The sequence below is a fragment of the Sphingomonas sorbitolis genome (assembly GCF_036663875.1).
Taxonomy (GTDB): Bacteria; Pseudomonadota; Alphaproteobacteria; order Sphingomonadales; family Sphingomonadaceae; genus Sphingomonas.
Genome location: NZ_JAXOJS010000002.1, coordinates 487,309 through 544,979, shown reverse-complemented (window position 1 = coordinate 544,979; position 57,671 = coordinate 487,309). Strand labels below are relative to the sequence as shown.

49 protein-coding genes (2 of these 49 only partly in view) are annotated in these 57,671 nt (G+C 65.4%); 36 read left to right on the top strand and 13 right to left on the bottom strand.

From position 1 onward, the window contains the following. Together U1763_RS07835 and U1763_RS07830 are read right to left on the bottom strand one after the other, a co-directional pair. Positions 1 to 467, bottom strand: partial view of a polysaccharide biosynthesis/export family protein gene (locus U1763_RS07835; RefSeq protein WP_332754767.1) — the 5' portion only. The gene continues 691 nt to the left of window position 1, outside the view; the window shows 467 of its 1,158 coding nt (coding positions 1-467); the start codon lies at positions 465 to 467; the stop codon falls past the left edge of the window. A 96-nt stretch (positions 468 to 563) separates the two neighbouring features. Then, positions 564 to 1,235, bottom strand: coding sequence for an ABC transporter ATP-binding protein (locus U1763_RS07830; RefSeq protein WP_332754766.1), 672 nt, complete (start codon positions 1,233 to 1,235; stop codon positions 564 to 566). 26 nt (positions 1,236 to 1,261) lie between these two features. Between U1763_RS07830 and U1763_RS07825 the strand changes: the two genes are divergently transcribed. The 7 genes from U1763_RS07825 to U1763_RS07795 are packed head-to-tail and all read left to right on the top strand — an operon-like array spanning position 1,262 to position 10,069. Then, positions 1,262 to 2,599: a glycosyltransferase family 4 protein gene (locus U1763_RS07825; RefSeq protein WP_332754765.1), complete on the top strand. Its 1,338-nt coding sequence runs from the start codon at positions 1,262 to 1,264 to the stop codon at positions 2,597 to 2,599. Then, positions 2,589 to 3,935, top strand: a complete 1,347-nt coding sequence (locus U1763_RS07820; RefSeq protein ID WP_332754764.1) for a glycosyltransferase family 4 protein — start codon at positions 2,589 to 2,591, stop codon at positions 3,933 to 3,935. Before U1763_RS07825 ends, U1763_RS07820 begins: the two co-directional genes overlap by 11 nt. Further along, positions 3,936 to 4,739: an ABC transporter permease gene (locus tag U1763_RS07815; RefSeq protein WP_207901118.1), complete on the top strand. Its 804-nt coding sequence runs from the start codon at positions 3,936 to 3,938 to the stop codon at positions 4,737 to 4,739. A 57-nt stretch (positions 4,740 to 4,796) separates the two neighbouring features. After that, a complete protein-coding gene (locus U1763_RS07810) occupies positions 4,797 to 5,969 on the top strand; it encodes a KpsE/RkpR family capsule polysaccharide export protein (protein ID WP_332754763.1) in 1,173 nt (390 codons plus the stop codon). 10 nt (positions 5,970 to 5,979) lie between these two features. After that, on the top strand, positions 5,980 to 7,491 hold the full coding sequence (locus U1763_RS07805; RefSeq protein WP_332754762.1) for a capsular polysaccharide export protein, LipB/KpsS family: 1,512 nt from the start codon (positions 5,980 to 5,982) through the stop codon (positions 7,489 to 7,491). After that, a complete protein-coding gene (locus tag U1763_RS07800) occupies positions 7,488 to 8,774 on the top strand; it encodes a capsule polysaccharide biogenesis protein (RefSeq protein ID WP_332754761.1) in 1,287 nt (428 codons plus the stop codon). The genes U1763_RS07805 and U1763_RS07800 overlap by 4 nt, the downstream gene beginning before the upstream one ends. Positions 8,775 to 8,797: 23 nt before the next feature. Continuing rightward, the gene (locus tag U1763_RS07795; RefSeq protein ID WP_332754973.1) at positions 8,798 to 10,069 is read left to right on the top strand and encodes a glycosyltransferase family 4 protein; all 1,272 of its coding nucleotides are present in this window, start codon (positions 8,798 to 8,800) and stop codon (positions 10,067 to 10,069) included. Positions 10,070 to 10,103: 34 nt separating this feature from the next. Here U1763_RS07795 and U1763_RS07790 read toward each other — a convergent pair whose 3' ends face one another. Next, positions 10,104 to 11,291 (bottom strand): class I SAM-dependent methyltransferase, encoded by a 1,188-nt coding sequence (locus U1763_RS07790; protein WP_332754760.1) that lies wholly within the window; start codon positions 11,289 to 11,291, stop codon positions 10,104 to 10,106. A 301-nt stretch (positions 11,292 to 11,592) separates the two neighbouring features. Here U1763_RS07790 and U1763_RS07785 point away from each other — a divergent pair, with 301 nt between their 5' ends. From U1763_RS07785 to U1763_RS07770, 4 genes are read left to right on the top strand one after another with little or no spacing between them, the layout of a single operon-like run. Beyond that, the gene (locus tag U1763_RS07785) at positions 11,593 to 15,840 is read left to right on the top strand and encodes a glycosyltransferase (protein ID WP_332754759.1); all 4,248 of its coding nucleotides are present in this window, start codon (positions 11,593 to 11,595) and stop codon (positions 15,838 to 15,840) included. Continuing rightward, positions 15,837 to 17,978 carry a glycosyltransferase gene (locus tag U1763_RS07780; protein ID WP_332754758.1) on the top strand — a complete coding sequence of 714 codons (2,142 nt, stop codon included), beginning with the start codon at positions 15,837 to 15,839 and terminating at the stop codon, positions 17,976 to 17,978. The genes U1763_RS07785 and U1763_RS07780 overlap by 4 nt, the downstream gene beginning before the upstream one ends. Before the next feature lie 52 nt (positions 17,979 to 18,030). Next, positions 18,031 to 18,855, top strand: a complete 825-nt coding sequence (locus U1763_RS07775; protein ID WP_132736102.1) for a formate/nitrite transporter family protein — start codon at positions 18,031 to 18,033, stop codon at positions 18,853 to 18,855. Next, the gene (locus U1763_RS07770; RefSeq protein ID WP_332754757.1) at positions 18,855 to 19,466 is read left to right on the top strand and encodes a phosphatase PAP2 family protein; all 612 of its coding nucleotides are present in this window, start codon (positions 18,855 to 18,857) and stop codon (positions 19,464 to 19,466) included. Before U1763_RS07775 ends, U1763_RS07770 begins: the two co-directional genes overlap by 1 nt. Before the next feature lie 5 nt (positions 19,467 to 19,471). On the opposite strand, the gene U1763_RS07765 is transcribed toward U1763_RS07770, so the two are convergent. From U1763_RS07765 to lnt, 3 genes are all read right to left on the bottom strand, one after another. Further along, complete coding sequence (locus tag U1763_RS07765; RefSeq protein WP_443026893.1) at positions 19,472 to 20,515, bottom strand: cache domain-containing protein; 1,044 nt, start codon at positions 20,513 to 20,515, stop codon at positions 19,472 to 19,474. Between the two features lie 246 nt (positions 20,516 to 20,761). After that, entirely contained in the window at positions 20,762 to 21,979 is a 1,218-nt protein-coding gene (metK, locus tag U1763_RS07760) for a methionine adenosyltransferase (protein ID WP_277984605.1), read from the bottom strand. 72 nt (positions 21,980 to 22,051) lie between these two features. Continuing rightward, positions 22,052 to 23,584, bottom strand: a complete 1,533-nt coding sequence (lnt, locus tag U1763_RS07755; protein WP_332754756.1) for an apolipoprotein N-acyltransferase — start codon at positions 23,582 to 23,584, stop codon at positions 22,052 to 22,054. A 363-nt stretch (positions 23,585 to 23,947) separates the two neighbouring features. On the opposite strand from lnt, the gene U1763_RS07750 reads away from it, so the two are divergent. After that, complete coding sequence (locus U1763_RS07750; protein WP_332754755.1) at positions 23,948 to 24,367, top strand: VOC family protein; 420 nt, start codon at positions 23,948 to 23,950, stop codon at positions 24,365 to 24,367. Positions 24,368 to 24,376: 9 nt separating this feature from the next. After that, positions 24,377 to 24,679, top strand: coding sequence for a polyhydroxyalkanoic acid system family protein (locus tag U1763_RS07745; RefSeq protein WP_332754754.1), 303 nt, complete (start codon positions 24,377 to 24,379; stop codon positions 24,677 to 24,679). A 15-nt stretch (positions 24,680 to 24,694) separates the two neighbouring features. Here the strand turns inward: U1763_RS07745 and U1763_RS07740 are convergent, their stop codons facing one another. The 4 genes from U1763_RS07740 to pyk all read right to left on the bottom strand — a co-directional run bounded on the left by U1763_RS07740 (position 24,695) and on the right by pyk (position 29,344). Then, positions 24,695 to 25,213 carry a biliverdin-producing heme oxygenase gene (locus tag U1763_RS07740; protein WP_332754753.1) on the bottom strand — a complete coding sequence of 173 codons (519 nt, stop codon included), beginning with the start codon at positions 25,211 to 25,213 and terminating at the stop codon, positions 24,695 to 24,697. Continuing rightward, positions 25,210 to 25,398: a YbdD/YjiX family protein gene (locus U1763_RS07735; protein ID WP_332754752.1), complete on the bottom strand. Its 189-nt coding sequence runs from the start codon at positions 25,396 to 25,398 to the stop codon at positions 25,210 to 25,212. Before U1763_RS07735 ends, U1763_RS07740 begins: the two co-directional genes overlap by 4 nt. Further along, positions 25,395 to 27,449, bottom strand: a complete 2,055-nt coding sequence (locus U1763_RS07730) for a carbon starvation CstA family protein (protein ID WP_332754751.1) — start codon at positions 27,447 to 27,449, stop codon at positions 25,395 to 25,397. Before U1763_RS07730 ends, U1763_RS07735 begins: the two co-directional genes overlap by 4 nt. Before the next feature lie 431 nt (positions 27,450 to 27,880). Then, entirely contained in the window at positions 27,881 to 29,344 is a 1,464-nt protein-coding gene (gene pyk, locus U1763_RS07725) for a pyruvate kinase (protein WP_132736082.1), read from the bottom strand. Between the two features lie 92 nt (positions 29,345 to 29,436). Between pyk and U1763_RS07720 the strand changes: the two genes are divergently transcribed. Both U1763_RS07720 and U1763_RS07715 read left to right on the top strand, forming a co-directional pair. Next, positions 29,437 to 29,751 (top strand): DUF1244 domain-containing protein, encoded by a 315-nt coding sequence (locus U1763_RS07720; RefSeq protein ID WP_332754750.1) that lies wholly within the window; start codon positions 29,437 to 29,439, stop codon positions 29,749 to 29,751. Between the two features lie 167 nt (positions 29,752 to 29,918). Beyond that, positions 29,919 to 30,161 carry a DUF2312 domain-containing protein gene (locus U1763_RS07715; RefSeq protein WP_197942503.1) on the top strand — a complete coding sequence of 81 codons (243 nt, stop codon included), beginning with the start codon at positions 29,919 to 29,921 and terminating at the stop codon, positions 30,159 to 30,161. Between the two features lie 161 nt (positions 30,162 to 30,322). Here U1763_RS07715 and U1763_RS07710 read toward each other — a convergent pair whose 3' ends face one another. Next, positions 30,323 to 30,613 (bottom strand): GIY-YIG nuclease family protein, encoded by a 291-nt coding sequence (locus U1763_RS07710; RefSeq protein WP_332754749.1) that lies wholly within the window; start codon positions 30,611 to 30,613, stop codon positions 30,323 to 30,325. A gap of 177 nt (positions 30,614 to 30,790) precedes the next feature. Beyond that, the gene (locus U1763_RS07705; protein ID WP_056051716.1) at positions 30,791 to 32,254 is read right to left on the bottom strand and encodes a helicase HerA domain-containing protein; all 1,464 of its coding nucleotides are present in this window, start codon (positions 32,252 to 32,254) and stop codon (positions 30,791 to 30,793) included. Between the two features lie 112 nt (positions 32,255 to 32,366). Between U1763_RS07705 and U1763_RS07700 the strand changes: the two genes are divergently transcribed. From U1763_RS07700 to ruvA, 14 genes are all read left to right on the top strand, one after another. After that, positions 32,367 to 32,909 (top strand): DUF1003 domain-containing protein, encoded by a 543-nt coding sequence (locus tag U1763_RS07700; protein WP_132736074.1) that lies wholly within the window; start codon positions 32,367 to 32,369, stop codon positions 32,907 to 32,909. Between the two features lie 29 nt (positions 32,910 to 32,938). After that, positions 32,939 to 33,682 carry a YebC/PmpR family DNA-binding transcriptional regulator gene (locus tag U1763_RS07695; RefSeq protein WP_056477859.1) on the top strand — a complete coding sequence of 248 codons (744 nt, stop codon included), beginning with the start codon at positions 32,939 to 32,941 and terminating at the stop codon, positions 33,680 to 33,682. 180 nt (positions 33,683 to 33,862) lie between these two features. Further along, positions 33,863 to 34,369, top strand: a complete 507-nt coding sequence (gene ruvC, locus U1763_RS07690; protein ID WP_132736071.1) for a crossover junction endodeoxyribonuclease RuvC — start codon at positions 33,863 to 33,865, stop codon at positions 34,367 to 34,369. Positions 34,370 to 34,417: 48 nt separating this feature from the next. Next, complete coding sequence (locus U1763_RS07685; protein WP_332754748.1) at positions 34,418 to 34,597, top strand: hypothetical protein; 180 nt, start codon at positions 34,418 to 34,420, stop codon at positions 34,595 to 34,597. 271 nt (positions 34,598 to 34,868) lie between these two features. Next, on the top strand, positions 34,869 to 38,483 hold the full coding sequence (locus tag U1763_RS07680; protein ID WP_332754747.1) for a glycosyltransferase: 3,615 nt from the start codon (positions 34,869 to 34,871) through the stop codon (positions 38,481 to 38,483). A 13-nt stretch (positions 38,484 to 38,496) separates the two neighbouring features. Then, complete coding sequence (locus U1763_RS07675; protein WP_132895460.1) at positions 38,497 to 39,147, top strand: class I SAM-dependent methyltransferase; 651 nt, start codon at positions 38,497 to 38,499, stop codon at positions 39,145 to 39,147. A gap of 38 nt (positions 39,148 to 39,185) precedes the next feature. Then, positions 39,186 to 40,172 carry a hypothetical protein gene (locus U1763_RS07670; RefSeq protein ID WP_132736060.1) on the top strand — a complete coding sequence of 329 codons (987 nt, stop codon included), beginning with the start codon at positions 39,186 to 39,188 and terminating at the stop codon, positions 40,170 to 40,172. A gap of 114 nt (positions 40,173 to 40,286) precedes the next feature. Next, complete coding sequence (locus U1763_RS07665) at positions 40,287 to 41,099, top strand: polysaccharide pyruvyl transferase family protein (RefSeq protein ID WP_332754746.1); 813 nt, start codon at positions 40,287 to 40,289, stop codon at positions 41,097 to 41,099. Positions 41,100 to 41,136: 37 nt separating this feature from the next. After that, positions 41,137 to 42,627 (top strand): BNR repeat-containing protein, encoded by a 1,491-nt coding sequence (locus U1763_RS07660; RefSeq protein WP_332754745.1) that lies wholly within the window; start codon positions 41,137 to 41,139, stop codon positions 42,625 to 42,627. A 102-nt stretch (positions 42,628 to 42,729) separates the two neighbouring features. Further along, on the top strand, positions 42,730 to 43,893 hold the full coding sequence (locus U1763_RS07655; RefSeq protein ID WP_332754744.1) for a polysaccharide pyruvyl transferase family protein: 1,164 nt from the start codon (positions 42,730 to 42,732) through the stop codon (positions 43,891 to 43,893). Further along, the gene (locus U1763_RS07650; RefSeq protein WP_332754743.1) at positions 43,890 to 45,560 is read left to right on the top strand and encodes an AMP-binding protein; all 1,671 of its coding nucleotides are present in this window, start codon (positions 43,890 to 43,892) and stop codon (positions 45,558 to 45,560) included. Before U1763_RS07655 ends, U1763_RS07650 begins: the two co-directional genes overlap by 4 nt. After that, positions 45,557 to 45,826 (top strand): acyl carrier protein, encoded by a 270-nt coding sequence (locus tag U1763_RS07645; RefSeq protein WP_332754742.1) that lies wholly within the window; start codon positions 45,557 to 45,559, stop codon positions 45,824 to 45,826. The genes U1763_RS07650 and U1763_RS07645 overlap by 4 nt, the downstream gene beginning before the upstream one ends. Next, positions 45,823 to 46,779, top strand: coding sequence for an alginate O-acetyltransferase AlgX-related protein (locus U1763_RS07640; protein ID WP_332754741.1), 957 nt, complete (start codon positions 45,823 to 45,825; stop codon positions 46,777 to 46,779). The genes U1763_RS07645 and U1763_RS07640 overlap by 4 nt, the downstream gene beginning before the upstream one ends. Before the next feature lie 58 nt (positions 46,780 to 46,837). Beyond that, positions 46,838 to 47,437, top strand: coding sequence for a Holliday junction branch migration protein RuvA (gene ruvA / locus U1763_RS07635; protein WP_332754740.1), 600 nt, complete (start codon positions 46,838 to 46,840; stop codon positions 47,435 to 47,437). 150 nt (positions 47,438 to 47,587) lie between these two features. Here the strand turns inward: ruvA and U1763_RS07630 are convergent, their stop codons facing one another. After that, on the bottom strand, positions 47,588 to 48,496 hold the full coding sequence (locus U1763_RS07630) for a 2-hydroxyacid dehydrogenase (protein WP_332754739.1): 909 nt from the start codon (positions 48,494 to 48,496) through the stop codon (positions 47,588 to 47,590). A gap of 53 nt (positions 48,497 to 48,549) precedes the next feature. Here U1763_RS07630 and ruvB point away from each other — a divergent pair, with 53 nt between their 5' ends. The 7 genes from ruvB to U1763_RS07595 all read left to right on the top strand — a co-directional run. Further along, a complete protein-coding gene (gene ruvB / locus U1763_RS07625) occupies positions 48,550 to 49,575 on the top strand; it encodes a Holliday junction branch migration DNA helicase RuvB (RefSeq protein ID WP_132736034.1) in 1,026 nt (341 codons plus the stop codon). A 275-nt stretch (positions 49,576 to 49,850) separates the two neighbouring features. Further along, complete coding sequence (ptsP, locus tag U1763_RS07620; RefSeq protein WP_332754738.1) at positions 49,851 to 52,124, top strand: phosphoenolpyruvate--protein phosphotransferase; 2,274 nt, start codon at positions 49,851 to 49,853, stop codon at positions 52,122 to 52,124. A gap of 108 nt (positions 52,125 to 52,232) precedes the next feature. Further along, positions 52,233 to 53,195, top strand: coding sequence for a helix-turn-helix domain-containing protein (locus U1763_RS07615; protein ID WP_332754737.1), 963 nt, complete (start codon positions 52,233 to 52,235; stop codon positions 53,193 to 53,195). 96 nt (positions 53,196 to 53,291) lie between these two features. Beyond that, positions 53,292 to 54,212: a tetratricopeptide repeat protein gene (locus U1763_RS07610; protein WP_332754736.1), complete on the top strand. Its 921-nt coding sequence runs from the start codon at positions 53,292 to 53,294 to the stop codon at positions 54,210 to 54,212. Between the two features lie 179 nt (positions 54,213 to 54,391). Further along, a complete protein-coding gene (gene tilS / locus U1763_RS07605; RefSeq protein WP_332754735.1) occupies positions 54,392 to 55,357 on the top strand; it encodes a tRNA lysidine(34) synthetase TilS in 966 nt (321 codons plus the stop codon). Between the two features lie 95 nt (positions 55,358 to 55,452). After that, the gene (gene ftsH / locus U1763_RS07600; RefSeq protein ID WP_332754734.1) at positions 55,453 to 57,441 is read left to right on the top strand and encodes an ATP-dependent zinc metalloprotease FtsH; all 1,989 of its coding nucleotides are present in this window, start codon (positions 55,453 to 55,455) and stop codon (positions 57,439 to 57,441) included. A 63-nt stretch (positions 57,442 to 57,504) separates the two neighbouring features. Then, positions 57,505 to 57,671, top strand: the start of a protein-coding gene (locus tag U1763_RS07595; RefSeq protein ID WP_332754733.1) for a hypothetical protein. 211 nt of this gene lie beyond the right edge of the window; the window shows 167 of its 378 coding nt (coding positions 1-167); its start codon is at positions 57,505 to 57,507; the stop codon falls past the right edge of the window.

The following is a 57,671-nucleotide window of genomic DNA, read 5'->3' as shown; positions in this document are numbered from 1 at the left end:
GTCTTGCCCGCAACCGACACGCGGCCGACATACGGCAACTGCACGTTGCCGGACGAGTCCACGCGAACGGTAAGATCGGTGCCCGATGCCGATGGTGTGAAACTGCTTTGGGCGGCGGCGCCGTTGCCACGCGTGAAGAGGGTCACGCCAACTTCGAAGATGCCGATCGACAGCGTGTCGCCGGGGCCCAGCGTGTCGGTGCGGCCGACTTCGTCCAGCGTCGCGAGCGGCGTGGTGGTGGCGCCGTGGATGGCAAGACGCGCGGTGGTCGCCGCGTCGATATCGACGATCTGGAATCCCGTTTGGTTGTCCTTGGTTTCCGCGCGGCGGATTTGTGCGGAGGTCGGCCCGGCGGCAGGTAGGGTCGAGCACCCCCCAATTGCGCCAAGTCCCACAGATATAAGGATGATCCTGGTCGACTGGCTGATGTATCGTCGACGCCGTTTGTAAATTTCAAATGTCGTCATCGATAAGTCTTTCAATAGACTGGCCAAAGATATCTAACTATCGGCCTATGTTTACCGATGTACCGTTAAATGAGACCAAAGATGAAAACAATCAAATCAACGTGGCGATGGCGGAAAGCTTTGTAGTCTATGGTGCACGTCGGCGGCTTCCTGAATCGTATCATATAACGTGACGACCCCGCCGAATACCACCGCACCGCGTTCGCAATATCGAAATAATGCATGGGTATCGTGCGATACCATGACTAGGGTTCCACGGTCGCGGCGTGCGGTAAGTGCTTCTTCCGACTTGATTCTGAAACGTTCGTCTCCAGCGCCCGTAATTTCATCGACGATGTAGCAATCAAAGTCTATGGCGAGGGAGACGCCGAATGCAAGACGTGCGGACATTCCTGCCGAATAGGTATTGACAGGTTCATGAATATAGGAACCCAGTTGCGCAAAATCCTGAACATAGTCGAGCAGTTCTTGCGGATCCCGGCCATAGATTCGGGCAATGAAGCGGGCATTGTCAGCGCCGGTAAGCCCGGGTTGGAACGCACTGGCATAGCCGATCGGCCAGGATGTCGTCATGGTGCGTTTGATGATGCCAGACGTTGGCGGCTCGACCCCCGAAATCATCCGCATCAGAGTCGACTTTCCGACGCCATTTGCGCCACATACACCAATACTATCGCCGCGTTTAATGATCATGTTGACGTCGTTCAGAACCGGGTTCTGAAAGCCGCGACCATGATATTTCTTGTAGACGTTCTCGAAGGCGATCATCGCGTCGAATGCTCCGCATGGAAGGGATGACATCTGGGGCTGTACTCGACCAAGCCCTCCATAAGAAGGTGAAGATCGCCGTCGACGCGCGATTGGCAGGAACTGGCGGTACGGGGGTTGCGAGTTATCGTCGGGCGGTGCTCGCCGCGCTCGCCGCGGTGGGCCGTACCACGCTGGCCTTGCGCGATGACTCCGTCGGCCGCTTCGGTGCGTCGAGCACGCGGCGGGCGGCGGCATCGCGATGGCTCTCGGCATGGTCTTCGCGACCCCGCAGCGTTTCCGCACGACCCATTGCGGCCGGGCGGGCGCCGGTACGCGCAACGTCGGACGGCGAGACCGCGGGCTTGTGGCGGCGCGACATCTTCAGGCTCGCGCAGGTCCATTTCGCGCGGCACGGTACGCTGTTGCGGCTCACCCCGCCGCAGCCGGTCGGCATCATGCATTGGACCTATCCGATCCCTGCCGTCGTCGAGGGCTGGATCAACGTCCACACCGTGCACGACGTGATCCCGTTGCGCCGGCCCGATCTGTCCCCCGTCGCTGCGGAGCGATTGCGCGCGTGCCTGATGGCGATCGCCGCGCAGACCGACCGGATCGTTACGGTATCCGCCTGGGCGCGCCAGACCTTCCTCGAGATGTTGCCGATCCCGTCTGAATTGATCAGGGATTGCGGCGGCGGGTTGGTCGGGCTCGCCGGAACGCAGGAGGCGGGCACGCCGTGTTCCGGCGACCCGCCCAGCGCTCGCCTTGGGCGTAGCGGCGGCGTCTTGCCGTATGATCTGTGCCCAGACGGCTATCTGTTCTTTTGCGGAACGATCGAGCCGCGCAAGAACCTCGCCCGGCTCGCGGTCGCGTGGCGGGCCAGCGGCTGCGGCGTGCCGCTGGTGATGGCGGGGCCCCTTGGTAGCGATGGCGCTGATGGCGATGCGTTGCGCTGCGAGCTCGAACGCGTCGGCGTGCTGGTCCTGCCGTACCAGGACAGGTCGGTGTTGATCGATTTGATCCGCAACGCGCGGGCGCTCGTCTGCGTGTCGCTGGAGGAGGGGTTCGGCTTGCCGGTCGCGGAAGCGATGGCGCTCGGAACGCCGGTCCTCACCTCCAACGGTGGCGCGCTGGCGGAGATTGCAGGCGGCGCCTGCCTGCTGGTCGATCCGATCGATGCGCAGGCGATCGCCGAAGGGCTCCGGCGGATCGTCGCCGACGATGTCCTGTGTGCCGCGTTGACGAGGCGCGGGTTGGCGCGAGCGGAGGTCTTCAAGCCGCTGGCGTTCGGCCGGCGACTGACGCCGCTGTACGACCGGCTGATCGACGCGCGGATCGCCGATGGCGTGTGGCCCGAAATGGAGACCGCGGGTGAACGCTGATGTGCGGATCGCGATCGACGGGTTCAACCTCGCTTTGCCGCATGGCACCGGGGTCGCGACCTATGGCCAGGCTCTTGGCGACGCGATCACGTCGTTGGGCGTGCGTCTGGACGGCGTATTCGGGATACCGGTCGGGATTCATCCGGAGCTGCGCGAGATCCTGTTTTACGAGGCGCTCGGGCGGGGAATTCCGCAAGGCCCCGGGCTCGCGGCGGTGCGGGCGGTGCGGGAGTGGTTCGGCCAGTATCGGCGGACGCAGATGTTCGACGTTCCGATGCGCGGATTGATCGTCCAGGGCGCGATCGCACGGCGATTGCCGCGATTCGAGCGGATCATGAGTTCCGCGCGGCTGTTCGAGCGTGCCGACCGATATTTTGCGCGGACCGGACGGTTCCTGCCGATCCGGGTCTCCGATCCGCCGCACATCATGCACTGGACCTACCCCGTGCCGATCCGGATGCAGGGGACGAGCAACGTCTATACGCTGCATGATCTGGTGCCGCTCAAGCTGCCCTATGCGACGCTCGACCGAAAGCGGCTCTATTACCGGATGACCGAGACGATCGTGCGCGAGGCGGACCATGTCTGCACCGTGTCGGAGTCGAGTCGTGACGATGTGATCGCGCAGTTCGGTATTGCCGGGGACCGCATCACCAACACCTATCAATGCGTCTCGACCGCGCAGACACGGCAGGACCATGTCGGCGACGTCACCGCGTTGTTCGGGCTGAAGCCGCGCGGCTATTTCCTGTATTATGGCGCGATCGAACCCAAGAAGAATGTCGGTCGGCTGATCGAGGCCTATCTCGGCAGCCAGGTAAAGACGCCGCTCGTCCTGGTCGGCGCGGGTGCGTGGCAGGCCGACGAGGACCTTCGCCTGCTCGCGACCGGAGCGGCCGGATCGCACAATGCCTTTGGCAGGCGCGTCGCGAGCCAGGTCATCCGGTTGCAATATCTGCCGCGCGCGCTGTTGCTGCAGCTGATCGAGAACGCCAAGGGGGTGATCTTCCCGTCATTGTACGAGGGGTTCGGGCTTCCCGTCCTCGAAGCGATGCAGCTTGGTACCCCGGTCATAACGTCGGATCGGAGTTCGTTGCCGGAGGTCGCGGGGCAGGCGGCGCTGATGGTGGATCCGTACGACGTCGGCGCGCTGACCGCCGCCATCCTCGCGCTCGATACCGACGACGCGCTGGCGGGCCGGCTCGTGGCGGCCGGCACCGAGCAGGCGCAATTGTTCACGCAGGATCGCTACCGCGCGCGACTCGGGGCGATGTACGACACGATCTTGGCGAAGGCCCCACGGACCGGTCGCCACATGCCGAAGGGGTGGGAGTAGATGGCGACCCGTATCCAGCCGCGCGGCACGCTGCGTCGGGGCCTCAAGGTCCAGGGAAACGTGATCGGTGCGCTGATCATGCGCGAATTGCATACGCGCTATGGCCGCGACAATATCGGCTATGTCTGGCTCATTCTCGAGCCGATGATGCTGGCGACGATGATCGCCTTGCTGCATCAGCAGACCGGCGGGCATTTCGGCAGCGACATCAAGCCAGTGCCGTTCGCGCTGATCGGCTATTGCATATTCATCATGTTCCGCAGCATCTTCGGGCGTGCCGAGGGCGCGCTGGAGGCCAACCTCCCGCTTCTGTATCACAAGACGGTGACGATCTTCGACGTCCTGCTCGCGCGCGCGCTGCTCGAAGCCGCGGGCTGTATCCTGTCGTTCATGATCTTGATGGGGCTGGCGGTGGCGACCGGCCTGTCAGATCTTCCCGCACGCCCTCTTTACGTGTGCCTGGGCGTGGCGTGCATGTTCTTCCTGGCCTTTGGTCTTTCGCTCATCGTCTGCGCTTTTACGTTCGAAAACAGAGCGATGGGACGATTGGTCCATCCGATTGCGTACATCATGCTGCCATTGTCCGGTGTCTTCATCATGATGCAATGGGTGCCGGCAAAGTTCAGGCCGTTCTTTTCGGTCATTCCGATGTCGCATATTTTTGAAATGTTGCGATACGGATGGTTCATCAGCGCGGTGCCGTACTTTATCGACGCATGGTATCTCGCGGGCTGGATATTTGGATCGACCTTGATCGGTCTGCTGGCGATTGCTGCCGTCAAGCGCAAGATACATATGCCGTGACGATCCGTGACGGCGCTATACTCGGCCTTTACTGGCGGTCCACCCTCGGAGAATATCATGGTGCACGGTTTCATGTCCCCGGCGACCGCCGCACCGGCGGCGCTGCCGAGCCTCGGGGAGCGATGGCGTCAGGCCCGCACGCAATATGGCTGGTTCTTCGTCGTGGTGCTGCTGCCGTGTCTGGCCGCCGCGCTCTATCTCTACGGCTTTGCCGCGGACCAGTATGAGTCCGAAGCGCATTATCTGGTGCGCGCGCAGGGTGCGCCGGCATCGAGCGGGTCGAGTATCGAGAAGCTGCTCGGCGCGAGCGGTAGCGGCGGCGGTGGCGGTGGCCAGGGCGAGGCCAACAGCGTCGCGGACTTCCTCCTGTCGCACGACGCGGTCGATGCCCTGAGCAAGCAGAGCGCGCTGATCGCCCGGTTCCGCCGCCCCGAGGCCGACGGTCTGAGCCGATTGCCCACCGCCGATCCGACCCCCGAGGCGCTACTCAAATATTACCGCAAACAGGTCGACGTCCATTACGACACCGACACCGGCATCACGACGCTGAAGGTCCGCGCGTTCCGGCCGGTCGATGCCTATGTCATCGCCCGCAAGCTGCTCGGATTGGGCGAGGGCCAGGTCAACACGATGAACGTCCGGTCCTATGCCGATGCGGTCAAACTGTCGCACCAGCAACTCGCCGAATCCGAAGCGGCGCTGTCTCAGGTACAAGCGCGGATGACCGATTTTCGGCAGGACAGCAGGGACGTGAACCCGCAAGGGACCGCCGAAGCGCAGATCGGCCTGGTATCGAAACTCCAAGCCGAACTGTCCGCCGCCCGGTCGCAGCTGGCGACGACGGTCAGCCTGATCGGCACGCGCAACCCGCAATACGCGGCCCTGTCGCAGCAAGTGCGGTCGTTGCAGTCCCAAGTCGCGGCACAATCCGCCAAGCTCGCGGGCGGCGGCAATGCGATCGCTGCCGGGCTGGGCGATTACGAGCGCCTCCGCATGCAGCAGGGGTTCCTGTCGAAACGCTACGACGCGGCCTCCGCGGCTTTCGAAGCGGCACGCCAGCAGGCGGTGCGCCAGCAACTCTACATCGTCCGGATCGTCGACGCGAACATGCCGGTCCGCTCCGAATATCCCAAGCGCGCGCTATCGCTGCTCACGCTCTTCATCGCGTTGATGGTGGTGTATGGCCTTGGCTGGCTGGTCGCCGCCGGTGTTCGGGAACATGCGAGCTAAGCGCGGCGGCATGTCGTCACGCAGCATGACGAGCGACCGCAGGACCAGCGTCCTGCCGCTGTTGCGCGCACCACCTTTTCCTTGGGTGGCGCCGGTGGCGATCACCGTGGCGGGCGGCACTCCACCCAGTCTTGCAGAGGCGCGTCTTGCGCTGGACGCATTGCGTATGGCGCGCGTCGGCGGCGCGTTCTGGGACGGCGAGAACGATCCCTGGACGCAGGTTGCGGATGGTCGCTTGGTTTGCGCGGAACCCGACGACGACCTGGCGATCGTCGCCTGGCTGTCGGATGTGACCGTGCATGACGCGGGCGGGGCGATCGTCGATCCCGCGCGGATCGAACATGCCTGTCTGGAGCGGCTGACCGCGTTTGCGTGCCACGATCCGTTCGAAGATCGCCCCGCGACGCTGGCCGAGACGATCGCGCGGCTGGCGGGGTGGCGCAGGACGCTCGACGCCAACCGCAAAATCGGTGTGATGACCGGGATGGCGCGATGGAAGCGCACCACGATCGGCAGGTTCCTGTGGGACGGGCGACGGAGCCCGGATGCCGCCTCCGCGAAAAAGGCGCTAGCCTCGGCGCGTCGATCGGGGCGGGCGATCGCCGGCTGGGCGTCTCGGATGCCGTCCGATTACGCGCGCGACGTGCAAGCGGCGGGACTCGCGCTACAGATCGTCGAGGACGGTTTCGTGCGATCGAGCGGCCTTGGCGCCGATGGCCGCGTGCCGAGTTCGGTGACGATCGATACGTGCGGCGTCTATTACGACCCTGCACAGCCAAGCGATCTGGAGACCCTGTTGCAGACGCACGCGTTTTCCGACGCGCTGATCGATCGGGCACGACGTCTGCGTGGCACGATCTGCGACTCTCATATCGGCAAATACGGAATCGATGCGGGGGCGTTCGCACCGTTGCCCGATCGACGGTGCGTACTCGCGATTGGGCAGGTCGAGGACGATCGCTCGGTGCTGTGCGGCGGCGGCGGGGTGACCTCGAACGTCGAATTCCTGGCCCGCGTACGGCGTTGCGAGCCCGACGCGTTCATTGTCTATCGACCGCATCCCGATGTCGTCGCCGGCCACCGAAAAGGTCATGTGTCGCCGTCGGCCGCCGTCGAATGGGTCGATCGGATCGATCAGGACAGTGCCTTGCTGTCGCTCGTCGAACGGGTCGATGCCGTCCATGTGCTGACATCCTTGACCGGGTTCGAGGCGCTGATGCGTGGACGCCCCGTGACGGTACATGGCCGCCCCTTTTTCTCCGGCTGGGGGCTTACCGAAGACCTTGTCGAGCAACCCGACCGGCGTCGTCGGATGCTGACGATCGATCAGCTCGTTGCCGGCACGCTGATCCTGTACCCGCGGTATATCGATCCGGTCACCGGACTATTCTGTGACGTCGAAACGCTCGTTGCCCGCATCGCGGCGGGGCAGGGGCGCTCCGATACCGCGTTCACCCTGATGCGCCAGATACTCGGACGAGTCCGGCGGCGGGGCATCGTACTCGCGACAGGTCTTCGATGACGCCAGCAACCGACGCCAAGCAGACGTTTCTCTTCCTGCAGGGACCACATGGTGGCTTTTTCGACCAGCTGGCGTCCGCGCTGGCCATGCAGGGGCATGCGGTACGCCGGATCAACCTGAATGGCGGTGATCGCGCCGACTGGAGCGGATTCTCGACCGATTATCGAAGCTCGCTGAAGGGCTGGCCGCTGTTCTTCGACGATTTTGTCGTCGATCATCTCGTCACCGACGTCATTCTTTTTGGCGATTGCAGGCCGCATCACGCCTCTGCGCACGGCATGGCCAAGCTGCGTGGCATTCGCGTCCACGTCTTCGAGGAAGGCTATATCCGCCCCGATTTCATGACGTTGCAAGAAGACGGCGTGAACGGGAACTCGAAATTGCCGCGTGATGGCGACTGGTATCGCGAACAGGCTGGCCGGCTGTCGGGGTTTCCTCCGGTGGAACCCGTCCCATCGAGCTTCGCACGACGGTTGCGCGAGACCAGCCGCTATACGATCTTCAGCGCGCTGACCCGGCCATTATATCCATTCTATCGGTCGCACCGCTCCGCCGCGATGTTGAGCGAGGCGCTCGGCTGGGCAGTGCATTTCGTCACCAAGCGCCGCGAGCGCAGGCGGTCCGCCGCGTTGATGACGGCGATCCGCGACACCCCGTATTTCGCGCTGCCGCTGCAATTGAATTCGGATTATCAGATCCGCGTCCATTCGCCGTTTCGCGACATGCGTGCGGCGCTGCGGTTCATCATCAAGAGCTTTGCACGGTCGGCCCCGGCGGGGGTCAACCTGATCGTCAAGCGACACCCGCTCGACGGCGGATTGTCGAGCTGGCGGCGGTTCGTCCGCCGCGAGGCACAGCGGTACAAGGTCGCCGATCGGGTTTTTTATATCGGTGACGGCGACATCTCCGATCTGGTTGCCAAGGCCCGCGCGGTCGTGACCGTCAACAGCACGGTCGGCACGCTGGCGCTGAACTCGGGCGTGCCGGTGGCAGTGCTCGGCGAGGCGATCTACGATATCGAAGGAATCGTCCGGCGCGAACCGCTGGACACTTTCTGGGCCGATCCGCCGCCGGTCGACACGGCGCTGTATGATGCGTTCAAGCGCGTGCTGATCGATCGCTGCTTGATTCCCGGCGGCTATCTGAGCGACGCAGGGATCGCGATGCTCGTACGGCACGCCGAACGCCGCCTGACCCGCGGGCCGGTAGGCACGGTGCACGCCGACCGGGACGCGGACGGTGGACCCGATGTGCCCGACATGCATGACGGGGACGGTGTTTGAAGCCGTTTCGCGCGTTCGCGCCGATGCTGCTTACCCGGACTCTGGTGCCGCGTTGGCTTGGTGGGCGCGCCAGCGTGGACGCGGAAGTCGTGCTCGATCTGTCGCGGCTGCTGAGCCGATCCTATCATGTGACGCCGACCGGGATCGATCGCGTCGAGTTCGTCTATGCGCGCGAATTGCTCAACCGTATTCCGGACCGACTGGCGTTTGCGGCGGTGCATCCCGCGGGCGGCTATTATGGGCGATTGCCGGTCGGGGCGGTGCGGCAGTTCCTCAGCTTCACCGATGCGCGATGGCGGAACCCTGACGTGCTCGATCCGCATGCGGTGCGGGCTGCCGCCAACCGGCACCTTCTGGCCCTTCGGCCACGGCCGGTGCCGACCGATGACCGCCACCGCATCTATCTCCAGGCATCGCATCATCATCTCGAGGATATCGATTTGGTCGCGGCCATCCTGAAACGCGAACGCGCACGGCTGATCTCGCTGATCCACGACGTGATCCCGCTGACCCACCCGGAGTTCGCGCGGATCGACGGTCACGCGCGGCACCGCGACGTCATGCGGACGATCGACCGTCATGCCAGCGGGATCATCGGCAATTCGGCAGCGACGATCGATGCGGTTGGCCGGCATCTGACCGATGCGCGCAGCGAGCGTGTCGTCCGCGTCGCGCATCTCGGGACAGACCCGGTCGAGCTGCTCCCGTCCGCTCGCCCGGCAATCCTGTCATCGGTTCCGGACGGTCCGTATTTCGTGTGCGTCGCGACGATCGAGCCCCGCAAGAACCATCTGTTGCTGCTCAACGTCTGGCGCAGGCTGGCCGAGAAGCTCGGCACGGCGGCGCCGAAGCTCGTGCTGATCGGCCGGCGCGGGTGGGAAAACGAAAATGCGATCGACATGATCGAGCGCTGTGCCGCGGTGTCGGGCCATGTGATCGAGGCGTCGAACATGTCCGATCGCGAGATGCAGGCGGTGCTCGGCGGCGCGCAGGCCTTGCTGTTGCCCTCGTTTGCCGAGGGCTTCGGCATGCCGGTCAGCGAAGCGCTCGCCGCCGGGCTGCCGGTGATCTGCAGTGATATCGCCGCCTTGCGTGAGGTTGGCGGCGAGGCGCCCGACTATCTCGATCCGCTCGATGGTCTTGGGTGGCTGGAGGCGGTCATCGCCTATTCGCGACCGGAATCGCCGCGTCGTGCCGCGCAACTTGACCGGATGGCGCGGTGGCGGCCGGTGAGTTGGGGCCAGCACATCGACGTGGTCGAAGCGACGATCGACGCGGTCGTCGCGATGGCATGATGACGCAGGCCTGATCGGCCGGCGTCACCGCGCGTCAACGATCGCCGCGGCGGACGATGATCCCGAACGAGGTCGTGACATACTGACCGAGCGCGAGCTTCAGATGGTTGTCCGCCGAATAGGGGGGCACGTCGACATAGGCGTCCTGCTGCGTGTCGCCGAGATCGTATTTGATCTGCGCGACGAAATGCCCGCGCGAGACGAGATCGACCGCGAGCCGTTCGAAATCGCGACGCCGGAACAGGACAGTACCGCCGCTATCGATCGTCGCATCATTTGAGGTGAGGTTGAGTTCGGTGGTGTGTACCGCGAGCCCGCCTGGATTGAGGCACTGGACCGCGTTGCGGACGAAATCGAGACCGGCCTCGATCGACCCGAGATGCTCGTACGCGCACGACGACCAGGTGAAGTCGAACCCGCGCAGGTCGGCGGGAATCGCGTTCATGTCGGCAACGCGGAACGCGACGTTGCGATCGAAGACGTCGTTTGGACAGATCTCGGGATAGCGAAGCTGGTCGAGGCCTTCGCTATGCTGGTTGGTCAGGCTCCAGTCGCGGCTGCGGACGTCGTCGGCGGCTAGATCGGTCGCCACGATCGAGCACCCGATCGCCGCCATCGCTGCGGGCAGGGGTTCGATGCCCACACCGAAGCCCAAACCGCGCGCCCCCGCCTTGAGCATCCCGTAACGCTCGAGCGTCTGCAGGATATAGACGAATTCCCATTGCTTGCGATGGCGGTGCTTCGCCAGCTTGAGACGTTCGAGCCACTGGTCATAGGCGGGCTCGTTGAACTGCGATGCGGTGCAGGTCTGCGATACCGGATCGGCCAGCGTCGCCTTCCCATGTGCCAGCAACCGCGAGGCGCGACGGAACACGCGTTGGCCGAAGATCGACTTGCGCGCCGCCTCGACCTGCTGCTCGAAATGCGGTTGGCGGACGGCGGCATCGAGCAGGATCGTGAACGACTGCGCGATGGCGTCGGTCTCGGTATAGAGATGCCCGAGCACCGCATATTGCATGCCGTCGACCGCATCGAAGGTGAGCCGCATGGTCCCGCCGGCCGCGACGATCTCCTTCACCGCGATCGGCCAGGTCTTGATCGTCTCGGCCGGGCGCGATCCGTCGAGCGGCAACGCGTTGACCCGAACGATCATCGAGCCAAGCGTTGCGGTCAGCCCGGTAAAGACGAGCGAGCAGCGGACCGTGCTGCTCTCCAGCGACACATAGCGGGTATGAAAGACATAGGCCGGGTCTTCGGAGGGTTCGGAACCGCCAAGCCCTTGAATTCGGCTCGATCGGGGTGGCCAAAAGTCGAATGGGCCCATGTCGATCTCAAGTGCTGTGGCACTAGCCGGCGAGGATGACGCACTTTGCATGATCGGGTCGTAGCGATGAAGAATGTACGCGTCACCCGTTATAAGGAGGTATGACCCAAAATTGTACGACTATACTTTGATCGGTTATGGCCTTCGTGCGGCTTGATCTTATAGTGGGGCGGTGAAGGCCCCGAAATAAGAGAGACCGATGAACAACTTATTTCGGACGGGCTTCGGCCGGTTGATGGGCGCTGCGTCCAGAGCCGGGGCCGGATCCGCGGCGCGATCGCCGGCGCGGATCGCAGGCGATGCGTCGCGCGACATCCGCGACTGGGCGGGGGCGATCGATGCCTATCGTCGTCACCTCGAGACCTTTCCCGGCGATTTCGCCATCCAGGTTCAACTCGGGCACGCGCTCAAGGAAGTGCGCGATTTCGGCGCATCGATGGAGGCGTATCACGCCGCCTACAGGCTTGATTCGCGCGATTCGGACCTGCTCGTCAACATCGGTCATCTGCACAAGATGCGCGGCCGGCAGGCGGCCGCGTGTTTCGCCTATGTCGCGGGCTATGCGCTCGACGCCAATGCCGATGCGGCGACCGAGCTTGGCGATCCGCAACTCGCCGCGGACATCGAGGCTGCACGCGACGCGTTTTCTACCGATCCGACCCGCGACCCGGTCGTCCTCGCGGTTGATGTCCAGGTATCGGATGCCGCATTGATGCCGGACCATATCGTCGGTCACGGTGATGCAATCGAGACCTCGCCGCTGTTCGACGCGCACTGGTACCGACAGCGCTATGGGGTGGGCGCGGACCTGGATGCGGCACGGCATTATACGACCGTCGGCGCCGCCGAAGGCCATGAACCGCACCGGCTGTTCGACAGTCGCTTCTACCGCGCGCAGGTGACGGGCGAACTACCGCCGGGCACGAACCCGCTCGATCATTTTCTCAAGATCGGCGGTCCGAACGGGCTCGATCCGCATCCGCTGTTCGCCGGCGACTGGTACCGCGAACACCATCCCGCCGCGGCCCGGACGGGCGTCATACCGATCATCCACTATCTGACGCATGCCCCGCACGAGAGCGCCGGCCCGACGCCATTGTTCGATGCGCTGCGCTACCGCGAAGCGACGCCCGACATGGCCGCGGCCGACGCGACGTTCGCGCATTATCTCGACTATGGCGACGCCGCGGGCGTGGCGCCGATCGCCGGGCTGCAAACCGCTCGGATCCTCGAAACCTTTGGCGGATCGCCGGTCGGCGGCGAAAGCGCGCTCGAACTCTACGTGCATTTCCTTGGCCGGAAGCAGGCCCTCGCCTGCGCGACCTTCGACCTGCTCGCGCCGTCGGACGTCGGCGTTCGCCCACCGCCGTTGCCCCTGGCGTCGATACGCCCTGCAGACGAACGGATCGCCGCCGCGAGCGAGGTGGTGCAACGGCTGCTCGGCGACACCGCCACCGGCGAAGGCAGGCCGTCCCCCGACCGGTACGCGCTGGCCAAGCTCGATCTGTTGCGTCGCGATCCCGACCAGTTCGATGCGGTGGTCCGCGATCTGCACGCCGCGACCGCCGCGACCGCAAGCGAGGTGGTGACGATGTTCGGCGTGGTGCCGCTGCACGATGTCGCGCGCGGCGTTAGCGATGCCAGCGGCGATGACGGTAGCGATGGCTTTCCGGCCGGCGGGGTGCTCGACCGCTACCGGACCGGTCAGCGCGATCTCGCACGGCGGTTCCGGCTCGATCACGACCGTGTCGGAACCGTGACCGACGGGGTTACGATTTCGATCCTGCTGCCGATCTACCGCTCGCCGGTCGTGTATCTGGAGCGGGCGATCCTCTCCGTTCTCGCGCAGACCTATGCCAATTGGGAATTGTGCATCGTCGACGACTGTTCGCGCGAACCTGCGTTGACCGACATCGTCACGCGGTTCTGCGCGGCCGATGCGCGGATAAAATTTGCCACATCGCGGCGCAATGGCGGGATCGCGGAGGCGACCAACCGCGCGCTCGATCTCGCCACCGGTGCATATGTCGCGTTGTTCGATCATGACGACATGCTGACCGTCGATGCGCTCGAAATCGTCGCGGCGCGGATCGATGCGTCACCCGACACCGACTGGCTCTACAGCGACGAGTGCAAGATCGGGATCGACGATCAGCCCGACGAACTGCTGACCAAGCCCGACTGGAGTCCGGCGCTGCTGCTGTCGGTGATGTATACCGGGCATCTGTCGGTCTATCGATCGACGCTCGTCCGATCGGTCGGCGGTTTTCGCAGCGCGTATGATTTCTCGCAGGACTATGATCTTGCGCTCCGCATTTCGGAGACCGCGCCGACCGTTCAGCACATCCGCGACGTCCTGTATGGCTGGCGGATGATCGAGGGGTCTGCTGCGAGCGGTGGCAAGCCCGAGGCGCGGCTGACCAACATCGCTGCGGTTCAGGCGGCAATGGATCGCCGTGGCTGGACCGGTCGTGCGGTCGCGTTGCCGGCATCGAATCGCCCGCGTGCGGACTATGCGACGTTCGATCAGCTCGTCTCGATCATCATCCCGTCGGACGATGCCGGGCATATCGTCCGGACGGTCATGTCGATCGTCGCATGGACCGCTTATCCCCGATACGAGATCGTGATCGTCACCAATTCGCGGACGGCGGCGCAGTGTCGCGAGTGGATGGACGGGCCGCGCATCCGTTTCGCGATCTTCGATGCGCCGTATAATTTCTCCGCAAAATGCAACGCCGGTGCCGCGGTCGCGCAGGGCGATTATGTCGTATTCCACAATGACGACGTGCTGGTCATCACGCCGGACTGGATCGAGGCGCTGTTGGAGCAGCTCGTCCGCCCTGGCGTCGGCGGCGTCAGCCCCAAGCTGCTCTACGAGAATGGCCGCATTCAATATGCCGGCATGGCGGTCGGATTGCGGCAACTGACGGGAACGACGTTCCACGCCTTTCCGCGCGATACGGCAGCGCATTTCAACCTGGCGCAATCGACGCGCGACGTCGGCCTGTTGTGCGGCGCGTGCTTGGCGATGCCGACCGAGCTATTCCGGGACCTTGGCGGGTGGGATGCGCTGAACGTCGGCATCGCCCATTCCGACGTCGATCTCAGCCTGCGGCTTCGCGAGGCGGGATACCGGCTGGTCTATACGCCGCATGCCGAACTGATCCATATCGGCCATGCCTCGATCGGCGCCTCGATCGGCGTTGATGCCGATCTGCCCACGGGGTCGCGCTGGAAGAAGAGCAAAGCCGATATCTTCCTGCTCAAGCGCTTTCCGTCACTGATCGCCGACGATCCGTATTTCCCGCCAACGATGAGCGGGATCAGCTACATCGACTCGCAGGAACCCTATCGGATCCACCCCGCCACACTGCGCTACGCTGGCGACGGGCCCGACATCCTCATCGTATCGCACGACCTGACGAACAGCGGCGCCCCGCGCGTCGCGGCGGACATGGCGATCGCGCTGAAACAGTCGGGCGCATTCGTCGTCGTCACGTGCCCGACCGACGGACCGATGCGCGCCCGTCTTGCCGAGGCCGATATTCCCGTCATCATCGATGCACTTGCGCTGACCGACCATGCGAGCTTCCGTGATTTCGCGCGCAATTTCGATACCGTGATCGTCAATACCGTCATCGGCTGGCGCGCCGTGAAACAGCTCGATTCGGAGACCGAAGTGCGCTGGTACATTCACGAATCCGGGCTGATCGACGAGATGGTGCGCGACACCGACGGGTTCCGCGCCGTGCTGGGATCGGCGCGTAACATCCTCGCGGTCAGTACGCGGACCGCGGCGGCGCTGCGCCGGCATGGCGTGTCCTCGCGCTTGCTCGAGACTGGGATAGCGGATCCAAAGGAGTTGTATCCCGTACCGGCGCGGTCGGACGTCGTCCGGATCGGCGTGTTCGGATCGTTCGAACCACGCAAAGGCCAGGATATCGCCGCGCAGGCCTTTGCGATGCTCCCGCCCGGCACGCGCGCAAACGCCACGCTCGATTTCTTTGGCCGCGATCACGATCCCGATTTTCAGGAGAAGGTCCGGCGCACGTGGCAGCGACAGGACGGTATCCATTTTCACGGTGAAAAGGGGCATCCGGACTATTGGTATTGCCTGGCCGACATCGACATCGTGCTGGTCCCGTCGCGGGACGATCCGCTACCGCTGGTGGCGTCCGACGCACTGGCGCTGGGCAAGACGATCGTGTGCAGCGACAGCACCGGGACGTCGGATTATATCGAGCACGAGGTGTCGGGCTTCGTCTATCCGACCGCGCGCGCGGCCGACCTGTCCGCTCTGCTGGCCCGGCTGATCGAGGATCGCACATTGCGCGAATCGGTGAGGGCGCCGGCGCGCGCGGTCTATGAGGCGATGTTCACGATGGAGGCGTTCACCGAACGGCTATCGGACCGACTCGCGCCTGTTGCCGTCGGCGTTTCGTGATCGCATCCGATGACGCGGTCGCTGCGCTGATCGCACGCGCGGATTCTGCGCGCGATCGCCGCGACTGGCTGGCAGCAGCGGATGCGTATCGCGCCGTGGTGCGTGTTCAGCCGCGCAACGCCGGACTATGGGTCCAATTGGGTCACGCACTGAAGGAATCGGGTGGCATCCAGGCCGCGGGCGACGCGTATCGCCGTGCGTTGTCGATCGACCGGTTCAGCGCCGACACGCATCTGCAGCTCGGTCATCTGCTCAAGATGCAGGATGACCGTGCCGGGGCGGTCGCGGCATATGCGCAGGCACTGCGCCTCGATCCGACGCTGGACTCCGCGCTGGGCGAACTCGTCCATCTCGGCGCTCGCGATCTGATCCCCGCGGCGACCATCGATCGTCAGGCGATGTGGTGCCGGCTCGATGCGGTGGCGGAGGCGCTGGCGGGCGCGAACGAGGCGTTGCGGGCCTGGATCGGAACATCGGCCTATCCGATGGCCGCGTATGACCGGTTCCGATCTGACGTCGCGATGCGGCCGCCGCCGCCGCTCTCGGCGGTGGCCGACGACGGGAGCGTGCCGATCACGCTCGCGATCGATTGTCGGGCGGCGACGGCGTCGTCGGTGCGCGTGACGTTGACCGCGTTGCTCGACCAGTCGGATCCGTCCTGGGTGGCGCGGTTGGTCGATGCGTCCGGAATCGCCGACCATCCGGTCGCCAGCATGACGATCACCGATCCACGGATCGGGTTCGACGACGATGGTGGTTATGCGTCGCGACCTGGGCTGTTGGTCAGCATCGATGCGGGCGTCATTCTGCATCCCCATGCGCTGGCTTGGTTGCGCTATGCTGCGGCACGATCGAGCGCGGCCGCGGTCACATGCGATCACGACCATGTCAGACGCCATTGGGCGCGCGGCCAGCGTCATGCCGATCCGATACTCTACGGTGTCGACGATTCGTCGTTGCGCGCAGCGGTGCCGCCCCGTCTCGTCGCGGCGCAGAATGATCTCCTCCGAATGTCCCGCGACGGCGACACGCTATCGGGCGCTGACTTGCGGGCCGCGATGATCGATGCCGCGCGAGCGGCTGCATCGCCGGTCGCGCATGTTCCGCGGATCCTCGCATCGCTGTACGACGACGGAGTGGAGAGATCGGCCGCGACGGAGCTACGCGGGGCGGCATCACCGATCGATGCCACGGCACCTCAGATCGCAGCGCGGCGATCGCGCATCGCCATCGTCATACCTACCCGCGATGAAGCGGCGATGCTGACCGAGGCGGTCGACAGTCTCCTCGCGGTGGCAGACCAGCCCGACCGGATCAGCGTGATCATTGTCGACAACCGGAGCCGGGAGCCCGCGACGCACGCTTTGCTCGACGACTACGCCACGCGATCCGGTCATGCGGTCGTCGTCATGGACGAGCCGTTCAACTGGTCGCGCGCCAACATGCTCGGGATCGCCACCGCGCGGGCGGCGGACTGCGACCTTTTGCTGTTCGCGAACAACGACGTCGTGATGCTGACGCAAGGGTGGGACAGCGAACTCGACCGGCTGTTGTCCGATCCGGAAACGGGCATCGTCGGCGCGCGTCTTCTGTATCCCGACATGACCGTCCAGCACGCCGGCATCGTGCTCGGTGCCGGCGAAGGCCTGCCGCTGCACGAGGGGCGTCATGCCGCGTTCGACGATCCAGGACCCGGCGGGCGGTATGTGACGCAGCACGACGCGGCGGCAGTGACCGGCGCTTTTCTCGCGATGCGACGCGACGTTCTGACGGAGATCGGTGGGTTCGACTGCGCGCGGTTGCCGATCGCCTATAACGATATCGACGTCTGCCTGCGCGCGCGCGCGGCGGGGTATCGGGTGCGCTATTGCCCGCAGATCGAGCTGATCCACCACGAATCGAAGACCCGCGGCCGGACCCGGACCGAGGACGAGGTGGCGTGGGACGATGCCGAACTCGGCGATCTCTATGCCGTCTGGGGCGAGGCGCTGACGCTCGATCCGGGGATCAACCCGCAATGGGCGCTTGGTGGCGTGCCGTTCGACGGCCTGCGCGAGCCGGGATTGAGCGAGATCCTCGCATTCATCGATCGGTCCGCACGCGCCGATCCTTGGCGCGTGACGAAGGCGGGCGTGTGATGCCGCGCGACCGGTGGGACCGAAACGCGCGGCGGGCCGTTACACTGGCGTAATGGCCAAACCGGATTCCTCCCCACCGCCGGACGACGTCGACGACCTCAAGGCCGCCGATGCGCAGGATCTGCATCGCGCGGTCCGTGAGGAGGGGCAGGACGAGCTCGACCGGCCAGTCTCGTCGCTGTTCTTTTCGGGCCTTGCGGCGGGCATGGCGATCGCGAGCTCGCTGATCGCCGAGGGTGCGCTCCACGCAGCGCTGCCCGATACGCCGTCGCGGTCGATCGTCGTGTCGCTCGGCTATCCGATCGGGTTCCTCATGGTCATCCTCGGTCGGATGCAGCTGTTCACCGAGAGCACGATCACCGCGATGTTGCCGCTGGTGACGCGGCCGTCGGGCTGGGCGGTGCGACGCACGCTGCGGCTGTGGACGATCGTGCTCGGTGCCAATCTGCTCGGTACGGCGCTGGCGGGCGGAATGATCGCGGCGGGGCTGCTCGGCGGCGGCGAACTGCGGACCGCGATGATCGAGGTGTCGGTCGCGATCACCGAGCTGTCGGCCGGGGCGACGTTCGTCAACGCGATCCCCGCCGGGTTCATGATCGCGATCCTCGCCTGGTCGCTGCCCAATGCGCGCGAACAGTCGTTCCTGGTAATCCTGGCGGTTACCTATGTCGTCGCGATCGGCGGGTTCAGCCATTCGATCGTCGGCTCGGTGGAGGCGTGGCTGCTGCTGTTCGCGGGCAAGACCGGCGTCGTGCAGACGCTATTCGAACTGATGCTGCCGGCGATCCTCGGCAACCTGTTGGGCGGTGCGGGGTTGTTTGCGCTGTTGGCGCATGCGCAGGTGCGCGGTGAGATGAACGGGCGGGACGAGAGTTGATGGATGAGATCGAACGTGCCGCGAAGACTGTCGAGGCGGCGGATCGCGGCGTCACGCTGAAGGCCGCCGAGCAGCGCGACCGGCCGGCGGTCAAGGCGGTCGGGTTCCTGGCCGAGATCGGCGACCAGCCACAGCTTGTCGCAACCTCGATCGGCACCGCGGTGATCGGCCTTATCGCGCGCCGCCCCGACATGATCCGCGGCGGCGTCCGGATGCTCGCGGCGCACGCGGCGGCGACCTTCGTCAAATCCGCGATCAAGAGTTCGGTCGACCGCACCCGCCCCGAAAAGGCGATCGAGGACGGCAAGGCGAAGTTCGAACCGGGCGACAGCGACGATCACGACCAGACCTCGTTCCCGTCGGGGCATACCGCGGGCGCGGTCGCGGTCGCGCGCGCAGTATCGCGCGACGTCCATGGGGCAGGGGCGCCCGCCGCGATCATCACCGGCATGGTCGCCGCGGCGCAACCGATCAACGGCAAGCATTATCTGTCCGACCTCGTCGTCGGTGCAGCGGTCGGCTGGATCGCGGAGGCGCTCGTCAGCGCGGTGTTCGACCGCGTCGCGCCCGTCGTCGAGGGTCAGGTCGCCGGCATCGCCGAGCGCGCCTGAGCCTCTTAGCCGACCCGCATGCGGGCGCGCATCATCGCGGCGATCTCGTCGTCGGTGGCGACGTGATCCTCGATCACGCAGCGTAGATCGAGTCCCGAAAACCCGTGATCGGACGGTACTGCGGCCTGCGCGACGACCAGTCCGTCGCGTGCCTCGATCTGCGGCGCGCCGCCGGTTTTCACATAGGGGTGCGGCGCGTGATAGGCGTATGCGCCGGTGCTGGCGACGACGCGGCCCTGTGGATCGACGATGCTGACCACCGCGCCCGAGCTCGATTTGCGGATCACGTCCATGATCGTCGCGGTCTGCCCCTCGAAATCATATTCCAGATAGCACACGCCGATCGTCGCGTCGTCGAAGCGGACCGGCGCGACATAGACCAGCACCTTGCGGCGATCCGACCAGGGGTTTTCCCAGACATCGTCGGTCGACCATTCCTGCGATAGATCGGCCACTAGCGCGCGTTCGAACTGCGAATAGCCCCTGAAATTGACGCCGCGGACCGAGGCATTGTCATGCGCGCAGACCGCCACCGCGCCGGTCGCATCGACCACGAACGCGTTGAGGAAATAGGGCGAGCAGCGGAGTAGCGCACGCACCCGTTCGAGCGCCTTGGCCTCGACCTTGGGGGAATCGGAGCGGAACAGGATCGCCTCGCTGATCGAATGATCCGAGGCGAGCATGCGGATGTCGATCGAGCGATCGTACAGCGTGCGGCACAGCGTGTCGGCGATCGACTGCGCGAGTTCGACCAGCCGCCCGCCCTCGACGTCGCGGACCAGTTGCTCGGCGATCGCCGCGCCCTGTTGCAGGCGCCCGAGAATCTGTTCGCGGAATGAGGCGGATGAGGTGCGCGCCTGATCCGCCAGCGCCTTCACTTCCTGAGCGACGACCGCGAACCCACGTCCGGCATCGCCCGACCGTGCGGCCTCTATGGTCGCGTTGAGGGCCAGCAGGTTGGTCCGCCCCGCGATCGCCTCTGACTGTCGCGCATGCGCCGACACCTCCTCGCCCAGCGAAGCAACTAATGATCGTATGCGGCGGGGCATAAGCAGTATCCGAAGAAGCGAGGCGCCCCCGTTAGCCGAAAATGGTTAATCCAGGATAGTCGCGAAACGGGTATGAATTGATAAAAGGCATTGATTACGTAGGGGAATATCGTCCGTCGCGCGGTGAAGAGGACAGCGCCGCGCCGGCGGTCGATGACGCTGAACAGCAAAAAGCCCCGCCCGATCGCTCGAGCGAGGCTTTATGGATCCTGTAATCCTTCCCTATGCGGGGAAGGACCGTGATGGTCAGGCGACGGCAGCCTTCAGCGCGTCGACCAGATCGGTCTTTTCCCAGGTGAACATGTCACCCTCGGGCTCGCGACCGAAGTGACCATACGCCGCGGTCTTCTTGTAGATCGGCGCGTTGAGCTTGAGGTGCTCGCGGATGCCCTTCGGCGTCAGGCGAACGAGCTTCGGCAGCACCGCCTCGAGCTTGGCTTCCTCGACCGTGCCGGTACCATGCGTGTCGACATACACCGACAGCGGCTCGGCGATGCCGATCGCATAGCTCAGCTGGATCGTGCAGCGACGCGCCAGGCCGGCAGCAACGACGTTCTTCGCCAGATAGCGTGCGACATAGGCAGCCGAACGATCGACCTTCGTCGGATCCTTGCCCGAGAACGCACCGCCGCCATGCGGCGCCGCGCCGCCGTACGTGTCGACGATGATCTTGCGCCCGGTCACGCCGGCGTCGCCGTCAGGGCCACCGATCTCGAACTGGCCGGTCGGGTTGATGTAGATCGCGGTGTCGTCGGTGATGAAGCCGTCGGGCAGCACGTCCTTGAACACGCCCATGACGTAATCGCGCAGAACCGCGTACTTGGCGGGATCGGCGTTGTCGCCCTTCTCGCAATAGCCCGGCGCATGCTGCGTCGAGACGACCAGTGCGGTCGCGCCGACCGGCACTTCGTTCTCGTACGACAGCGTGACCTGGCTCTTGGCGTCGGGCTCGAGGAACGGTGCCGCGCCCGAGTGGCGGTCCTCGGCCATCTTGGCGAGGATCTTGTGGCTGTAATACAGCGTCGCGGGCATCAGGCCGGGGGTCTCGTCGGTCGCGTAGCCGAACATGATGCCCTGGTCGCCGGCACCCTCGTCCTTGTTGCCGCTCTCGTCGACGCCCATCGCGATGTGCGCGGACTGGCCGTGGAGGTTGTTCTCGAAGCGGAACGTCTCCCAGTGGAAGCCGGTCTGCGCGTAGCCGATTTCCTTGACGGTGTTGCGCACCGCAGCCTCGATCTCTTCCAGGACGCCATCGGCCCACTGGTCGTTCTCGTAAATGCCCTTGCCGCGGATTTCACCGGCGAGGACGACGAGCTGCGTGGTCGTCAGCGTCTCGCAGGCGATGCGGGCCTGCGGATCCTTGGCGAGGAACAGGTCGACGATCGTGTCGCTGATCTGGTCGGCGACCTTGTCGGGATGGCCTTCGGAGACCGATTCGGAGGTGAACAGGAAAGACTTGCGCATGAGACCTCTTCGCAAAAACTCGCCGGTAGAGGGCCGGAGAGCGACATATAAGGAAAACTTTATATGACGCTTCTAGCGGCGGTGGCGGCGTAGGGCAACCGCGGTAACGAGCATCAACGCGGCGACGATCGCCGCCATCGCATTGCCGACATGGGAGAACAGCGTGGGGGGCAGTGCGGACGGCATCGGCTGCTCGATTGCGCCGGCGGTCTCATGCGGTACGGTCGCGACCAGCCGGCCATCGGCGGCGATGATCGCTGAGATGCCGGTCGGGGTGGCGCGGAGGATCGGCAACCCTTCCTCAATCGCGCGCATCCGGGCCTGGGCGAGGTGCTGCGGCGGGCCCCATTTGCCGAACCACGCATCGTTCGAAGGATTGAACAGGATACGGGGGCGGTGCGCGCGATCGACGACCTCGCCCGAGAAGATGATCTCGTAGCAGATCTGCATCCCGATCGAGCCGAAGCCGGGCAGCGTCAGGTTCGCGGGGCCCTTGCCGGAGGTGAAGTCGATATCGCCGGGCACGAGCCGCGCAAGGCCTAGCGGCTTCAGCAGCCATGGCATCGGGAGATACTCGCCATAGGGCACGAGGTGCGCCTTGTCGTACCGCCCCCGCAACCGCGCCTGCGCGTCGAGCGCAAACACCGAATTCGCCGCGCCCGAGATCTGGTCCTTGGCGTTGAACTCAAGCGCGGTGCCGCCGATCAGCAGGATGTCCTCGGGCCCCAGGAGCCGCGCCATCCGGCGGCGGAGGTAGAGCGGGCTCGACCAGCCATAGGCGTAGAACGGGTAGCCATCCTCGACGTAATCGCGGACGACGCCCTCGGGCCAGACGACAAGGCGTGGGGTGGCGCCACCTTGGCCAGACAGCTTTTCGAGCGCGGTAAGGACGCGCTCGCCATCGGTCTCGCTGCGGTCTTCCTGGCCGATATCCGGCTGGACGACACGGACCAGAGGCGTGCCAGGCGCTGGCGGCGGGGCATTGGTCCACAGCGCGGATAATCCGGCAAGACTCAACGCGGGGATCGCGACCGCCGGCAGGGTCCAACGGCGTGAGGCCAGCATCAGCAGCGCACCCGCTGCGACTATCGTGACTCCTGACAAGGCGTAGGTGCCGATCCAGGCCGATAGCCGCGCGACGCCTATTGCTGGCAACCAGACGACGCTCAGCGGATCCCAGGCATAGCCCGTGAACAGTGTCGCGCGCAGCCACTCGGTCGCGATCCACGCTGCGCCGAAGACCAGCACGAACGTCGCATCTGGGGTGCCGGGGCGCCGTGCGGCCCGCCAAGCGATCCCGCCTGCCAGCATCGGGAACACCGCCAGATACAGCGCCAGCCCGACCGCCGCGAAATAGCCGAGCACCGGCGGCATCGCGTCCTGGAAGTCGAACGCATGCTGGAACCAGTTGTTGTTCACGGTGAAATGCCCGACCCCGAACACCCATCCGCGCCAGAGTGCGCGACGCAGGGTGGGGGCGTCGTGGACGAGCTTCATCCACAGCGCGAACGCGACGATCGTCAGCGGCCAGAGATCGAGCGGGGCGAACCCGGTCGCGGCGAGCGCGCCAAGGACGAGGCAGGCGAGGGCGGGGTAGCGGGTCACGCTGGCGCTATGGCTTGGCGGAAGGGGTGGGGCAATGTTTTCGGTTTGGTGGGGTAGGGCATGAAGAGCAGCTCCCCGCCACCTAGCACCACCCCGGCGAAGGCCGGGGCCCAATTGGAAAGGCCGCAGTAACGAAGCGCGGTTCCCCGTTAGCTACGTCCCCCAATTGGGCCCCGGCGTTCGCCGGGGTGGAGTAATGAGGGGGAAAGGCACCCGCACCAAATCTTGTTCTCCCGCGAAGGCGGGAGCCCAGACTGGACTCCCGCCTTCGCGGGAGAACAAGGACGGGCGGGCACACATCCGTGGAAATCCCACGCAATCCCCCGGGTCGACGAACCGGATCCCCCGCCCTATCCTCCCGGCATGACCCTACGCCCGTTCCACCTCGCCTTCCCGGTCCACGACCTCGCCGCCGCCCGCAATTTCTACGGCGCAACGCTCGGCTGCCCCGAAGGCCGCTCCAGCGATCACTGGATCGACTTCGACCTCTTCGGCCACCAGATCGTCGCGCACCTCGACCCCTCGGCCAAGCCCGTCGCGGTCGAGAACGCGGTCGACGGCCACGCCGTCCCTGTCCCCCATTTCGGCGTCATCCTGACGATGGACGACTGGACCGCGCTGTCGGAACGCGTCACCGCCGCCGGCGTCCAGTTCGGGATAGCGCCGTACATCCGCTTCAGGGGCGAGCCCGGCGAGCAGGCGACGATGTTCTTTCTCGATCCCAGCGGCAACGCACTCGAGTTCAAGGCGTTCGCCAACGACGACATGATTTTCGCGACTTAAGGAATAGACATGGGCACTCCCATCACCGTCGACGTCCCCCATCAGCTCGGCAAGGCGGCGGTCCGCGCGCGGCTCGACGGCGGGATCGGCAAGATCAGCGACAAGATCCCCGGCGGGTCGGTGACTGAGCAGCGTTGGGATGGCGATACGTTGCACTTCACCGTCCAGGCGATGGGCCAGACGATCGCCAGCGCAGTCACCGTGTTCGAGACCAACGTCCATGCGGTCGTCGACCTGCCCGGCATCCTCGGGCTGTTCGCGGCCAAGGTGCAGGAGATGATCCGCAAGGAAGCGCCGAAGCTCCTGCGCTGAGATCAGGCCGGGAGATCAGGCCGGCGCGCGTCGATACAGCTCGAACGCCGCCTTTGCGCCGACGATGGCCTGCTCGACCCAGGCTTCGTCGGCGGTCTCCCCGTCGATTGCAGCGAGCAACGCGCGCCACTCGCCCGACAGATGTTTGGCGCCGAGATAGGCCGAGGGCATCCCGTCGGGCACCGACCGCGACAACATGATCCCGCCAAGCCGCGACCCCTCGACGACATACATCGCGCCCCACCCGGCGGCAGCGCTCGCCGGAACGTCGAACGTCATCGGCGCGGGCATGTCCTCACCTAGCGCGGCAAGATCCTCGGCCAGCGCCGCCCCCCGCGATCGAACCGTCGCCAGTCCCGGAATAGCGGCCAGCCAAGCCTCGACCGCCGGCAATGCTTTGGCGTGCGCAATCAGGAACGCGCGGTAATCGTCCGCATTGCTCAGGTCATAGCGTCCGAACCCGGCATCGACCGCGTCGTGATCGCTCGCCGTCGCTGCCCGGAGTCGAGCGACGGTCGAAAGCGTCTCGGTCAACAGCAGCGCCCTCCGCCCTTGCTGCCGTACCGCGCCTCCTGCCGATCGCGGAAGAACGCACGCTCGTCCATCGGCGCGCGGTCGGGATGCCGCTCGGCCATGTGCTGGCAATACGCCGCGTAGGACGGCACGCCGACCATCAGCAACGCGGTCTCGCGCACCTTTGCGTAGAGTGCGCGGATCATTCCGCGGCCACCAGCTGCGGCGGGACTTCGGTCACCGTCGGCCGGTCGATCTTCAGCGCCGCCAGACACGTCCGCACACCGAAGAACACGATCGACAACACCACCGCAAGGAACAGCGCGCAAAGCCCCGCGTCGATCCGGTCGTTGAGCACGATCCGCTGCATCTCCGCCATCGTCTTGGCCGGCGCGAGCAGTTCGCCGCGCGCCGCCGCGTCCGCGAACTTCGACGCGTGCGCGAGGAAGCCGACCTTCGGATCGCTTGCGAACAGCTTCATCAGCCCGGCGGTGATCGTGCAGAGACACAGCCACGCGGCGGGCAGGATCGTCACCCACGCGTACCGCTGGCGCTTCATCCGGAACAGCACCACCGTCGCCAGCACCAGCGCAACCGCCGCAAGCATCTGGTTCGAGATCCCGAACAGTGGCCACAACGTATTCACCCCGCCAAGCGGATCGGTAACGCCCTGATACAGGAAGAAGCCCCACGCGATCACGCACAACGCGGTCGCGATCAGCCCCGGCACGATCGCCGATGCGTTGCGGAACGACGGCACCGCAAGTCCGATCAAATCCTGCAGCATGAACCTTCCGGCGCGCGTCCCCGCATCGACCGCGGTCAGGATGAACAGAGCCTCGAACAGGATCGCGAAGTGATACCAGAATGCCTTCATCGCCTGCCCGCCGACGAGGTGGCTGAAGATTTCCGACATCGCCACCGCCAGCGTCGGCGCGCCGCCCGTGCGGCTGACGATCGTGGTCTCGCCGACGTCCTTGGCGGTTTGCGCGAGCAGTTCCGGCGTGATCGGGAAGCCCATCGCCGTCACCGCGGTGGCAGCGGAGGCGAAGTCGGTGCCGACCACCGCCGCCGGGCTGTTCATCGCGAAATAGACGCCGGGATCGAGGATTGACGCCCCGACCAGCGCCATGATCGCGACGAAGCTCTCCATCAGCATCGCGCCGTAGCCGATGAACTGCGCGTCGCCTTCGCTGGCGATCAGTTTCGGCGTGGTGCCGCTCGCGATCAGCGCGTGGAACCCCGACACCGCGCCGCACGCGATCGTGATGAACAGGAACGGGAAGAGCCCGCCCGACCAGACCGGGCCGGATCCGTCGATGAACGGGGTGAGCGCAGGCATCCTGAGCGGCGGTGCAACGACCGCGATCCCGATCGCCAACGCGACGATCGCCCCGATCTTGAGGAAGGTCGACAGGTAATCGCGCGGCGCGAGCAACAGCCACACCGGCAGGACCGACGCGACCGCGCCATAGCCGACCATCAGCACGCACAACTGCACCGGGGTCAGCGTGAACAGCGGCGCGAGCGTCGGCGACGCGGCCACGGTGCCGCCGTAGACGATCGCGGCGAGCAACCCGATGACGCCGAGAACGGAGACTTCGCCGACCTTTCCGGGCCGGATCCAGCGCGTGTAGATGCCCATCAGGAACGCGAGCGGGATCGTCGCGGCGACGGTGAACAGCCCCCACGGGCTGCCGGCGAGCGCGCGGACGACGATCAGCGCGAGCACGGCGAGGATGATGACCATGATCGCGAACGCGCCGATCAGCGCGATCACGCCGGGAATCGCGCCCATCTCCATGCGGATCAGCTCGCCGAGCGACCGCCCGTCGCGGCGCATCGAGATGAACAGGATCATGAAATCCTGCACCGCGCCTGCGAGCACGACGCCAGCGAGGATCCAGAGCGTGCCGGGGAGGTAGCCCATCTGCGCGGCGAGCACCGGGCCGACGAGCGGGCCGGCACCGGCGATCGCGGCGAAATGGTGGCCGAACAGGACGTTGCGATCGGTCGCGACGTAGTCGAGCCCGTCTGCGCGGCGCAGCGCCGGGGTTTGCCGCGACGGATCGAGCTGCATGACGTGGCGGGCGATGTAGCGTGCGTAGAAGCGGTACGCGATCAGCTGGACCGAGGCGGCGGCGGTGACGATCCACAACGCGTTGACATGCTCGCCGCGCTCGAATGCGACGACCGCGAGCGCGCAGGCTCCGAGCAGGGCGAGTGCGCCCCAACCGATCTTCTCGCGTAATGTCATGTGCGCGCCTCCCGTGCGGTCCTTACCGGCGACATCGCGTATTCGGGAGGCCAGCGCTAGCCTAGATTAGTTCGCACACCGGCCTCACAGCCCCATCCTGGCGGAGGCCGGGGCCACCGTTCCGCACACCCCGCGGACCGCAGGCATGCGGAACGGTGGATGCTGGAACGAGCCCGGCATGACGGGGGAGGGGTGGCGTTCGTTGGTGCTCCAGCCTGAATGTAGTGCTGGTGCGAGGCGGGATGCGGTCTACACCAGGGCCGTCCCCCCGGGGATGCGGGGGCTCAGCTAAGTACCGTAGCGCTCGGTACCCTGGACCCCCGCCTTCGCGGGGGAACAGGTGGGGCGGGGCCCGCTTTCCCCATCAACGGGCTGCATCTGCATAGCCGCGACCGGCAAGCCGCGCCTGCCGCCGGTTCAAGCCCCCAAACTCAAACCTGCGAATGATGCCCCTTCAGCTCGTCCCCGACGATCCGCACCACATGCAGCACATTCGTCGACCCAGGCGTCCGGAACGGCACGCCAGCAAGCACGATCACGCGGTCGCCAGCCTTGGCCATCCCGTGCCGCAGCGCCATCCGCTTCGACTTGGCCACCATGTCCTCGAACGACTCGACGTCGCGCGTGTGCACCGCATGCGTCCCCCACAGCAGCCCAAGCCGCCGCGCGGTCTCCTGGCTCGGCGTCAGCACCAGCAGCGGCACCGACGGCCGCTCGCGCGCGATCCGGCGGGCGGTCGAGCCCGACGTTGTGAAACAGATGATCGCCACCGCCGATACCGTCGCGGCGATGTTCTTCGCGGCCTCGGCCAGCGCGTCCGCGGTCGTCGGATCGGGCTTCATCACCGTGAAGTGCATGCGGTCGCCGTGCTCGGGATCCGCCTCGACCGACACGCCGATCGCATCCATCATCGCCACCGATTCGACCGGCCAAGCGCCCGCCGCGCTCTCCGCCGACAGCATGATCGCGTCGGCGCCGTCATACACCGCGGTCGCGACGTCGGACACTTCCGCGCGCGTCGGCGAGGGCGAAGTGATCATCGATTCAAGCATCTGCGTCGCCACGACGACGGGGCGGCCCATCCGGCGCGAGACCTCGACGATGCGCTTCTGCAGCGGCGGCACCTGCTGCGGCGGCAGTTCGACGCCGAGATCGCCGCGCGCGACCATCACGCCATCACACGCCTCGACGATCTCCTCCAGCCGCTCGATCGCCGCCGGCTTCTCGATTTTCGCCATCAGCGCCGCCTTGCCGCCGATCAACTTCCGCGCTTCCCAGAGATCCTCCGGGCGCTGGACGAACGACAGCGCGATCCAGTCGACGCCCTGGTCGACCGCGAAATCGAGATCGCTGCGATCCTTCTCGGTCAGCGCGGCCATCGGCAGCACGACGTCGGGGACGTTCAGCCCCTTGCTGTTCGACAGCGCACCGCCGACTTCGACGCGGGTCGTGATCTGACGCGGGCTGTGCGACACGACGCGCAGCACCAGCTTGCCGTCGTCGAGCAACAGGCGTGCGCCCGGCTCGATCGCCGCGAAGATCTCGTCGTGCGGCAGTTCGACGCGCGTCGCGTCACCCGGCGTGGGATCGCGGTCGAGCACGAAGGTCGCGCCGGTTTCGAGCACGGTCCGTCCGCCATCGAACTTGCCGACGCGCAGCTTTGGCCCCTGCAGATCGGCGAGGATCGTCGAAGGGCGACCATATTCCTTCTCCAGCGTGCGAATCGCCTGGATCACCGCGATCTTCGACTGCTGGTCGCCGTGGCTCATGTTGATGCGGAAGGCGTCGGCGCCGGTGCGGAACAGCGTTGCGATCATCTCTGGCGTGCTGCTGGCAGGGCCGAGCGTCGCGAGAATGCGGACTTTCCGCGAACGGGGGGCGATGGCCATGGTCATGCGGTGCGTCTTCCTCGGCGTTTCCTGGGGGAGGTCTTTGCCGCGACGGGCCTTAAACCCTATCTCCGTACGATCAACCACGGAGCATACGAATGAATCCCGATCGCCTCGATACTTTGGACGATGCCGTAGCGGCGAAAGCCTTCCGCCGCCTGATCCGCCACCTTCGCCACCGCGAGGACGCGCAGAATGTCGACCTGATGGGGCTCGCCGGTTTTTGCCGCAACTGCCTGTCGGACTGGGTCGAGGAAGCGGGCGGCCTGTCGAAGGACGAAGCGCGCGAGACGGTGTACGGAATGCCCTATGCGGAGTGGAAGGCGCACCATCAGCGCGATGCGAGCCCTGAGCAGCTCGAACGGATGAAGGCGAGCGTCGCGAAGAACGCGCCGTTCGATTCAGGCGATTGAGCCAAGCACGGTAAACGCCTAGACGCCGTCCCGCACCAGCAGCGGCATGATTCACGACGTCGTGAGACGGCGGTCACCGGTGCGGGCTTGTATCTCGATTGGCTTTGGGCTGGCGCGTGGCGCTGGCGAGTGGGGAATTTTCGATGTCTGACGAACGGCAACACGGCATGGGCGGCGGCGCGGTCGCAGCGGACGAACTGCGCCTGCTGATCGAGCGCGCCGAGCGTCTCGAAGAAGAGAAGAAGGGTATCTCGGACGACATCAAGGACGTGATGGCTGAGGCCAAGGGCCGCGGGTACGACCCCAAGGCGATCCGCAAGATCCTGTCGATCCGGAAGAAGAAGAAGGAAGAATATCAGGAGGAGGAGGCGATCCTCGAGGTGTATCTCCAGGCGTTGGGGATGATCTGAGGTTCGTCTGATTGCCGTCATCCCAGCGAAAGCTGGGATATTCCGCGGCGAGGAGCGTTTCCAAACTACGCAGCGCTGGTTGTTTGACCGGCCGCGTTCCTCCTCGCCGCAGGAGATCCCAGCGTTCGCTGGGATGACGGTTTATGGGTTAGGTGACCGCTTCAATGAAGCTGGTCGTAAAGGTCCGCCCACTCAGGATTGATCGTCGCGATCAATTCGTCCTTCCACGACCGTTTCCAAGCCTTCAGCATCTTCTCCCTAGCGATCGCGTCCTGGATCGTTCCATGCTGCTCGGCGAACACCAGAATCTTCAAACCATACCGCCGGCAATAGGCGGACCCGGTATCGATCCGATGTTGGTGAACGCGCGAAGCCAGATACGCGGTGACGCCGATGTACAGCATGCCGTACGGCTTGTTCGCCATTATGTAGACCCAACCGCCATGCGCCATGTCGAGCCTCCAGCCCCCCTCCGTCATCCCAGCGAAAGCTGGGATCTCCTGCGGCGAGGAGGAACGCGCCCGCCTAACAGCCCGTATTGTGTGGGACGGGCGCACTCCTCGCCGCGGAATATCCCAGCTTTCGCTGGGACGACGGGGGAGTCAATCTAATGACGCGCGAGCGAGACCTTATGCCGCTTCCGCCGGCAACGTCGTCCACCCCAGCCCGGGTATCGTGATCGAGCGTTTACCGGCCAGATCAGTCCGGCACACGATCAACTCCCGGCTCTCGATATAGCCGATCAGACGCTTCACTCGGCCTAGCGAACTCGTGCCGTACGTCGCTGCGATCCGCGCGTCCGACGGGCAGGGTTCGCCCTCGCGCGCAGCCCGCGCCACCAGCAGGAACGCCCCCAGCATGTCGTCCGGCAGGCCGCTCGCCACGTCCAGCGCCGCCGTCCAGGCTTCATCGGTCATGTCGAATATCCCCGCACGCGCGCAACTCAGACGCCGCACGAAACCCGGCAAATCGAGCGGCGGCTTAGCCAGCCCCCCCATCCGACACCGCACCTGGAAATCCTGGAACAGCACCGACGGCGGACGCAACGTCGACTCCGGATCCTCGACGATCGCGCGGAAGACGTCGGCGTAGACCGCCTCGACCTCGTCGTCGGTCTTCTCCGGCGGCGGCGGCGCGGCGGTACGCGGCTCGGGCGGGCGGGCGATGCCGTCGAGCAGTTCCTCCGCCGGCACGCGACGCGGCCGCGAATCGAACATCAGGCCGAGTTCGGGCGCGTCGACCACCGGCTCGGACAGCAAATCCTGCAAGTCCATCGGCGCAGCGCTCGGCAACGGCGTCAACTTGGGGCTGCCGCTCCGCGCGGACGTCGCGACGTCGCCGATCTTCACCGTGATCGGCCGCCGCGATACCGCCGGCCCGAGCGCCATGAACGTGCCCCGCTGGAGATCGCGAATCGCCTCCGCCTGCCGCCGCTCCATCCCGAGCAGGTCGGCCGCGCGCGCCATGTCGATGTCGAGGAAGGTGCGACCCATCAGGAAGTTCGACGCCTCCGCCGCGACGTTCTTCGCAAGCTTCGCCAGACGTTGCGTCGCAATCACCCCGGCAAGCCCGCGCTTACGCCCGCGGCACATCAGGTTGGTCATCGCCGCGAGCGACGCACGGCGTACCTCTTCCGAAACCTCACCGCCGGTGACGGGCGCGAACATCTGCGCTTCGTCGACCACCACCAGCACCGGATACCAATGCTCTCGTGGCGCATCGAACAGCGCGGACAGGAACGACGCGGCGCACCGCATCTGCCCCTCGACCTCGAGCCCTTCGAGGCTCAGCACGGCCGACGTCCGGTGTTCGCGCAACCGCGTGGCGATCCGCGAAATCTCGCGTTCGCTATAGTCGCCCGCCTCGATCACGACATGGCCGTGCGGCCCGGCAAGCGTCACGAAATCGCCCTCCGGATCGATCACGATCTGCTGGACATGCCCCGCCGATCGCTCGAGCAGCCGGCGCAGCAGATGCGATTTCCCCGAGCCCGAATTGCCCTGCACCAACAGGCGGGTGGCGAGTAGTTCCTCCAGGTCGACGCCGACGGCAGTACCATTGCCGTCGGTGCCCATATTCACGCTAACCGTCATGCCGCGCGTTTGGCAGGTGCGGGCGTGTGGGAGCAAGGAGTCTTTGCGGCTTGCGTCGCAAGCGGGGCTTTGCGCGCTGGCATAATCCGCATTCCGGGCTAGGCCTTTGAGGATGGCCACACACTCCCCGCTCGCCGATCTCTCGCAACGTCTTCTCGGCAAGGCGCCGGGCGAGCTCGACGATGAGGAGCGCCGCGTCCTTGCGGGGATCGAGGCGGGCACGGTCGTCAGCCGCGACGCTGGCGACGTCTCCGACGAACGCTCGAGCTATGGCGAGCGGCTGGCGGACAAGGTCGCGGCGGTTGGCGGGTCGTGGGGCTTCATCATCGTCTTTGCCGTCATCCTGTTCGGCTGGATGATCCTCAATTCGGACATCCTCGGCCATTTCGGGATGGCGTTCGATCCGTATCCCTACATCTTTCTCAACCTTATGCTGTCGACCGTGGCGGCGATCCAGGCGCCCGTCATCATGATGAGCCAGAACCGGCAATCGGCGAAGGATCGCTTGGCCGCGAGCCTCGACTACGAGACCAATCTGCGCGCCGAACTCGACATCCTGCGCGTGCATCACAAGATCGACCATCTGGTGCTGGACCGTCTCGACGCGATCGAGCGGAAAATCGACGGTCTGGCGAAATCCGCGCCTGACGCCTAAGAGCGGGGCCATCAGCTAAAGAGGCACCGATGGCAGGCCATTCCAAATACAAGAATATCATGTACCGCAAGGGCGCGCAGGACAAGAAGCGCTCGTCGGCGTTCAGCAAGCTCAGCCGGGAAATCACGGTCGCGGCCAAGATGGGCCTGCCCGACGTCGACATGAACCCGCGCCTGCGCGCGGCGGTGAACGCGGCCAAGGCGGCGTCGCTGCCGAAGGAGAACATCCAGCGCTCGATCGACAAGGCGAGCCGCGGCGATGCCGAGAATTACGAAGAGATCCGCTACGAGGGCTTCGGTCCCGGCGGCGTGTCGCTGATCATCGAGGCGCTGACCGACAACCGCAACCGCACCGCGACCAACGTGCGCGTCGCGGTCGGCAAGAACGGCGGCAATCTGGGCGCGGGCGGTTCGGTCAGCCACGCGTTCGACCGCGTCGGGCTTATCTCGTATCCGGCGAGTGCTGGCGACGCCGACACGGTGTTCGAAGCGGCGCTCGAAGCGGGCGCCGAGGACGTCACGTCGAGCGAGGACGGCCATGAGGTCTGGACCGCGCAGGGCGACCTACACGAGGTGGCCAAGGCGCTGGAAGCCAAGCTCGGCGAGGCCGAAGGCGCAAAGCTCGCCTGGCGCCCGCAGGTCATGGTTGCGGTCGGTGCGGACGATGCGGCGACGCTGTTCAAGCTGATCGACGCGCTCGACGACGACGATGACGTGCAGACCGTGTGGGGCAATTACGAAATCTCCGACGAGATCATGGAGTCGCTGGGTTGAGATGAAGACTGGTTCACGCGAAGGCGCAAAGGCGCGAAGAGCTTCGCGTGGGCTAGTGATCCGCGAAGGCGGAATGTCTGTTCGGTGGTCAAGATCACTGATGAGGGTGCCGCTGACGCGGCACACCTGTCGAGTATGCGACACCTTCGCGCCTTTGCGCCTTCGCGTGAATCAATCTTCATGATCATTCTAGGGCTAGACCCCGGCCTCGGCACCACAGGCTGGGGAGTCATTCGGGCCGATGGCAACCGCCTGAGCCATATCGCCAACGGCCAGATCAAGACCGATCCGTCGATGGCGCTCCCCCGCCGCCTGACCGCGCTGTACAACGCGCTGATCGACGTCATCCGCACCGAGCGCCCCGACGGCGCCGCGGTGGAGGAGGTGCTCGGCAACACCAACGCGCAGTCGACGCTGAAACTGGGCCAGGCCCGCGGCGTCGTATTGCTCGCCGCGGCGGGGGCCGGGCTCCATATCGGCGAATACCACCCCTCGACCGTCAAGAAGGGCGTCGTCGGCACCGGCGGCGCGGACAAGAAACAGATCCAGGCGATGATGGCCGTCCTGCTGCCGGGCGCCAAGCTCGCGGGGCCCGACGCCGCGGATGCGCTCGCCGTGGCGATCACGCACGCGCATCATGTCGCCAGCGCGGCGGCACTATCGCGACGAACAGGCATGGGTGCCTGATCCCGACGGGAGAAATCCCGCTTCAAGCTTCCCCGGTTAAGGTCATCGATGCGCCGCCCGTCCAGACGGGCGGCGTTGCGTTATGGCGCGTCGGTGATGGCTGGCGGTATCGAGGTCGCTTCGATCCCCACGCTAAATAGTGATCTCGATCCTATTTCCCGCGACGATCTCCAATACAATTATGGCTTCAAGCATTGTCTGGCAATATCCAGCGATCTTAATCGCTAAAGTCGGAATACCAGTTCCGGTAGGTCGCCAATTGTAAGAAATGCTTTCCCCGAAAGGTAAAGATGCAGGATTCGTTTGTATTGCTAATGCCGGGCAGGCGTGACCAAGTGGCATAAATCTGAGAAGATCTGCGGGGCATTTGATTCGCCAAACACGTACGTTGCGTCGTGTAGATACTCATCGCGAAAGAGCGCCGTTTCCTATGACGTATAATCTTTTGCAGAATCCGACGTTTACGGATCATGATCCTGCAGTATCGGCCCGCCGGAACATGGGGCAGTTCTGTCAGAACTGGTTCGTCGAATACGGCGCAGCTGCAGCTGGCGACACGGGGCCGGCAAAGGCCTCGCCGAAGACGCAGGGGGTGAGGCTCCACATCCGTTCGGCACTGAGCTGGGTCCGGCTGTGGCAGCCGATCGAGTTGACGGGGGTCGAACGGGGGCGCCGCGCCGTGGTACGGCTGCGGGCAAGTGCCGCCAGTGATGCCGAAGCCGGGCTCGATCTCGAATGGATCGCGCTGCTCAAGGCCAATGCGCAGGGCAAACGGATCTTTGCCAAAAAGCTTTCGACGCAGCAGCGTTCGATCGAGGGCGATGCCCGGGACTATGAGCTGGAGATGCCGATGAGCGATCTCGTATCCGGCACCCCGTATTTCTTCGCCATGCAGTTTTCGAGCGGCCCCGGCACCGTGGAACTCGAATCGGTCGATTTTACCAGTCATGCGGCAACGGCTTCAGCCTCTGCGGCAACGGCCTCGGCCTCGGCCTCGGCGGCGTCGACGAAGCGATACACCGTTCTTCAGGCGGCCCCGTCGGAGATCGCGCTCGCGGCTGGTCCGGCGCATCCGGTTGTGGCGCAGTCGGGTAAGGGCGGGACCCGCGCGGACGATTTGGCACCCCGGTCCGGTCCGGCGCGCAATGGTGCGGCGGCGATCGACCCGGTCAAGGCGACCGGCGCACATACGCGCGCAAAGCGCCCGTCCGGAGAGGTGGTCGGGTTGCGCGGCGACCGTCTGGTCGGCTGGGCCGAATTGCCCGAGGTCGATGCCGAAGTCCTGCTGTTCGTCGATGGCCGATTGGTCGGTTCGGCGATACCGGACGCGTCCGTCGATGCGCTGGCCGAGGACGTCGCCAAGGTCGCCACGCATGGTTTTGCCGTACCCCTGCCGACCTTGCTGCTCGATGGCGCCGATCACCAAGTCAGTCTGCGCGCGTCGACCGGCGAGCGGCTGGGTGCGGGGACCAAACGCATGACGCTGGCCGGCGCGCGGGGAACGGGGGCCGCAGCGAAGTCGGCGATCGAGGCGAAATCGGCACTCGTGGTCGACGCGTCGGATGCGGTGCCGGAGCACTCGCCGGTGGTCGGCGGTGATCCCGGCAAGAGCGCTACCGCGGTTGCCGCCACGCGCCGCGTCGCGGTCGTGTCGTGGGATATGGCGCACAATCCGGTCGGGCGAGCGTTCCTGCTGGCGGACATGGCATCGCGCAACAGCGTCGTCGAACTCGTCGGGCCGATGTTCCCGATGTACGGCGCGACGATCTGGCCGCCGATCGCCGCCGCGACGATGACGATGCACGCCTATCCCGCGGGCAGCTTCGCCGAGTTCGTCGCGGGTGCGCGCGCGATCGCCGCGCGCGTCAAATGTGATGTCGTCCATGTCGGCAAGGCGCGTTTCTCGAGCCTGTTCATCGGCGCAATGATCAAGCAGGCCAATGCGTGCCCGATGATCGTCGACGTCGACGATCACGAGCTCGGTTTCTTCCCCAATCGCGACCCCGCCAGCCTCGACGATCTGATCGCCGCGATCACCGAAGACCCGCGGATCCTCGACAAGCCTTATGGCGAGATCTTCACGCGATTCGCCGAAGGGCTGATCGCCGAATGCGATGGCGTGACCGTCTCAAACTACGCCTTGCAGGAGCGGTTCGGCGGTATCGTCGTCCGCCATGGCCGCGACGAACGCGTGTTCGATCCCGCCTTGTACGATCGACAGAAGGTCCGTGCCGAATTCGGCTACACCGACGCGGATCGGGTGATCCTGTTCCTCGGGACGCCGCGACCGCACAAGGGCGTGTTCGAGATCGCCGACGCACTCGAGGAGCTTGCCGACGACACGCTTGCGCTGTGTGTGATCGGAACGGTCACCGACAAGCGCACGTCGAGCCGGTTTGCCAAATACAAGAAGGCGCGGATCGGGCTGCACGGCGATCAGCCTTGGGCCCGGCTCGCGGAACTGGTGTCGATTGCCGATGCGGTGTTCCTGTTGCAGGATCCGACATCGGCGATATCGGGCTACCAGATTCCCGCCAAGCTGACCGATGCGATGGCGCTCGGCGTGCCGGTATACGCGACGCCGGTGCCGCCGCTGCGCGATCTGATTGCGGCGGGGGCGATCATCGCGGTCCACGATGCCGCGCAACTCAAGGACGAACTGCGCAAGATCAGCGCGCAGGGCATTGCGCCGGCGACCAAGCAGCGCGTCCGCGATCATTATCTGACCGAACTCAGCTATAGCGTGAATTCGGCGAGGCTGGATCTGGCGTTCGAGGCTGCACGCACGGTATCCAGGCCGATAATACCGGCGTTCGACGCGCTGTTCGCGGCGGTCGAGCAGGTGTCGGGCGAGCCGCTGCCGCGCTTTGCCAAGGGGTGGGCCGGTCCGGCGATCTGGCAGAATCGCAAACCCGATGTCGTCTTCCTGTGGAAGCAGAACGATTCGGACATCTACGGTCGCCGGTCGGATATGATGGCGCGGTATCTGCTCAAATCGGGAGCGGTGAACCAGGTCCTCCATTTCGATTCGCCAATCAGCGCGACCGATCTCGACAAGCAGGCCAAGCACGGCGCGGAGGCGACCGCGCACCAGGGAAACTTGGTGTACGTCAACACCATCCGACGCGTGCTGCGTCAGGCGGATACGACGAACCTGTTGCGACGGACGTTCCTGTTCCGCGCCGAGACGTCGCCGCAACGCTATCTCGGCACCGATCTGCCGCCGCGCGATGGGTATGAGGATTTCATCCGATCGGAGCTGCGCGCGGCCAATATCGGCGACTCGCCGGTGTTGTGGGTGTGCCCGGTGGTATTCGATTATACGATGGTCAAATCGGTCGTGAACCCGGGCTGTATCGTCGCCGACGTGATCGACGACCAGCGCCGATTCCCCAGCCGCGAACCGCATCGGACGCGTGTCCATGCTGCGTATGACGAGATCTTGCGCGATGCCGATCTCGTCCTCGCCAATTGCGAACCGGTACGCGAAGGGTTCGCGGCGATCCGCGAGGATATCCGCGTCATCCCGAACGGCGCGGAGATGTTCGATCTGTCGCATAGCTGGGCGGTGCCGGAGGATCTCGCGCATCTGCCCCGGCCGATCCTCGGCTATGTCGGCAATCTGCGCGACCGGGTCGATCTGGAGCTGATCGGCAAGGTCGCCGACGCTTTCCCCGGCGGCAGCGTGGTGCTGATCGGGTCGGCGCATGATCGGCCCGACGTGCTCGCACTCGGCGCGCGTCCGAACATCCATATCCTCGGGGTGAAACCCTATGAGGATGCGACGCGGTATATCCGCGCGTTCGACGTCGCGATGGTGCCGCACCTGCGCAACGAACTCAGCGAGAGCATGAACCCGCTGAAGCTCTACGTCTATTTCGCGCTGAACGTCCCGATCGTGACGACCGACGTCGCCAATATCGGCGACATCGGCCCCTATGCGACGATCGCCGCGGATCACGACTCGTTCCTCGCCGCGATCACGCGCGTGGTGGCCGGCAAGCAAAAGGCGCCAACGACGGTGCAGCGCAAGAAGGTATTGAGTTCGGTGTCCTGGACGTCGCGGGTCGACGACGTCCTTGATGTTCTGGGCCTGGCACAGCGGCCGACGTGACGGGGGATCGATCATGACCGTGAGCTGCAATATCTGCAACGGGACGACGTTCGTCCCAGCGCAGAACAACCGGCTGAGCCGGTCGCGCAAACCGCCGCAATGCGGCACGTGCCGGTCGCTCGAACGGCACCGTATCGCCCGCGCGGTCATCGATAAATTGCAGCTGCGCGAGACGTTCGCGCATCTTCCGTTGCTGCTATGGGGCGAGCCGAGTGGCATTCCCAAGCCCTGGTTCAAATCCGTCGAGCTGTTCGGGATCGAGCATGCCGATGCAGGGCTGCCCGCGCGCCAGAGCAACAGCCTTGGGTTCATCGTTGCGGCGAATGTGCTCCACCGTGTCCCCGCGCACCGCAAGACGCTGGCCGAGCTGGTCCGCGTGATGACCGCCGACGGCTTGATGCTGTTATCCTATCCGAACCCGACGACGCGCGAAAAGACCGAGGATTGGGGCCGGGCCGATGCCGCGCGTGGCGGCGCTTACCGCGTCCTGGGGCGCGATTTTGAAGCGGAGTTCGCACAGCTCGTTCCGGACGCGATCGTCCTGCGGATCGAGGAAGCGGACCCGGTCACCGGCGATGCGGACTGGCTGTACCTGTTGTCGAAGAGTCCGTTCTGGATGCGCAGGGCATTCAGTGCGGAAATCGATGCAAGAATCCTGGACTGAACGATGTTTCGGCGCAGTACAAAAGGACGGCCCCTACGATGAATTCCTATAACCTAGCCGGCAATACGTGGTGGCCACCGGGCCAGGACGCGGCCGACGAGTATATGCAGTATGCAACCGCGTTCGATCGCGATCGGTGTCTGCGCCAGTATGACGACGTCGTCGGCAGCGCGGCGGCGAGCTATGTCGGCAATAGCGCGGGCGGCCCGATCGCCGCTTTCCTACGCAAGGCGATCGCCGCGAAGAGGCCCGCGTCGCTGATCCGGCTCGGCGACGCCGACGGCAACGTGTTGTTCTCGGGGCTCGATATCTACCCGCATTTGACCACGTATAATCTTACCAAGATTTCGCGGATCTACTTCGGCTCGAATACCTTGATGGTCGAGCATAAGCAGTTCTTCCTCGACACGGTCATGGAGGGGATCGCGGAAGCCGATCTCATCGGTGGTCCCGAGCGCGGGACGATCGACAAGAGCTTTTCTACGGACCTTCCGGATCTCGACGTCCGCGGCATGTGCGGCATGCGCGGCGTGTATAATTATCTGGCGGATGCCACCGATCTCGCCAAGCTGTCGGAGAAGATCTGGGCAAGCACCTGGTTCAGCCGGTCGTTGCTGCCGCATTATTTCAATATCCTGCATAAACAGCCGTATCTGGGCTTCGTCACGTGTTACCCGGACCTCGAGCGGGTGTTTCGCGAAAAGGCCGAAGTGGCGCGGACGGAGACGATCCTGGTGCCGATGCAGGCGTCGATCGCCAAGGTTCACAAGGACATCCGGCATTATCCCGACGCCTATCCGGACATCCTGGAACAGCTCCGACCGCCGTTCGAGGGCGCGGTATACATCGTCGCGGCAGGCATTCTGTCGAAGGCCTATTGTACGGCGATCAAGCGTCGCGGCGGGATCGCCATCGATGTCGGCAGCGTCGCCGACGTCTGGATGGGCACCAAATCCAGGCCGGACATGCCCAAGGACATGGTCGCGAAATGGCAGCTCGTCGCCAACAGCCCCGTCCCATCCTGATCAAGAATATTGGAGTTCACCGTGGACGATTCATGCGCCAGAGATTTCGAACGAAAAAATGGTCATCTCGCGGATTTATTTCGCCGACACCGTAACAAGACGATCAAATATTTCATGAATCCGGGTAACGCCGGGGACTCGCTGATCGCTGCGGCGACCTATCAGCTGTTCGACCATTATAATATCGACGTCGAGATCCTGTCGTCGGTCGCCGAGGCCAAGGCCCTGCGGAACGAAACGGTCCTGTTGGCGGGCGGGGGCAATCTGGTCCCGCTCTACCACGGCATGTCGGCGCTGATCCGCGCGCTTCAGCCAGGCAATAACCGCATCATCGTGCTGCCGCACTCGGTCCGTGGGAACGAGGAGCTGTTGCAGTCGCTGGCGCCCGCAACGACGATCTATTGCCGTGAGCTGCCGACCCACCAGCACGTCCTTGCGCATGCACCGTCGATCGAGGCGGAATTGTCGCACGATCTGGCGCTGTTCCTCGATACCGACAAGCTTTACGACGACATGGAGAGCGACGCAGAGATCCATGACTTGTTCCGCGAGATGCTGCTCGAACGCGCGAAGCTCACGCCCGAGGCGATCGACGGCAAGAAGATGTCGTGCATGCGGCACGGCGTCGAGAAGACGTTTATCCCGCGGGCACCCAATTTCGATATCTCGATCGTGTTCCAGATCGGGGTGAAACCGCGCGAAGCCAATCGAGGAGCGTGGATGCTGCTCGAATTCACCCGTCTCGCGTCCGAGATCACCACCAACCGGCTGCATGTCGGCGTGGCCTCCGCGCTGTCGGGAACCACGACACACCTGCACGACAACAGCTACGGCAAGGTGTCGAGCATCTACACGCACAGCATGCAGAAGGATTTCCCCAATGTGAGTTTCAACGGGGAGATGATGGCGGACTATGTCTTTGCCTGAGGCCGGCGCCTTTGCTCGCGCGCGATGCGACCGTCTAGTGAACCGCTTCTCAGCGGCGTGGCTCGGATGCCCGGCCCGATCATACGCGGTCGAGCGCGGCCGTATAGGCCTTGGCCTATGGTCCACGATCGCCGTGCTGGCGGGGTGCCAGGCACCCGACCTCGCTGCGCAACCCGTAGCGGGCGAACCGCGCTGTTCGCAGCTCGGTGCCGACGCGCGGCGGGGTGGCGGGGCGATCGAACTCGACCGGGTATGGACCGGGGTGGGGACCGCGATCGGCGCGGCAGCCACCGCGCGTGGGCAAATCTTCGCGGCCTATTTCGACGCCGACCGCTGGGCCACCGTCACGCGCTTCGATCCGTTGCGGCGCGTATCCTGTTCGATACGCCTGCCGTCCCGGTTCTCTGGCTGGGACGCGCACAACAGCCTCGCGGTCGCGATCGCCCCCGACGATACGGTGCACGTCGTCGGCAACATGCATGCGTCGCCGTTGTTCTATGCGCGCGGCACCGTCGGTGATGTCGGCAGCATCCGCCCGGCATCGATGATCGGCCGCGACGAACTGCGCGCGACCTATCCGCGGTTCCTGCATGACGGCAACGGCAACCTCGTCTTCATGTACCGCACCGGCGGCTCGGGAAACGGCAGCTGGTTGCTCAACAGGTGGCAGGACGGGCGATGGCAGCGGATCGGGTCGATCTTTGCCGATCACGACCGAAAGGGTCCGGTCAGTGCGTATCCGAGCACTTTCAGGACCGGCGCGGACGGCTATGTCCATGTCGCGGTCGTGTGGCGGCGAACGCCCGACGTCGCGTCGAATTTTGCGGTATCCTACGCACGAACCAAAAATTTCCAAACCTGGTTCACGGCGAACGGCCGTCCGATTGCGGCACCGCTGAGCCCCGATACGATGGATTTGGTCGAGAACGTCGGTGAGGATGCCGGGCTCGTCAACCGGCTCGACCTCGCGCTTGCAGCCGATGGCGCGCCGGTGATCCTGTATCCGCGCTATGCCGAGACGAAGGGCAAGGTCCGCTATGACGCCGCGAACGGACCCGCGATCGTGGCGGCACGTCCGGGCCGGGGCGGGTGGCGCATCCGCGAGATCGCGACGTCGCGAACCCCGTCGATCGTCGCGGGGAAGGGCGCGTTGCCCAATCTGCCGGCGGTATGGATCCTCGACCAGCAGCCGAAGTCCGCGCGGGTCCGCATTGCGTTTGCCGGTCGGGATCGACGACGTGTGCAGCTCGACCTGCAGACGCTCGCGACGGTACCCGATGCAGGAGACGCCGGCAGTGCGAGGCCGAACGCCGTGGCCTCTCCCGCGTTTCCCAAAGGGATGGAGGACGTCTCGACGCGCCAGGTGATCGTCCTCGAAAACGGGGTCGATGGCCAGAAGGTCGGCACGCTCAGATGGTTTGCCCAGGTCGCGCATGGCGACAAGCCTCGATCCTGTTCGAGAACCGCACCCGTCGCATGCGACCCACCCGCCGCGCCCTTGCTGTGGAGCGCCGGGAAGACCCCATAAAGTTAGGGCGGCAGACCGCTGGCGCCAATTTCGCGTATCCGGCGCCGGCGCGTGTGCATGTACGCGTGACCGCAGGCTTCGACCTCGCTGTGAAAGATTACCATGACTGTCTCGAAGACTCGTCGCCGTGTCGCGATTTTGCCGAACCTGTCGATCCGGCAACTGGGCGACGCGGGCCGTATCCCGACCGCCGACGCTGCGACGCTGACCGAGGCGCTTGGCGGCAATTCGGGTAATGTCGCCTATGTCGACGGGCTGGTCGCGTCGTTGGCCGCCTCGCACATGATTACGTGGAGTACGCCCCCCGAAATCGTCCGCGCTCACGCTGATATTCTCGTTGTGGCGTGTGCCAACCAGCTTGGTGATCATGTCGATCTGTCGGGCTGGGCAGCACGTCTCGCGGCGTTCGGGTTGCCCGTCCTGCTGGTTGGTCTTGGTGCGCAGGCGCCGGGTATTGGCGCGACTCTCGCGTTGAAGGACGGCACCCGCGCTGCGTTGGACGTCGTCGCGGCCGCCGCCGGCGCGGCACCCGCCATGCTCGTCCGCGGCGCGTATACGGCCGAGATCCTGGCTCGCAACGGCTATGCCTCGACGATCATCGGCTGTCCGTCGCTGTTCCTGTCGCCGATGAGAGACCTGGGCGGGCGGATCGCGGCGCGGGTCGCCGCAGGGCTCGGGACGCGACCGGCGATCGCGGCCGGGCACCATCACCATGCCGACATGGCGCCCGAACACCGCCTGATCGTCGCGGCGGATCGTCACGATGGTTGCTATATCGTTCAGCATCCCGAGACGATGATCGCGCTGGCCCGGTCGGACCTTGCCGATACCCAAAGCGTCGATTTCGCGCTGCTCGCACAGCGGTTGCTGCCCGGTCTCGACGGTGCGCAGGTTGTGGAGTGGGGGCGTCGGCGTGCCTTCGTCTTTACCGACAGCCAGACCTGGATGAGCTTTCTGCGGCGCTATGATTATGCGATCGGACCGCGGTTTCACGGCGTGGCGCTCGCCATCCAGGCCGAGCGACCGGGAGTCGTCCTGCATGTCGACAGTCGCACGCGCGAAATGGCCGAGACGATGGCGATACCGTCGCGATCTTTCGATGACGATCCGGTATCCGACCTGCGCGAGGTCGTCGCGACCGCCTGGACCGCCGACGCGGGGGCAGCGTTCGACACGCGCCGCGCCGCGCTCGCGAAGACGTTCCGCACCGCGTTGCAGGCGCATGACATCGCCGTCAGCGCGCGGCTGTCGGCCCTGTGCGGATGACGCGGCGGCCCAGCGAACCCGCCGGGCTGCTCGCGAGTTTCATCGCGCGCTGCAATGCCGCACCATCGAAGGTGCAGTTCGTCCTCGCGCGTGCCGGCGGAAACGCGGTCGTGACGCACGCGATGCTGTGGGACGGAGGGCAGCGATACGCGCACCTCTATAGGGGCACCGGCGCGGCGCCCGGCACCGTGGTACTGATCGCGCTTCGATCGTCACCCGACCTGCTCTACGCGTTCGTAGGCGCGATCCTGGCCGGCTGTGTTCCGGCGATGATGCCGTTGCCGTCTATCAAGCAGGATCCGGCGCGGTTCTGGGACAGCCATACCCAGTTGTTCCGGCATATCGGCGGCGGCATTCTGGTCACCGATACGATCAACGCCGCGACCTTCGCCGACGCGCTAGCAGCAGACCTGCTGGCGATCGTCACCACGGTGGACGCAGTGCCCGACGACGGCGATCCGATCGCGTGGGACTGGCATCCGGACGCGGTCTGTTGTCTGCAGCATAGTTCGGGCACGACCGGGCTGAAGAAGGGCGTGACGCTGACATCTCGCGCCATCAGCCACCATATCGCGAGCTATGCCGCGGCGATCGGCCTAACCAGCGACGACGTGATCTGTTCGTGGCTGCCGCTGTATCACGACATGGGTTTCGTCACGACGTTGCTGATGCCGCTACTGACCGGCGTGCGCGCGGTGATCGTCGATCCGTTCGACTGGCTGTCAAACCCGCTTTCGCTGTTCGATCTGGTCGCCGATCACGACGGCACGTTGGTCTGGCTGCCCAATTTTGCGTTCGACCACTTGACGAATGCTGCGGTAGACAGCCGGCGGGTCGATCTTTCGCGGGTCCGTGCTTTCATTAATTGTTCCGAACCGTGCAAGCCGGCCAGCGTCGACCGATTCATTGCGGCATTCGGTCGGTGGGGCGTATCGGCCGCGCAGGTGCATGCGTGTTACGCAATGGCGGAAACGGTGTTCGCCGTCACACAGACGCGACTGGGCGTACCAGCACGCCGATACTCGGTCTCGGCCGATGGCTTGCGACGCCATCGGCTGGATGTCGTCGGAGACGATCGCATCAGCCTGTGCAGCGCTGGGCCGCCGATCGACGGCATCGAAGTCCGGATCGATGGGGCGGACGCGATCGGCGAAATCCTGGTGCGTGGTGATTTTGTCTTCACGGGCTATTACCGGCAGGACTCGTCTGCGAGCTTCAGCACCGGCTGGTTCCGGACAGGCGATCTCGGATTCCTCCACGAGGGTGAGGTGTACGTGCTCGGCCGCAAGACCGATCGGATCATCCTGCTCGGGAAGAATTTCTATGCGCACGAGATCGAGCAGGTGCTGAACGAAGTCGTCGGCGTAAAGGCGGGGCGCGCGGTCGCGTTCGGGCTGTTCGCAGACACGATCGGCAGTGAAACCTGCCATGTCGTCGTCGAGCGCAGCGGCCCCGTCGAAGATGGCGGGGCGATCGAAGATGGCGGGGCAATCGAAGATTCTGCACTTCGCCGGGCGGTGAAGATTCAACTCCTTGATTTGCTGGGTCTGGTTCCGAAGACGATCTCGATAGTCGCGCCGGGCTGGCTGATAAAGTCGACGTCGGGGAAGATCAGTCGTACCGAAAACATTGTAAAATATCTTGCGGGTCGACACACTGAGATATGAACCAGGACGATGTTTGCGCGCGAATATTTGCGATCGTCGCCAAGACCTTCGGCGTCGATGCGGCAGCTGTCGACGTGGCGACCACCGCCGACGATGTCGATGGCTGGGATTCGCTGGCGCACGCCACGCTGTTGATCCGGATCGAGAAGCACTTCAACATCGATCTCGGACCTGACGGCAGCGGCGCGCAGGATCTCGGCGCGTTGATCGCCCTGGTCCGGCGTCGGCGCGATGACGGAGCGCGTGAAAGCCGGGCGGGCTCATGAGCATCGCCGGCGACACGCGCGCCCGGCTGGCGGCAGACGTCGTCCAGGGCGCTGACGGGTATCTGTTCCACCGCGACCATGAGGCGATCGACCAGATCACCGGCGCGCTGCCGCTCGGCCCCCGCGAGATTGCGGTGTGGCGCGACAGCATCGAGACGCGCGCGGCGTGGTGCAAGGCGAACGACATCGCGTTCCGGATGATGATCATTCCGGAAAAGCACGTCGTCTATGCCGACAAGCTGCCACCCGGTTTCGCGCTATCCGACAACCGCCCTGCAGTGCAGATCCTGGACAGTCTCGATCCCGAGACGCGCGCGCTGTGCTCCTATCCGTTGCAGCCGTTGATCGACGCGCGCGCCCTCCGCGAAACCTATCTGAAGACCGACACGCACTGGACCTTCTACGCGGGGTTCCTGGCGTATGACCTGCTAATGGATAGCCTGGCTGAGTCGGTGTCGCTGCCGATCCGGATCGCCGAGACCGATCTGCGCTTCGCCGACCGGACGCATATCGGCGATCTCGGTGTGCGGCTCGAACCCGAACAGGACGAAATCGCCACCACCGTCGATCACCGGATCGCGCGACCATTCCAGCGGGTGTTCGAGAACAGGATTTTCGCGCGCGGCGCGGTGTCGATCTACGAGAGCAGCGATCAAGGCCTGCCTCGCTGCGTGCTGTTCCGCGATTCGTTCGCGAACTACATCATCCCGCATCTGATCCCGACCTTTTCGCGACTGGTGGTGATGAGTTCGGACAGCCTCCAATATGACCTGCTGCGCTCCGAACGGCCCGAGGTCGTCATCGTCACGATCATCGAGCGGTTCCTGGGCATGCTCGACGGTGATGGCAGGCGGCATCTGCCCGACGATCTGGCCGGACCGGGGCTCGCCGAACTGACAGGCGCGAGCGCCGCCGACCTGAAGGCCTATACGGGGTTCGATCGGCTCCCGTAGGCGGCCGCGAATTTTGAGAGGATGACGGGACGCACGCCATGTTCTACCGATCGCGGCAATGATCGTGCATCTCAAAGGACGGCTGGACTCGACCGGCATCGACCACGCCGTGATCGACGTCGGCGGCGTCGGCTATCTTGTCGGCGCGTCGGCGCGGACGCTGTCGGCCCTGGGACCGATCGGCGAGGCGTGCACGGTGTTCACCGAATTGCTGGTCGGCGAGGATTTCCAGCGGCTTGTCGGATTTTCGAGCGCGGACGAGCGCGACTGGTTCCGGTTGCTGACCGGCGTGCAGGGGGTGGGCGCGCGCGTCGCGCTTGCGATCCTGTCGGCGCTGGAGCCGGTCGATCTCTCACGCGCGATCGCCAGTGGCGACAAGGCGATGGTCGCGCGGGCGAACGGCGTAGGGCCCAAGCTCGCGCAGCGGATCGTGATGGAATTGAAGGACAAAATCGGCGGCATCGCGCTCGGGCTTGGACCGGCGGTGGTCAATGCCGCGCCGGGGGGGTCTGCGGATGCGGTGTCGGCGCTGCTCAACCTCGGCTTTCGGCCGAACGAAGCGAGCGTCGCGGTGGCGGCGGCGGACGAAGAGCTGGGGCCGGGTGCTTCGCTCGATGCGCTCGTGCGGCTGGCGCTGCGGAAAGCGTCTAAGTCGTAGTTTCGGACCCGTTCGGTTGGTTCTTAAGCTTGGTCTCACCCCCCCCTTCCGTTCGTGCTGAGCAAAGTCGAAGCACCTTCTCTTGGGGCACACCCTTCGACTTCGCTCAGGGCGAACGGAAGGGGGGCTTTGTTTCCCAAAGTCCCAGTCTCAGAGTGCACTCGGCAGCGGTCGTCCGGCAAAATGCGCGTCGAGGTTCGCGATGACCAACGCCGCCATCGCAGCCCTGCCATCGACGGTCGCGCTTCCTTGATGGGGTGACAGGACGACCTGATCCATCGTCTTGAGCGCATCGGGAACGGCAGGTTCGTCGGCGAACACGTCGAGCCCGGCGCCGGCGATCGTTCCGTCTTCGAGTGCCGCTACCAAAGCAGGTTGGTCGACCAGACTACCGCGAGCGATGTTGATGAGGATGCCGTCCTCGCCGAGCGCCGCGAGAACCTGGGCGTCCACGATATGCGACGTCGCATCGCCACCCGGTGCGGCGATGATCAGCACATCGCACGCCGCCGCGAGCGAGGCGATGTCGGCATGGAACACGCCTGCGAAATCCGGCTTGGCGGAGCGTGCGGTATAATGGAGTTCGGTCGCGAACGGCGCGGCGCGCCTGGCGATCGCCTTGCCGATCCGGCCCAGCCCGAAGATGCCGATCCGTCGCTCGCTGGCGCGTCGAGAAAGGTCGATCTGCCACCCGCCGTCGCGTACCGCGCGGTCGTTCGCGACGATCCGCCGCTGCACCGCCAGCATCAGTCCGATCGCGAGGTCTGCGACATCGTCGGTCAGCACGTCGGGCGTCGTCGTCACCGCGATGCCGCGCGCCTTGGCCGCAGCAAGGTCGATTCCATCATAACCGACGCCGTGGATCGCGATGATCTCCAGCGCCGACAGGCGATCGAGCAACGCCGCAGCGACCACGCTGCTCCCGCCGCCGACGATCGCACGCGTCGTCGCTGGGGGATCCTTGCGGTGCAACGTAAAGCGCTCGGCGAGCGTCGCCTCCAGCGCGGGCGAGACTCCACCCAGCAGATACAGGTCAGGACGTACGGTGTGGTTGGTCATTGCCCCCCATAGCCGCCTTGCCCCCTTCACCGCGAGCGCGCTATCGCGGGTGGGTGACCGATACAGACCGCATCCTGACCGCTGCCAAGCGTCCCGAAGACGTCGACGCCGCGCTACGCCCGAAGAGCCTCGACGAATTCGTCGGGCAGAAGGCCGCACGCGAGAACCTGCGCATCTTCATTCAGGCCGCTAAGTCGCGGGGCGATGCGCTGGATCACGTGCTGTTCTTCGGGCCACCCGGGCTCGGCAAGACGACGCTCGCGCAGATCGTCGCGCGCGAGATGGGGGTGGGGTTTCGCGCCACCTCGGGGCCGGTGATCGCCAAGTCGGGCGATCTGGCCGCGCTGCTGACCAATCTCGAGGATGGCGACGTGCTGTTCATCGACGAGATCCACCGCTTGCAGCCCGCGGTCGAGGAAGTGCTGTACCCGGCGATGGAGGACCGCGCGCTCGACCTGATGATTGGCGAGGGACCGTCCGCGCGCTCCGTCCGCATCGACCTGCCGCGGTTCACGCTGATCGGCGCGACGACGCGGCAGGGGTTGCTGACGACGCCACTGCGCGATCGCTTCGGCATCCCGGTGCGGCTGCAATTCTACACGGTCGAGGAACTGGAGCGGGTGGTGACGCGCGCGGCCGGGCTGCTCGGGCTCGGTATCGCCAAGGACGGCGCGATGGAGATCGCGCGGCGTGCGCGCGGGACCCCGCGTATCGCCGGGCGGCTGCTCCGGCGCGTGCGCGATTTCGCCAATGTCGCGGGGCACGAGACGGTCGATGCACGCGCGGCGGATGCGGCGCTCAACCGGCTTGAGGTCGATTCGCTCGGGCTCGACGCGATGGATCGGCGCTATCTGATGATGATCGCGGATATCTATCGCGGGGGGCCGGTCGGGGTGGAGACTCTGGCGGCGGGCCTTAGCGAACCGCGCGACACGATCGAGGAGGTGATCGAGCCGTATCTGATCCAGCTCGGCCTGATCGCTCGGACCGCGCGTGGCCGGTTCCTGAATGCGGGGGGATGGAAGCATCTCGGCCTGAACCCGCCGGCGGGTAGCCAGGACGGGCTGTTCGACGCGTAGGAGCGTCGACGGACCCGTGATCGCTTTGGCCTGATATCGTCACCCCAGCGAAAGCTGGGGTCTCCCAATTGGAGAGTGCCGGGGGTTGGCGAGTCCCACGGGGATATCCCAGCTTTCGCTGGGATGACGGATTGGGGGTAGGGGGTAGGGGTAGGGGCTCTGATACCCGCGACGGGGCGCCTTGTAAGAAACCACACCTGGAGATCGATCGAACTTGGGTGCGACACTGCTTTTGTTGCGTGGCACCCAAGCGTTTCATCTGATAGCCAACGCGAATGCCCCTTTCGGCCGCCGCCTCCGCCCGCGAAATCCTCACCAGCCTTCACGACGTGATGGCCTCGCGCACGTCCGCGCAAGCCAAGCTCAACGCCGTCGTCGGCATCATCGCCACCGCGATCGACAGCGAGGTCTGCTCGATCTACCTGTTGCGCGAAGGCGTGCTCGAACTGTTCGCGACCCGCGGCCTCGACCAGGCCGCCGTCCACGTCACCAAGCTCGCGCTTGGCGAGGGCCTCGTCGGCACGATCGCCGAGGACGTCGAGGTGCTCAACCTCGACGAAGCCGCGAGCCATCCCGACTTCGCCTACAAGCCCGAAACCGGTGAGGACCGGTTCCACAGCTTTGCCGGCGTGCCGATCATCCGCCGCGAGCGTTCGGTGGGAGTCCTGGCCGTCCAGCACACCGATCGTCGCAAATATGCGGACGTAGAGATCGAGGCCTTGCAGACGGTTGCGATGGTGCTCTCCGAACTGATCGCCAATGCCGGCCTGATCGACACCATGGGTGGCGGCGCGGACCGGCCGCAGTCGACCGCGGCGATGCGCATCCCCGGCCAGAAGCTCGTCGACGGGATGGGCGCGGGCTTCGCGGTCTATCACCAGCCGCGCATTCACATCGAGCACACCGTCGCCGAGGACACCGACGCCGAGCGCCACCGCGTCTATGCGGCGTTCGACAAGATGCGCGAAGGCATCGACCGGATGACGCGCGAGGCCGAATTCGGCGTCGGCGGCGAGCATGTCGAAGTGCTCCAGACCTACAAGATGTTCGCCTATGACGAGGGCTGGGCGCGACGCATCAACGAGGCGATCGATTCAGGCCTCACCGCCGAGGCGGCGATCGAGCGCGTTCAGCAACGTACCCGCCAGCGCATGCGCCAGATCGACGATCCGCTGCTCGCCGACCGGATGCACGATCTGGAGGATCTTTCGAACCGTCTGCTCCGGATCGTCTCGGGGCAGATGGGCACGGCGGCGCAACTCGGCCTGCGCCAGGACACGATCCTGATCGCGCGTAATCTCGGGCCCGCCGAACTGCTCGAATACGACAAGCGTCGGCTGAAGGGCGTGATCCTCGAGGAGGGCTCGCTCACCGCGCACGTCACGATCGTCGCGCGCGCGATGGGCGTGCCTGTGCTCGGCCGCGTCCGCGATATCCGCCGTCTCGTGGCGGAGGGCGACATGCTGTTGCTCGACAGCGCCGAGAGCAACGTCTTCGCACGGCCGTCCGCAGCGATGGAGGAGGCGTTCGAGGCCCGCCTCGCAATGCGGCAAAAGCGCAAGGCGGCGTTCGCGGCGCTGCGCGACGTGCCGCCGATCACCAAGGATGGCCACCGGCTGACGCTGATGGTGAACGCCGGCCTGCGCGACGACGTGGCGGCGCTCGACGTCACCGGCGCGGACGGAATCGGCCTGTTCCGTACTGAATTCCAGTTCCTCGTCTCCGCGACCTTGCCGCAGCGCGAGCGCCAGCACCGGCTGTACCGCGAGGTGCTCGACGCGGCGGGCGATCGGCCGGTGATCTTCCGCACGGTCGACATCGGTGGCGACAAGGCGCTGCCGTATCTCAACAAGGAAGACGCCGACGAGGAGAACCCGGCGATGGGCTGGCGCGCGCTGCGCCTTGGCCTGGAGCGCGACGGGTTGATGAAGGTGCAGGCCCGCGCGCTGCTGGAAGCGGCGGCGGGGCGTACGCTCAACGTGATGTTTCCGATGGTCAGCGAGCCGTGGGAATTCGACGAGGCGCGCGCGCTGTTCGAGGCGCAGCGTTATTGGCTGGAGGGCAGGGGGCGTAAGCTGCCGCTTGCGATCCGCTATGGCGCGATGCTCGAAGTGCCGGCGCTGGCCGAGATGCTCGACGTGCTGCTGCCGCGAATCGAGTTCCTGTCGATCGGTACCAACGATCTGACGCAGTTCCTGTTCGCCGCCGATCGCGCCAATCCCAAGCTCGCCGAGCGCTACGACTGGCTCAGCCCGTCGATCCTCCGCTTTATCGCGCGACTAGTGCCGCCGACGCGGGATGCGAAGGTCGATCTGGCGGTGTGCGGCGAGATGGGGGGGCGGCCGCTGGAGGCGATGGCGCTGATCGGGCTCGGGATCGAGCGGCTGTCGATCACCCCCGCCGCGGTCGGTCCGATCAAGGCGATGACGCGCTCGCTCGATCGCGCCGCGCTCACCGCATACATGACAGGACTGCTGGCCAACCCGCCGCGTGACATGCGCGGTGCGCTGACGGCCTGGGCAACCGAAAACGGCGTGGAAATCGTCTGATCGGCGGAAAGCTGCGGTTAAGACGTTCGGTGCGTTGACACGGCTGGGGGCCTCTGAAAGACGGGTGACATGGCGGGCAACGCCACGCGCCCGTGTTCGGAGACAAGAATGGACGAGGTCGAAACCGGCCAGAACGCAGCACCCGCTCAACCAGAGCGTGCTGGCGACATTCTCCGTAAAGCCCGCGAGGCGCAGGGCCTGACCGTCGCGGATATCGCGACGCGCACGCGCGTGCCGTTGCGTCACCTCGAGGCGATCGAGGCGTCCGATTATTCCACGCTGCCGTCGTCGACCTACGCGGTCGGGTTCAGCCGCGCCTATGCGCGCGCGATGGGCATCGACGAGGTGCATATCGCGAACGTCGTCCGCGGCGAGGTCGCCAAGCTGGGCAGTAAGAAGCCCGAATACGAACCGTACGAAATGACCGATCCGTCGCGCGTCCCCTCGCGCGGGCTGGCGATCGTCGCGCTGGGGCTCGCGATCGCGGTGCTGGTGCTGGTCGGGCTGTGGTACGGCACGGACATGTTCCGCGGAACGAGCACTTCGCCGACCGCGACGCCGGTTGCCGAAGTTGTACCGAACCCCGCCGCCCAGACCGCGCAACCGGTGCCGGCGCCGGCCACGCTCGCGAACGGTCAGGTCACGCTGACCGCCTCCGACGAGGTATGGATGCGCGTCTACGATGCCGACAACAAGACGCTGTACCTCGGCACGATGAAGCCGGGTGAGAAGTTCGACGTGCCCAAGGATGCGAAGGACCCGATGATCAACATCGGGCGTGCGGACAAGCTGGCGGTGACGCTCAACGGCGCGGCTGCGCCGGCGCTCGGTACGGGCGAACGCGCGATCAAGGACGTCCGGATCGGTGCACCGGCGATCGCCGCGCGGATCGCGGGCACCCCCGAGCCGCAGGCCACGCCGACCGCGTCTGCCCCGTCGTCTGCGAACGCCGAGCGGCCGCGCGCCAGCCGTCCGCGTACGCCGCGTCGTCCACTCAGCGAAACGCAGCGCGCCAATCTCGACGCCGCCGCCAATCCGCCACCGGCCGCTACCGCAACGCCCAATCCGTGAAAACCTGCGGGCATCGCCAGGGTCTTAAGGCTGGCGACAGGATGGGTAGTGCAGCTATACCCGGACGATTAACCAATCCACCGGGGGGTGTGGCCAATGCGTAAGTCTATTCTGATCGGCGTTTGCCTCGCGGCCCTGATGCCCGCGAGCGTCCAGGCGCAAAACGTCGAGGGCCGCGTCGGCAAGCTCGAAAGCGAAATGCGCGCGGTCCAGCGCAAGGTCTTCCCCGGTGGCGCGGGCCAGATGCTCCAGCCCGAAGTCCGCGCGCCGCAGAACGAGCAGGGCCCCGGACCGGGATCGCCCGCGACCAGCGCGCTCGCCGACGTAAACCAGCGCGTGACGTCGCTCGAACAGCAGATGACCTCGCTCACCGAACAGATCGAGCAGAACCAGAACCGCACGCGGCAACTGCAGGATGCGTTCGACAACTATCGCCGCTCGAACGACGCGCGGCTGAAGACGCTCGAGACCGGCCCCGCGCCGATCGCGGCGGGGGCTGGTGGCCCGGTCGAGTCCGATGACCAGTCGAGCGACGGTCCTTCGCGCCCGACGACGCGCCCCGAGACGGCGTCCCGGCCGACCACGCCGGCACCGACCAAGGTTTCGGTCGAGAAGCCGTCGACCGGCGATCCGGCGGAAGACGAATATATGTATGGCTACCGTCTCTGGGCGGCCAAGCAATATCCGCAGGCGGAGGCGCAACTGAAGAAGGTCGTCGCCGAATACCCCAAGAGCAAGCGCGCCAGCTATGCGCAGAATTTGCTCGGCCGGTCGTATCTGGACGAGGGCAAGCCGAGCCTCGCATCGATGGCGTTCTACGACAATTATAAGAAGATGCCCGAAGGTGAGCGCGCGCCGGACAGCTTGCTGTACCTCGGCCAGGCACTGACCAAGCTCAACAAGCCGGCGGATGCGTGCAAGGTGTATGACGAGCTGAACGACGTCTACGGCGCCAAGATGGCGGCGGCGATGAAGGGCCAGGTCGCCGCTGGACGCAGCGCGGCGAAGTGCAAGTAAGCAGGTCCATCGATGAATACCGGTCCCTCTGAAATCCTCCCCTGCAAGAAGGGGTGGCAGCCTATCGGGCTGACGGAGGGGTATTGCGCCACCGAGAGCGGGTCACCCCTCCGTCTGGCAAGCGCCAGCCACCTCCCCTTGCAGGGGAGGATCAGCATCCTCGTCACGGCCCCCACCGCATGACCGAAGAAGGACGCCGCTTCGCCGCCGACTTCGCGCGCCTCGCAAGCGACATCGCCAACCCGCTGTTCGCCGTTTCCGGCGGCCCTGACAGCATGGCGATGCTCACGCTTGCGCACGAAGCTCTCCGCCCCGGCTTCACGGTCGCCAGCATCGACCACCGCCTTCGCCCCGAAGCGGTGGAAGAGTCCGCGATGGTCGCCGCGCATTGCGCAACGCTCGGCATTCCACACGCCACGCTCGCCCCCAGCGAACCGATCACCGGCGCGAGCATCCAGGCGCAGGCGCGCACCACGCGCTACGCTCTCCTCACCGACCACGCCCGCGCGATCGGGGCAGGGGCGCTCGTCACCGGCCATCACGCCGACGACCAGGCCGAGACCTTCCTCATGCGCGCCGCCCGCGGGTCAGGGCTAGCCGGCCTCGCCGGTGTCCGTGCCCGTACCGAAGTCCACGGCGTCACGGTCGTCCGCCCCTTGCTCGACTGGCGCCGCGCCGAACTCCGCGCGATCGTCCGCCGTGCCGAAGTACCGTTCTTCGACGATCCCTCGAACCATGACGATCGCCACGATCGCACCCGCTTCCGTCGGTTGCTCGGCGAGAACGAATGGCTCGGCACGCCCAACCTCGCGCGCGCCGCGGCCGCGCTCGCCGAAACCGACACCGACGTTCGCGCGATGGTCGAATGGATCTGGACCGAACGCGCCAAGGTCGGCGGTGGCGAAGTGAAGCTCGCGGTTGAGAAGCTGCCCCGTGAAATCCTCCGCCGCCTTGCCCGTCGCGCGATCGGCACGGTCCGCACCGAGGCCGGCATCGTCGCCCCCGAATGGAGCGAAGCCGCCAACATCGAAAGCCTGCTCGACTCGCTGATGGCCGGCAAGCGCACCACGCAGGCCGGGATCATCGCCAGCGTCCGCGGCGACGTCTGGCGATTCCGCGAGGCGCCACCGCGCCGGGTCACGTGACCGTCCGTTCACACTGATCAACGCAAGTCACGTGTTGTTCCATTGCCATTAACCTGCGCACGCTTATCTTGTGCGGTGAAAGGTATCGTGCACCCATGAGCGACAACGACAACCGCGGTCAGAAGCCCCAGGGCCCCGGAAACGGCGGTCCCGAAAACGGCGGCGGCAATCCTTGGATGAAGAGCCTGTTGATCTGGGTCGGCATCCTGCTCGCGCTGGCGCTGTTCGTTACCATGTTCGACGGCCGCACGGCTGCGACGGGTGGCAGCACGATCGCGTATTCGGCATTCCTCGACAAGGTCGACGAGGGCACCGTCAAGGACGTAAACATCTCGCGCGACATGATCTCGGGCTCGCTGTCGTCGGGCGAGAAGTTCAAGGCGTACCCGATCCCCGACTCCACGCTCGTGCCGAAGCTGCGCGAGAAGGGCGTCTCGATCAGCGCGAAGCCTGAAGAGGGCCCGTCGATGCTGGCGCTGCTACTGTATCAGTCGCTGCCGTTCCTGCTGTTCCTCGGCATTGCGTTCTTCGTCCTGAAGCAGATGCAGAAGAACTCGGGCTCGGGCGCGATGGGCTTTGGCAAGAGCCGCGCGAAGATGCTGACGCAGAAAGAAGGTAAGGTCACCTTCCAGGACGTCGCCGGCATCGACGAGGCTCGTGAAGAACTCGAGGAGATCGTCGAGTTCCTGAAGGACCCGACCAAGTTCGCGCGCCTCGGCGGCAAGATTCCGAAGGGCGCCTTGCTGGTCGGCTCGCCGGGTACCGGCAAGACGTTGCTTGCCCGCGCCATTGCAGGTGAGGCTGGCGTGCCGTTCTTCACGATCTCGGGCTCGGACTTCGTCGAAATGTTCGTCGGCGTCGGCGCAAGCCGCGTCCGCGACATGTTCGAGCAGGCCAAGAAGTCCGCACCGTGCATCGTCTTCATCGACGAAATCGATGCTGTGGGTCGTCATCGCGGTGCCGGCCTCGGCAACGGTAACGACGAGCGCGAGCAGACGCTGAACCAGCTGCTCGTCGAGATGGACGGCTTCGAGGCGAACGAAGGCATCATCATTATCGCCGCGACCAACCGTCCCGACGTGCTCGATCCCGCGCTGCTGCGTCCGGGCCGTTTCGATCGGCAGGTCACGGTGCCGCGTCCGGATATCGAGGGTCGCATTAAGATCCTTGAAGTGCACATGAAGAAGGTGCCGCTCGCGCCCGACGTCGATGCTCGCGTCATCGCACGCGGTACGCCTGGGTTCTCCGGTGCCGATCTCGCCAACCTCGTCAATGAGGCGGCGCTGCATGCGGCGCGCAAGGGCAAGCGTCTGGTGGCGATGGCCGAGTTCGAGGAGGCCAAGGACAAGGTCATGATGGGCGCAGAGCGTCGCAGCATGGTCATGACCGACGACGAGAAGCGGATGACCGCGTATCACGAGGCCGGCCATGCCGTCGTCGCGATGCACGAGGCTGCGTCGGATCCGATCCACAAGGCGACGATCATTCCACGCGGTCGTGCGCTGGGCATGGTCATGCGTCTGCCGGAGCGGGACTCGTACAGCTATCACCGCGACAAGATGTACGCGAACCTCGCGGTCTCGATGGGCGGCCGCGTCGCCGAGGAAGTCATTTTCGGCTACGACAAGGTCTCGTCCGGCGCGTCGGGCGACATCCAGTACGCCACGGGTCTGGCACGCGATATGGTCACGCGCTGGGGCATGTCGGACAAGGTCGGCCCGCTCGAATATGGCGAGCCCGAGGGTGAGTCGTTCCTTGGATATTCGTCGAGCCGTCCGTCGCGCATGTCGAACCAGACCGCGCAGTTGATCGACGACGAGATCAAGCGGATCGTCGAAGGTGGTCTCGACCGCGCCAAGCAGGTGCTGAGCGATCACGTTGACCAGCTCCACACCGTGGCCGGTGCGTTGCTCGAATTCGAGACGCTGACTGGCGACGAGATCAAGAAGCTGATCGCCGGCGAGGATCTCGATCGTCCGGATCCGGGTGCTAAGGCGTCGACCGTCCCGCGTGCGGGTACGTCGATCCCCAAGACGCGGCGTCCGTCTGGTCCGTTTGGAACGCCGACCCCGTTGGGGGCGTGATCCGGTTCACCGGACAGTCACTTAAGTAGCTCTATGGGCGGTCTTTTCTCGGAAAGGCCGCCCATGTCGTATTCGCGTTCGAAGGCTGTAGTCGCAGCGCTACTCATGGCCGGCGCGGCAATGCCGGCAAGCGCGGCGATGACCGTCGGCACCTTCCTGGCGCGCGCCAACGCGCTGCGCGACCAGGGTCCGATGGCACTGATGTCCCCCGACCTTCCTGCGCTGAAGGC

Bases quoted from the DNA above. Each gene is read 5' to 3' on its own strand.
- U1763_RS07830 (WP_332754766.1), bottom strand. From the start codon at position 1,235: ATGATCGCCTTCGAGAACGTCTACAAGAAATATCATGGTCGCGGCTTT.
- U1763_RS07825 (WP_332754765.1), top strand. From the start codon at position 1,262: ATGACATCTGGGGCTGTACTCGACCAAGCCCTCCATAAGAAGGTGAAG.
- U1763_RS07815 (WP_207901118.1), top strand. From the start codon at position 3,936: ATGGCGACCCGTATCCAGCCGCGCGGCACGCTGCGTCGGGGCCTCAAG.
- U1763_RS07810 (WP_332754763.1), top strand. From the start codon at position 4,797: ATGGTGCACGGTTTCATGTCCCCGGCGACCGCCGCACCGGCGGCGCTG.
- U1763_RS07805 (WP_332754762.1), top strand. From the start codon at position 5,980: ATGTCGTCACGCAGCATGACGAGCGACCGCAGGACCAGCGTCCTGCCG.
- U1763_RS07800 (WP_332754761.1), top strand. From the start codon at position 7,488: ATGACGCCAGCAACCGACGCCAAGCAGACGTTTCTCTTCCTGCAGGGA.
- U1763_RS07795 (WP_332754973.1), top strand. From the start codon at position 8,798: ATGCTGCTTACCCGGACTCTGGTGCCGCGTTGGCTTGGTGGGCGCGCC.
- U1763_RS07785 (WP_332754759.1), top strand. From the start codon at position 11,593: ATGAACAACTTATTTCGGACGGGCTTCGGCCGGTTGATGGGCGCTGCG.
- U1763_RS07775 (WP_132736102.1), top strand. From the start codon at position 18,031: ATGGCCAAACCGGATTCCTCCCCACCGCCGGACGACGTCGACGACCTC.
- U1763_RS07770 (WP_332754757.1), top strand. From the start codon at position 18,855: ATGGATGAGATCGAACGTGCCGCGAAGACTGTCGAGGCGGCGGATCGC.
- U1763_RS07765 (WP_443026893.1), bottom strand. From the start codon at position 20,515: ATGCCCCGCCGCATACGATCATTAGTTGCTTCGCTGGGCGAGGAGGTG.
- metK (WP_277984605.1), bottom strand. From the start codon at position 21,979: ATGCGCAAGTCTTTCCTGTTCACCTCCGAATCGGTCTCCGAAGGCCAT.
- U1763_RS07750 (WP_332754755.1), top strand. From the start codon at position 23,948: ATGACCCTACGCCCGTTCCACCTCGCCTTCCCGGTCCACGACCTCGCC.
- U1763_RS07745 (WP_332754754.1), top strand. From the start codon at position 24,377: ATGGGCACTCCCATCACCGTCGACGTCCCCCATCAGCTCGGCAAGGCG.
- U1763_RS07735 (WP_332754752.1), bottom strand. From the start codon at position 25,398: ATGATCCGCGCACTCTACGCAAAGGTGCGCGAGACCGCGTTGCTGATG.
- U1763_RS07730 (WP_332754751.1), bottom strand. From the start codon at position 27,449: ATGACATTACGCGAGAAGATCGGTTGGGGCGCACTCGCCCTGCTCGGA.
- pyk (WP_132736082.1), bottom strand. From the start codon at position 29,344: ATGACCATGGCCATCGCCCCCCGTTCGCGGAAAGTCCGCATTCTCGCG.
- U1763_RS07720 (WP_332754750.1), top strand. From the start codon at position 29,437: ATGAATCCCGATCGCCTCGATACTTTGGACGATGCCGTAGCGGCGAAA.
- U1763_RS07715 (WP_197942503.1), top strand. From the start codon at position 29,919: ATGGGCGGCGGCGCGGTCGCAGCGGACGAACTGCGCCTGCTGATCGAG.
- U1763_RS07710 (WP_332754749.1), bottom strand. From the start codon at position 30,613: ATGGCGCATGGCGGTTGGGTCTACATAATGGCGAACAAGCCGTACGGC.
- U1763_RS07705 (WP_056051716.1), bottom strand. From the start codon at position 32,254: ATGACGGTTAGCGTGAATATGGGCACCGACGGCAATGGTACTGCCGTC.
- U1763_RS07700 (WP_132736074.1), top strand. From the start codon at position 32,367: ATGGCCACACACTCCCCGCTCGCCGATCTCTCGCAACGTCTTCTCGGC.
- U1763_RS07695 (WP_056477859.1), top strand. From the start codon at position 32,939: ATGGCAGGCCATTCCAAATACAAGAATATCATGTACCGCAAGGGCGCG.
- ruvC (WP_132736071.1), top strand. From the start codon at position 33,863: ATGATCATTCTAGGGCTAGACCCCGGCCTCGGCACCACAGGCTGGGGA.
- U1763_RS07685 (WP_332754748.1), top strand. From the start codon at position 34,418: ATGCGCCGCCCGTCCAGACGGGCGGCGTTGCGTTATGGCGCGTCGGTG.
- U1763_RS07680 (WP_332754747.1), top strand. From the start codon at position 34,869: ATGGGGCAGTTCTGTCAGAACTGGTTCGTCGAATACGGCGCAGCTGCA.
- U1763_RS07675 (WP_132895460.1), top strand. From the start codon at position 38,497: ATGACCGTGAGCTGCAATATCTGCAACGGGACGACGTTCGTCCCAGCG.
- U1763_RS07670 (WP_132736060.1), top strand. From the start codon at position 39,186: ATGAATTCCTATAACCTAGCCGGCAATACGTGGTGGCCACCGGGCCAG.
- U1763_RS07665 (WP_332754746.1), top strand. From the start codon at position 40,287: ATGAATCCGGGTAACGCCGGGGACTCGCTGATCGCTGCGGCGACCTAT.
- U1763_RS07655 (WP_332754744.1), top strand. From the start codon at position 42,730: ATGACTGTCTCGAAGACTCGTCGCCGTGTCGCGATTTTGCCGAACCTG.
- U1763_RS07650 (WP_332754743.1), top strand. From the start codon at position 43,890: ATGACGCGGCGGCCCAGCGAACCCGCCGGGCTGCTCGCGAGTTTCATC.
- U1763_RS07645 (WP_332754742.1), top strand. From the start codon at position 45,557: ATGAACCAGGACGATGTTTGCGCGCGAATATTTGCGATCGTCGCCAAG.
- U1763_RS07640 (WP_332754741.1), top strand. From the start codon at position 45,823: ATGAGCATCGCCGGCGACACGCGCGCCCGGCTGGCGGCAGACGTCGTC.
- ruvA (WP_332754740.1), top strand. From the start codon at position 46,838: ATGATCGTGCATCTCAAAGGACGGCTGGACTCGACCGGCATCGACCAC.
- U1763_RS07630 (WP_332754739.1), bottom strand. From the start codon at position 48,496: ATGACCAACCACACCGTACGTCCTGACCTGTATCTGCTGGGTGGAGTC.
- ptsP (WP_332754738.1), top strand. From the start codon at position 49,851: ATGCCCCTTTCGGCCGCCGCCTCCGCCCGCGAAATCCTCACCAGCCTT.
- U1763_RS07615 (WP_332754737.1), top strand. From the start codon at position 52,233: ATGGACGAGGTCGAAACCGGCCAGAACGCAGCACCCGCTCAACCAGAG.
- U1763_RS07610 (WP_332754736.1), top strand. From the start codon at position 53,292: ATGCGTAAGTCTATTCTGATCGGCGTTTGCCTCGCGGCCCTGATGCCC.
- tilS (WP_332754735.1), top strand. From the start codon at position 54,392: ATGACCGAAGAAGGACGCCGCTTCGCCGCCGACTTCGCGCGCCTCGCA.
- ftsH (WP_332754734.1), top strand. From the start codon at position 55,453: ATGAGCGACAACGACAACCGCGGTCAGAAGCCCCAGGGCCCCGGAAAC.